The 56,470-nt window shown below is 42.0% G+C and carries 60 protein-coding genes and 1 tRNA gene (2 of these 61 cut by a window edge); 39 read left to right on the top strand and 22 right to left on the bottom strand.

Features of this window, described 5'->3' with window-relative positions; all coding sequences use genetic code 11:
* The 3 genes in view from K1X66_00875 to sufT are tightly spaced (at most 5 nt apart) and all read left to right on the top strand, a layout consistent with a single transcriptional unit that may run on beyond the window.
* Positions 1-433: the 3' portion of a rhodanese-like domain-containing protein gene (locus K1X66_00875; protein ID MBX7156927.1), read on the top strand. 83 nt of this gene lie to the left of the window's left edge; 433 of the gene's 516 nt are visible here — the last part of the coding sequence; the start codon falls outside the window, past its left edge; it ends in the stop codon at positions 431-433.
* Positions 430-924 carry an iron-sulfur cluster assembly scaffold protein gene (locus K1X66_00870; GenBank protein MBX7156926.1) on the top strand — a complete coding sequence of 165 codons (495 nt, stop codon included), beginning with the start codon at positions 430-432 and terminating at the stop codon, positions 922-924. Before K1X66_00875 ends, K1X66_00870 begins: the two co-directional genes overlap by 4 nt.
* A 5-nt stretch (positions 925-929) precedes the next feature.
* Positions 930-1,475, top strand: coding sequence for a putative Fe-S cluster assembly protein SufT (gene sufT, locus K1X66_00865; GenBank protein ID MBX7156925.1), 546 nt, complete (start codon positions 930-932; stop codon positions 1,473-1,475).
* Here the strand turns inward: sufT and K1X66_00860 are convergent.
* Both K1X66_00860 and K1X66_00855 read right to left on the bottom strand, forming a co-directional pair.
* The gene (locus tag K1X66_00860) at positions 1,438-2,274 is read right to left on the bottom strand and encodes a polysaccharide deacetylase family protein (protein MBX7156924.1); all 837 of its coding nucleotides are present in this window, start codon (positions 2,272-2,274) and stop codon (positions 1,438-1,440) included. The two genes, sufT and K1X66_00860, sit on opposite strands and share 38 nt — an antisense overlap.
* Before the next feature lie 172 nt (positions 2,275-2,446).
* Entirely contained in the window at positions 2,447-3,004 is a 558-nt protein-coding gene (locus tag K1X66_00855; GenBank protein ID MBX7156923.1) for an SIS domain-containing protein, read from the bottom strand.
* 41 nt (positions 3,005-3,045) lie between these two features.
* Here K1X66_00855 and K1X66_00850 point away from each other — a divergent pair, with 41 nt between their 5' ends.
* From K1X66_00850 to K1X66_00840, 3 genes are all read left to right on the top strand, one after another.
* On the top strand, positions 3,046-4,206 hold the full coding sequence (locus K1X66_00850; GenBank protein MBX7156922.1) for an LptF/LptG family permease: 1,161 nt from the start codon (positions 3,046-3,048) through the stop codon (positions 4,204-4,206).
* Positions 4,207-4,276: 70 nt separating this feature from the next.
* Positions 4,277-5,005, top strand: coding sequence for a hypothetical protein (locus K1X66_00845; GenBank protein MBX7156921.1), 729 nt, complete (start codon positions 4,277-4,279; stop codon positions 5,003-5,005).
* Between the two features lie 19 nt (positions 5,006-5,024).
* The gene (locus K1X66_00840) at positions 5,025-5,507 is read left to right on the top strand and encodes a hypothetical protein (protein MBX7156920.1); all 483 of its coding nucleotides are present in this window, start codon (positions 5,025-5,027) and stop codon (positions 5,505-5,507) included.
* On the opposite strand, the gene lgt is transcribed toward K1X66_00840, so the two are convergent.
* The gene (gene lgt, locus K1X66_00835; GenBank protein MBX7156919.1) at positions 5,504-6,331 is read right to left on the bottom strand and encodes a prolipoprotein diacylglyceryl transferase; all 828 of its coding nucleotides are present in this window, start codon (positions 6,329-6,331) and stop codon (positions 5,504-5,506) included. The two genes, K1X66_00840 and lgt, sit on opposite strands and share 4 nt — an antisense overlap.
* Positions 6,332-6,430: 99 nt before the next feature.
* On the opposite strand from lgt, the gene rplU reads away from it, so the two are divergent.
* From rplU to K1X66_00815, 4 genes are all read left to right on the top strand, one after another.
* Positions 6,431-6,745 carry a 50S ribosomal protein L21 gene (gene rplU, locus K1X66_00830; protein MBX7156918.1) on the top strand — a complete coding sequence of 105 codons (315 nt, stop codon included), beginning with the start codon at positions 6,431-6,433 and terminating at the stop codon, positions 6,743-6,745.
* A gap of 11 nt (positions 6,746-6,756) precedes the next feature.
* Positions 6,757-7,008 carry a 50S ribosomal protein L27 gene (gene rpmA, locus K1X66_00825; protein MBX7156917.1) on the top strand — a complete coding sequence of 84 codons (252 nt, stop codon included), beginning with the start codon at positions 6,757-6,759 and terminating at the stop codon, positions 7,006-7,008.
* Between the two features lie 188 nt (positions 7,009-7,196).
* Positions 7,197-7,979, top strand: a complete 783-nt coding sequence (thiD, locus tag K1X66_00820; GenBank protein ID MBX7156916.1) for a bifunctional hydroxymethylpyrimidine kinase/phosphomethylpyrimidine kinase — start codon at positions 7,197-7,199, stop codon at positions 7,977-7,979.
* A gap of 29 nt (positions 7,980-8,008) precedes the next feature.
* The gene (locus K1X66_00815) at positions 8,009-10,318 is read left to right on the top strand and encodes a ComEC/Rec2 family competence protein (GenBank protein ID MBX7156915.1); all 2,310 of its coding nucleotides are present in this window, start codon (positions 8,009-8,011) and stop codon (positions 10,316-10,318) included.
* On the opposite strand, the gene K1X66_00810 is transcribed toward K1X66_00815, so the two are convergent.
* The 5 genes from K1X66_00810 to K1X66_00790 all read right to left on the bottom strand — a co-directional run bounded on the left by K1X66_00810 (position 10,306) and on the right by K1X66_00790 (position 14,584).
* A complete protein-coding gene (locus tag K1X66_00810; protein MBX7156914.1) occupies positions 10,306-11,091 on the bottom strand; it encodes a M48 family metallopeptidase in 786 nt (261 codons plus the stop codon). The genes K1X66_00815 and K1X66_00810 overlap by 13 nt on opposite strands.
* A 36-nt stretch (positions 11,092-11,127) precedes the next feature.
* A complete protein-coding gene (locus K1X66_00805; GenBank protein ID MBX7156913.1) occupies positions 11,128-12,366 on the bottom strand; it encodes an MFS transporter in 1,239 nt (412 codons plus the stop codon).
* Complete coding sequence (locus K1X66_00800) at positions 12,353-12,670, bottom strand: DUF971 domain-containing protein (protein ID MBX7156912.1); 318 nt, start codon at positions 12,668-12,670, stop codon at positions 12,353-12,355. Before K1X66_00800 ends, K1X66_00805 begins: the two co-directional genes overlap by 14 nt.
* 87 nt (positions 12,671-12,757) lie before the next feature.
* A complete protein-coding gene (locus K1X66_00795; GenBank protein ID MBX7156911.1) occupies positions 12,758-13,183 on the bottom strand; it encodes a universal stress protein in 426 nt (141 codons plus the stop codon).
* 6 nt (positions 13,184-13,189) lie between these two features.
* Complete coding sequence (locus K1X66_00790) at positions 13,190-14,584, bottom strand: Nramp family divalent metal transporter (GenBank protein MBX7156910.1); 1,395 nt, start codon at positions 14,582-14,584, stop codon at positions 13,190-13,192.
* 105 nt (positions 14,585-14,689) lie between these two features.
* Here K1X66_00790 and K1X66_00785 point away from each other — a divergent pair, with 105 nt between their 5' ends.
* The 3 genes from K1X66_00785 (at position 14,690) to tsf (ending at position 16,654) form a co-directional block, all read left to right on the top strand.
* The gene (locus tag K1X66_00785; protein ID MBX7156909.1) at positions 14,690-15,094 is read left to right on the top strand and encodes a MarR family transcriptional regulator; all 405 of its coding nucleotides are present in this window, start codon (positions 14,690-14,692) and stop codon (positions 15,092-15,094) included.
* Positions 15,095-15,255: 161 nt separating this feature from the next.
* Positions 15,256-16,008: a 30S ribosomal protein S2 gene (gene rpsB / locus K1X66_00780; GenBank protein MBX7156908.1), complete on the top strand. Its 753-nt coding sequence runs from the start codon at positions 15,256-15,258 to the stop codon at positions 16,006-16,008.
* 25 nt (positions 16,009-16,033) lie between these two features.
* A complete protein-coding gene (gene tsf, locus K1X66_00775) occupies positions 16,034-16,654 on the top strand; it encodes a translation elongation factor Ts (protein MBX7156907.1) in 621 nt (206 codons plus the stop codon).
* Between the two features lies 1 nt (position 16,655).
* Here tsf and K1X66_00770 read toward each other — a convergent pair whose 3' ends face one another.
* The 4 genes from K1X66_00770 to K1X66_00755 are packed head-to-tail and all read right to left on the bottom strand — an operon-like array spanning position 16,656 to position 19,518.
* Positions 16,656-17,327 carry a carotenoid biosynthesis protein gene (locus tag K1X66_00770; GenBank protein MBX7156906.1) on the bottom strand — a complete coding sequence of 224 codons (672 nt, stop codon included), beginning with the start codon at positions 17,325-17,327 and terminating at the stop codon, positions 16,656-16,658.
* Positions 17,328-18,053: a 1-(5-phosphoribosyl)-5-[(5-phosphoribosylamino)methylideneamino]imidazole-4-carboxamide isomerase gene (gene hisA, locus K1X66_00765; protein MBX7156905.1), complete on the bottom strand. Its 726-nt coding sequence runs from the start codon at positions 18,051-18,053 to the stop codon at positions 17,328-17,330.
* Positions 18,050-18,667, bottom strand: coding sequence for an imidazole glycerol phosphate synthase subunit HisH (hisH, locus tag K1X66_00760; GenBank protein MBX7156904.1), 618 nt, complete (start codon positions 18,665-18,667; stop codon positions 18,050-18,052). The genes hisA and hisH overlap by 4 nt, the downstream gene beginning before the upstream one ends.
* 17 nt (positions 18,668-18,684) lie before the next feature.
* Entirely contained in the window at positions 18,685-19,518 is an 834-nt protein-coding gene (locus K1X66_00755) for a hypothetical protein (protein ID MBX7156903.1), read from the bottom strand.
* Here K1X66_00755 and K1X66_00750 point away from each other — a divergent pair.
* Entirely contained in the window at positions 19,517-21,112 is a 1,596-nt protein-coding gene (locus K1X66_00750) for a glycosyltransferase family 39 protein (GenBank protein MBX7156902.1), read from the top strand. The two genes, K1X66_00755 and K1X66_00750, sit on opposite strands and share 2 nt — an antisense overlap.
* A 107-nt stretch (positions 21,113-21,219) precedes the next feature.
* Here the strand turns inward: K1X66_00750 and K1X66_00745 are convergent, their stop codons facing one another.
* Both K1X66_00745 and K1X66_00740 read right to left on the bottom strand, forming a co-directional pair.
* Positions 21,220-21,543, bottom strand: coding sequence for a hypothetical protein (locus tag K1X66_00745; protein ID MBX7156901.1), 324 nt, complete (start codon positions 21,541-21,543; stop codon positions 21,220-21,222).
* 91 nt (positions 21,544-21,634) lie between these two features.
* Positions 21,635-22,897 (bottom strand): glutamate-5-semialdehyde dehydrogenase, encoded by a 1,263-nt coding sequence (locus K1X66_00740; GenBank protein MBX7156900.1) that lies wholly within the window; start codon positions 22,895-22,897, stop codon positions 21,635-21,637.
* Positions 22,898-22,990: 93 nt separating this feature from the next.
* Here K1X66_00740 and K1X66_00735 point away from each other — a divergent pair, with 93 nt between their 5' ends.
* Together K1X66_00735 and K1X66_00730 are read left to right on the top strand one after the other, a co-directional pair.
* Complete coding sequence (locus K1X66_00735; protein MBX7156899.1) at positions 22,991-23,959, top strand: hypothetical protein; 969 nt, start codon at positions 22,991-22,993, stop codon at positions 23,957-23,959.
* A gap of 36 nt (positions 23,960-23,995) precedes the next feature.
* Positions 23,996-25,432, top strand: coding sequence for a hypothetical protein (locus K1X66_00730; GenBank protein MBX7156898.1), 1,437 nt, complete (start codon positions 23,996-23,998; stop codon positions 25,430-25,432).
* Here the strand turns inward: K1X66_00730 and secD are convergent.
* From secD to tgt, 3 genes are read right to left on the bottom strand one after another with little or no spacing between them, the layout of a single operon-like run.
* Complete coding sequence (secD, locus tag K1X66_00725) at positions 25,422-27,722, bottom strand: protein translocase subunit SecD (protein MBX7156897.1); 2,301 nt, start codon at positions 27,720-27,722, stop codon at positions 25,422-25,424. The genes K1X66_00730 and secD overlap by 11 nt on opposite strands.
* 8 nt (positions 27,723-27,730) lie before the next feature.
* Positions 27,731-28,075, bottom strand: coding sequence for a preprotein translocase subunit YajC (yajC, locus tag K1X66_00720; protein MBX7156896.1), 345 nt, complete (start codon positions 28,073-28,075; stop codon positions 27,731-27,733).
* A gap of 12 nt (positions 28,076-28,087) precedes the next feature.
* The gene (gene tgt / locus K1X66_00715; protein MBX7156895.1) at positions 28,088-29,218 is read right to left on the bottom strand and encodes a tRNA guanosine(34) transglycosylase Tgt; all 1,131 of its coding nucleotides are present in this window, start codon (positions 29,216-29,218) and stop codon (positions 28,088-28,090) included.
* Between the two features lie 240 nt (positions 29,219-29,458).
* Between tgt and K1X66_00710 the strand changes: the two genes are divergently transcribed.
* The 18 genes from K1X66_00710 (at position 29,459) to K1X66_00625 (ending at position 47,147) form a co-directional block, all read left to right on the top strand.
* Complete coding sequence (locus tag K1X66_00710; protein ID MBX7156894.1) at positions 29,459-30,553, top strand: hypothetical protein; 1,095 nt, start codon at positions 29,459-29,461, stop codon at positions 30,551-30,553.
* A gap of 96 nt (positions 30,554-30,649) precedes the next feature.
* Positions 30,650-33,328 carry a hypothetical protein gene (locus tag K1X66_00705; GenBank protein ID MBX7156893.1) on the top strand — a complete coding sequence of 893 codons (2,679 nt, stop codon included), beginning with the start codon at positions 30,650-30,652 and terminating at the stop codon, positions 33,326-33,328.
* A complete protein-coding gene (locus K1X66_00700; protein MBX7156892.1) occupies positions 33,325-34,011 on the top strand; it encodes a hypothetical protein in 687 nt (228 codons plus the stop codon). The genes K1X66_00705 and K1X66_00700 overlap by 4 nt, the downstream gene beginning before the upstream one ends.
* A complete protein-coding gene (locus tag K1X66_00695) occupies positions 33,938-34,648 on the top strand; it encodes a hypothetical protein (GenBank protein ID MBX7156891.1) in 711 nt (236 codons plus the stop codon). Before K1X66_00700 ends, K1X66_00695 begins: the two co-directional genes overlap by 74 nt.
* A 2-nt stretch (positions 34,649-34,650) precedes the next feature.
* Positions 34,651-35,400, top strand: a complete 750-nt coding sequence (locus K1X66_00690; GenBank protein MBX7156890.1) for a hypothetical protein — start codon at positions 34,651-34,653, stop codon at positions 35,398-35,400.
* 17 nt (positions 35,401-35,417) lie between these two features.
* Positions 35,418-36,095 carry a hypothetical protein gene (locus K1X66_00685; protein ID MBX7156889.1) on the top strand — a complete coding sequence of 226 codons (678 nt, stop codon included), beginning with the start codon at positions 35,418-35,420 and terminating at the stop codon, positions 36,093-36,095.
* A 675-nt stretch (positions 36,096-36,770) separates the two neighbouring features.
* Positions 36,771-37,286, top strand: a complete 516-nt coding sequence (locus K1X66_00680; GenBank protein MBX7156888.1) for a hypothetical protein — start codon at positions 36,771-36,773, stop codon at positions 37,284-37,286.
* 74 nt (positions 37,287-37,360) lie between these two features.
* Positions 37,361-38,032: a MotA/TolQ/ExbB proton channel family protein gene (locus K1X66_00675; GenBank protein MBX7156887.1), complete on the top strand. Its 672-nt coding sequence runs from the start codon at positions 37,361-37,363 to the stop codon at positions 38,030-38,032.
* A complete protein-coding gene (locus K1X66_00670) occupies positions 38,029-38,427 on the top strand; it encodes a biopolymer transporter ExbD (protein MBX7156886.1) in 399 nt (132 codons plus the stop codon). The genes K1X66_00675 and K1X66_00670 overlap by 4 nt, the downstream gene beginning before the upstream one ends.
* Before the next feature lie 2 nt (positions 38,428-38,429).
* Complete coding sequence (locus K1X66_00665; GenBank protein ID MBX7156885.1) at positions 38,430-39,203, top strand: energy transducer TonB; 774 nt, start codon at positions 38,430-38,432, stop codon at positions 39,201-39,203.
* Positions 39,200-39,418: a hypothetical protein gene (locus tag K1X66_00660; protein ID MBX7156884.1), complete on the top strand. Its 219-nt coding sequence runs from the start codon at positions 39,200-39,202 to the stop codon at positions 39,416-39,418. The genes K1X66_00665 and K1X66_00660 overlap by 4 nt, the downstream gene beginning before the upstream one ends.
* A 3-nt stretch (positions 39,419-39,421) precedes the next feature.
* A complete protein-coding gene (locus K1X66_00655) occupies positions 39,422-40,477 on the top strand; it encodes a DUF5069 domain-containing protein (GenBank protein ID MBX7156883.1) in 1,056 nt (351 codons plus the stop codon).
* Positions 40,477-41,769 (top strand): glutamate-1-semialdehyde 2,1-aminomutase, encoded by a 1,293-nt coding sequence (gene hemL, locus K1X66_00650; protein ID MBX7156882.1) that lies wholly within the window; start codon positions 40,477-40,479, stop codon positions 41,767-41,769. Before K1X66_00655 ends, hemL begins: the two co-directional genes overlap by 1 nt.
* Before the next feature lie 4 nt (positions 41,770-41,773).
* Positions 41,774-43,531 carry a hypothetical protein gene (locus K1X66_00645; GenBank protein ID MBX7156881.1) on the top strand — a complete coding sequence of 586 codons (1,758 nt, stop codon included), beginning with the start codon at positions 41,774-41,776 and terminating at the stop codon, positions 43,529-43,531.
* 1 nt (position 43,532) lies between these two features.
* On the top strand, positions 43,533-45,650 hold the full coding sequence (locus tag K1X66_00640; protein MBX7156880.1) for a WD40 repeat domain-containing protein: 2,118 nt from the start codon (positions 43,533-43,535) through the stop codon (positions 45,648-45,650).
* Between the two features lie 5 nt (positions 45,651-45,655).
* A complete protein-coding gene (locus K1X66_00635) occupies positions 45,656-46,333 on the top strand; it encodes a UDP-N-acetylglucosamine diphosphorylase (protein MBX7156879.1) in 678 nt (225 codons plus the stop codon).
* A gap of 46 nt (positions 46,334-46,379) precedes the next feature.
* A tRNA-Ser gene (locus tag K1X66_00630) sits at positions 46,380-46,471 on the top strand.
* A gap of 94 nt (positions 46,472-46,565) precedes the next feature.
* The gene (locus tag K1X66_00625) at positions 46,566-47,147 is read left to right on the top strand and encodes a pseudouridine synthase (GenBank protein MBX7156878.1); all 582 of its coding nucleotides are present in this window, start codon (positions 46,566-46,568) and stop codon (positions 47,145-47,147) included.
* A 30-nt stretch (positions 47,148-47,177) separates the two neighbouring features.
* Here K1X66_00625 and K1X66_00620 read toward each other — a convergent pair whose 3' ends face one another.
* Positions 47,178-47,714 carry a hypothetical protein gene (locus K1X66_00620; GenBank protein MBX7156877.1) on the bottom strand — a complete coding sequence of 179 codons (537 nt, stop codon included), beginning with the start codon at positions 47,712-47,714 and terminating at the stop codon, positions 47,178-47,180.
* A 136-nt stretch (positions 47,715-47,850) separates the two neighbouring features.
* On the opposite strand from K1X66_00620, the gene K1X66_00615 reads away from it, so the two are divergent.
* From K1X66_00615 to K1X66_00595, 5 genes are all read left to right on the top strand, one after another.
* Entirely contained in the window at positions 47,851-48,828 is a 978-nt protein-coding gene (locus K1X66_00615; GenBank protein ID MBX7156876.1) for an ATP-binding cassette domain-containing protein, read from the top strand.
* Positions 48,825-49,577, top strand: a complete 753-nt coding sequence (locus K1X66_00610) for an ABC transporter permease (protein MBX7156875.1) — start codon at positions 48,825-48,827, stop codon at positions 49,575-49,577. The genes K1X66_00615 and K1X66_00610 overlap by 4 nt, the downstream gene beginning before the upstream one ends.
* Before the next feature lie 4 nt (positions 49,578-49,581).
* Entirely contained in the window at positions 49,582-51,453 is a 1,872-nt protein-coding gene (locus tag K1X66_00605) for a Gldg family protein (GenBank protein ID MBX7156874.1), read from the top strand.
* On the top strand, positions 51,453-52,421 hold the full coding sequence (locus tag K1X66_00600) for a DUF4340 domain-containing protein (protein ID MBX7156873.1): 969 nt from the start codon (positions 51,453-51,455) through the stop codon (positions 52,419-52,421). The genes K1X66_00605 and K1X66_00600 overlap by 1 nt, the downstream gene beginning before the upstream one ends.
* Before the next feature lie 231 nt (positions 52,422-52,652).
* Entirely contained in the window at positions 52,653-53,807 is a 1,155-nt protein-coding gene (locus tag K1X66_00595; protein MBX7156872.1) for a hypothetical protein, read from the top strand.
* 202 nt (positions 53,808-54,009) lie between these two features.
* Here K1X66_00595 and K1X66_00590 read toward each other — a convergent pair whose 3' ends face one another.
* The 4 genes from K1X66_00590 to K1X66_00575 all read right to left on the bottom strand — a co-directional run.
* Complete coding sequence (locus tag K1X66_00590; protein MBX7156871.1) at positions 54,010-54,282, bottom strand: hypothetical protein; 273 nt, start codon at positions 54,280-54,282, stop codon at positions 54,010-54,012.
* A 50-nt stretch (positions 54,283-54,332) separates the two neighbouring features.
* Positions 54,333-54,887 carry a DNA-3-methyladenine glycosylase gene (locus tag K1X66_00585; protein ID MBX7156870.1) on the bottom strand — a complete coding sequence of 185 codons (555 nt, stop codon included), beginning with the start codon at positions 54,885-54,887 and terminating at the stop codon, positions 54,333-54,335.
* A 19-nt stretch (positions 54,888-54,906) separates the two neighbouring features.
* Positions 54,907-55,770 carry a YihY/virulence factor BrkB family protein gene (locus K1X66_00580; protein MBX7156869.1) on the bottom strand — a complete coding sequence of 288 codons (864 nt, stop codon included), beginning with the start codon at positions 55,768-55,770 and terminating at the stop codon, positions 54,907-54,909.
* Positions 55,771-56,049: 279 nt separating this feature from the next.
* On the bottom strand, positions 56,050-56,470 hold the 3' portion of the coding sequence (locus K1X66_00575; GenBank protein MBX7156868.1) for a hypothetical protein. 170 nt of this gene lie beyond the right edge of the window; the window shows 421 of its 591 coding nt (coding positions 171-591); the start codon falls outside the window, past its right edge — the gene reads right to left on this strand; it ends in the stop codon at positions 56,050-56,052.

Below are 56,470 nucleotides of genomic sequence, written 5' to 3'. Positions count from 1 at the left end.
ATTTCATCAGAGTGAAACGTTGGCAAGCCTTTGTCAGAGGAATGATAATCTGAATGTAAAAGAGGTGATTGCTTATTTACAAGAAAGTCATGAACAAGATTTGAAGCGATTGATCGCACCCCAGGCGCTGGCCGATTTGCAAGGCAAAGGCGAGGCGGTTAAGCTCATTGATATCCGTTCGCGCGAAGAGCATGAGGCAGTAGCGTTACCTCATTCCACGCTTTTAACAGAAGAGTTGATGCAAGAATTAATGATGTCGTTTCCTCGTCAGAGTTGGTTGATTTTTTATGATCATCAAGGCGCAAATGCTTTGGATGCGGTAGCTTATTTTGAAGGTCACGGTTTTGAAAAAGCTAGAGCATTACAAGGTGGCATTGATGCTTGGTCGTGTGAAGTGGATAAAAACTTGCCTCGTTATCGTTTGGAATCATGAACGAAAAAAATATCAAACAAGCTATGCAAAATCCTCAAAACCGAGGAGAAATGGCTGCGGCGGATGCCGTGGGCACGGCGGGTAGTCCGGGTTGTGGGGATATGTTGAAAGTTTGGTTGAAATTTCGGGAAGATCAAAAAGGAAAAAAAACGATTGATCGCGCGACTTTTCAGTCGTTTGGTTGTGAGACAGCGATTGCTGTGGCCAGTGTTGCTATGGAATTGTTGCGAGGAAAAACGGTCGAGGAAGCCAAGAATCTTTCAGATAAAGAATTATCAGCGCCCTTGGGGCCTTTGCCTCCGATGAAAATTCATTGTGCTTCATTGGTGGAAGAAGCGTTACGGGACGCGCTAAAGAGTTCTGCGGAGTCCGCTTCTGATTCTCATGGAACGAAAGTAGCGTCTTCGGACAATTTAAGGGATCGAATGAAAGCGGGCACAAAATCAAAAGGGAAAGTGGTTTTACTAAAACCTGCTCCCGAATTAAGTTGAAATTTATGATCAAAAATCAAGAAATCGTTTTAAAACGGGATTGTGAAGTGATTCAAATTCCGAGTGGAGAGAAAGTGCTTTTGGAAAAAGGAACACCCGTTTTTGTGACGCAGGCGTTGGGTGGAACTTATACGGTTTCTTATTCTCGAGGTTTGGCACGCATTCCTAGCAAGGATCAAGATGCTTTGGGAGTTGTTACAGAAGAGACAAGTGAAGCAGAAAATCAGTCAACCTCGGGTGAAGTGAATGAGGAGAAGGTATGGGAGCAGTTGAAGACGGTTTACGATCCGGAAATTCCGGTGAACATTGTGGATTTGGGATTAGTTTATAGCATGGAAGTTAAGAAGGAAGAGAAAGGTCATCGGGTGGAAGTGAAAATGACTTTAACGGCGCCGGGTTGTGGAATGGGACCAACGATTGCAGCAGATGCGCGTGAAAAAGTTTTGTTAGTTCCTGGTGTAGTGGAAGCGGATGTGCAATTGGTTTGGGATCCACCTTGGAATCCTGGAATGATTAGTGAAGCGGGTCGGATGAAGTTGGGGATGGTATAGTATTTGTCGCAGGCGGAGTGTTGGTCATTAAGACTTTGACAGTAGGGCTGCGCAAATAATGAGAAAATAGGGATTCATTTTCTTTGGTAATAATAATGCGACCAATGCGATTTAAAGGTGTGCTCTGTTTAGTGATGGTGCCGTAGACGGTGAAGAGCGCTTCATAACCGTATTGTAGGGCGCGTTGTTGAACGTGAGCGTCCCAATCGCCGTAGCTATAAGCCAGCGCATACACAGGAGTTCCTAGTTTTTTTTCTAATAAAAATTTGGAATATGCCAATTCTTGTTTAAGCCACGCTTCGTATTGTTCTTCGGATTTGCCATTGCGATGGGTAAGTTTGGGATGCGATTTGGTGTGGCTTTGAACGGTGCATCCGTTGTGTTGCATTTCTTTGAGTTGTTCCCAGGTGACAGATTGAGGGCCGAAATTAACAAAATCGGTATAGCAAAAGAAGACCCAAGGATATTTAAATTGTTTTAGAATTGGGTAAGCGTGTAGATAAACCGAACGATAACCATCGTCGATAGTAATAAGAACAGATTTTTCAGGTAGCGGAATTTTTCCTTTTAAAAAATTGATTAATTCATCGAGCGAAATGGGTGTCCAAGCGTTGTCTTTCAAGAATTGCATTTGCTGAAAAAAATTTGTCGTATTAATGGAATAAGGAGTGCGAACGGGGCTGTCGAACTGATGATAGCCGAGCACAACCACTGTGGCGTTCGTGCTAAGAGCAGGAGTCGTCGTAATGGTAATTGATGGTATATTATTATTGGTGAGTTCGATTATTTCTCGAACCATAAGTGAATATGTATTGGTGTTGGGCGCGGGTTGAAGTAAGTCGAGTGCGTTATTCGGAAAAAAGGGTGGGGGAAAAAGTAAGGATGTAGAATAAAGGGAGGCTGAGCTACTTAAGCACACACCTATAAAAATGAGATTTTGAAGAAAACGACTTTTCACAATAAGAAGAAAATTAAGAAAACGCTTGTTCGACTGCCTCTAAGATCATGTGAATGAAAAGCCCATGAATTTCTTGAATTCGCGCGGTGTTGGAGCTTGGAACAAGTAATGGGTGTTCACAAAGATCGCGTGCTTTGCCTCCATTTTGACCGGATAATAAGATGGATTTTACATTTTGTTTTTTTGCGATTTCTATAGCTTTAAGAATGTTTGGAGAGTTGCCACTCGTGGAAAAAGCAAAGAGCAAGTCACCCGGTTTTGCGAGCGCCTCTAAAGGGCGGCTAAAGATATCGGTATAACCAAAATCGTTCGCGATACAGGTCAAAGCAGTTGTGTCAGCGACAAGACTGATCGCTGGCAAGGGTTTTCGATTGCTTCGATAACGACCAGTAAATTCTTCAGCAAAATGCAAGGCATCCGCAGCGCTGCCACCATTGCCGCAACTGAAAAGTGTTTTTCCTTGTTTTAAGGTTTCAATAGTGAGTGCACAAACAGCCTCCAATGAGGGTAATAAAGTGTGTGTTCGTTTTAAAACTTCTTGCGCTTCTTGCCATTGTTCGGTTACGGTTATCATAAGAAAGCTCTTTTTTAGTTTAATTTGTTTTATCTGTCATGAGAATTTTATTTCGTTATTTATCGGCCCAAATATTGGCGCCTTTTTTTACCTGTCTTTTAGGTTTTATTTTTTTATGGGTAGTTTTTGATATTTTCGATAATGGCTCAGATTTTATTGAAGCAAAAGCGCCTTTTTCTTTGGTGGTGAAGTTTTACTGGGTTCAGTTGCCGAGTATGTTGGCAGTAGGCTTGCCTTTGGCTGTGTTATTGGCTTCGTTGTTTTGTCTGATTAATTTATCACGCCGCAACGAATTTGTCGCGATGCAATCCAGCGGGCTAAGTTTATGGCAAATCGGTTTGCCTTTTATTGTATTGGGTTTGTTGACGTCTCTATTTTTAGGTTTCTTGCATTGGAAGGCGGCTCCAGAAGCGCTGAAAAAAAGGGAGGCAATTTTAGAGGATTTGGAAGTGAGCCGGGATTTGGCAAAAAAATCGCGAAAGAAAAGTGAAGAGGTTGGCGTTTTTCAAAGTTCGGTAGTCTATCGCAATCCTAAATCGAACCGGATTTGGTTTATTGAAAAAGCAGAAGTCAATAAAGCGCGATTGCAACAAGTGGAAATTTTACAGGTGACGCCTGAAGGAAAAGATGTTTGGAAGTATTATATTGATACAATGAATTGGGATGGAGAGCAGTGGAGAATGCATCAGGTTTTGCGTATTGTTTATGATGGAAAAGGGAATGTGAGCCAGAGCGAGTTATTGAGTAACTTTCAAGACCCTCGCTTAGAAGAAACTTTTTTGGAGGTGACAAGTTTAATGAAAAATCCCGAAGCGTTAAGTGTTCCGGAACTTGAGGTGTATGTAGCGCAGAATATTCATTCGACAGTCAAACGGCTCGCTCCTTATCAAACTTTACTTTATTATCGTCGAGCGATAGGGGTAACCTGTTTGGCAATTATTTTGATGGCTCTGACATTTGCTTTGACCAGTTCCAAGCGCAATCTTCTTGCTGGTTTTAGCAAAACCGTAGTTATCTATTTTGCTTTTTTGATTGTTATCCATTTTTTTATTGCTCTTGGTAAGGGAGGAAGGATTCCTCCTGGGATCGCAGGCTATTTGCCGGCTGTTTTATTTTTATTAAGCAGTATAGCGCTGTTTTACTGGAAAACGACGCGAGTGGAGTTGCCGAGCTTGATTCAATTTTTGAAAAAATCGTGATGTCATAAAGAATCGCGAATTGGTGAAGTTCCTATTTGCCATTATTCCATTTTATCGCTAAAAAATAAGTGTGAGCAAAACGCCTGATTCCTCAGATCCAGAATTGTTTTCCATGCCTCAATCTTCTGAAAGTGGAAAGGGGGAGAAGACAAAAAGTTCATCCAATGGAGGTAATGGCTCTAATATGGATTCATTACGCGATTTTATGCGAGCGACCTCAGGACGTCCTTCAGAGAAAGCGAGTTCATCGACTTCTTCTTCAGAGGATTCCAATACCTCGGCTTCTTACCAACCTTCTATTTATAAAAAACCAAGTTCCAGTGAAAGTTCTGAAACCCATAAAACTATGCCTACCGAAAATCCTGTAATTGATTATCGAAAAAATGTTCAACGCCAAGTTCGCGAACAGAAAAAAGTAAGTTCTGCATTGGGATTGATTACTTATGGTGTTTTAGGTGTTGTCTTATTGTTTGGCGCTTTAGCGGGTTATGGCGCTTATGTTATTTTTGGCGAATTACGCACGCAAAAAGCGACTGCGGAGCAAATTCGGCGCGATCTAAATGGTCAGATTGAAACGTTGCAAGCGAATCTTTCTCAAACACAAAGTGCTTTAGAGCAGCAAAGTCAACAAGCGAATGAAACCATTATGAATTTGCAGAAACAGTTAGAAACGCAAAAGACTGGGTGGCAAGCCGATTTGGCTAATGAAAAGAAAATTCGCAATGGCGCGCTCCAAAAGCGGGATGATGAGATTTACGAATTACGGCAACGAGTACGACGTTTGGAAAATCGTTATTAGTTTGTGATGTTGTTAGGCCATGGCCAATCTTGAATTACTTCGCATTTTGTCCGAATGGCGATTGCGTTTTAAACGGATCAAAGAAATTTTAGCGCCACCGCTTTGGAGTAAAACCGATTGGCAAGTGTTTTCCTGCACGTTAGCAGTGATGGTGCAGAAACATGGCGCGCATTGGGAGCAAGAGGGGAAGCGATATTGGGACATGCGTTGGTCGATTCGCGAGGGAGGGGAATTGGTTTGTCAGATTGAACAGATGCCCCAGAAATCGGTTTGTGTCGTGGTTGCTCAAACGGGAGGTTTTGCTGGAGATGAGGGTTATACTTGGTTATGGGCCGAGTTTGATACGCAAGGTCAATTTATTCACGATCCTTATTTTGTGGATGGCACTTGGAAAGAAGCATTACTAGCGCTTTTGCTGCCTTATTCTGGGCGTGCAGGGTTTTATTTGGGTAATCGCGCGGCTTCGCCTGCATTGTTACAGGAAAAAACCGAATCGAGTTAATGTTTTTTTCTAGGTTTGAAAATGGGCAGAGGCGGATTTTTCCATAGTTTCCACGAGACTGCAAGGCCACTCATTAGCATGAGTAGTGAAAGCAGTTGACCTTGAGTTAAAAATCCAAACCAAAAACCAATTTGTGCATCAGGCTCGCGAAATTGCTCTCCAACGATTCGTAATAAAGGGTAAGTGATGAGCAAAGTTGCAAAAATAAAGCCGGGAGTTTTAGTTTTTCTTTTTACGGCCCACAAAATGAATCCTAAAATTATGCCTTCTAAAACCGCTTCATAAAGTTGAGAGGGATGACGCGGTTGCAAAGGAGTGGGGCTATCGGGAAAGATGACTGCCCAAGGCACATTCGCTGCTCTACCCCAGAGTTCGCCATTCATAAAATTAGCGAGGCGCCCTAAAAAAATGCCGGGCGGCGCGGCGAGCGCTAAGGCATCCCATAATCGCCAGATAGAAGTTTGATGGCGCTTAGCAAAGATTGCGCTAGCTATTAAAAGACCGACTATGCCGCCGTGGCTCGACATGCCGCCTTTCCAAACTTGTAAAATGCTCCAAGGTTTTGTGACCGTTGTTGGCCAATCGTAAAGTAAACAGTAACCTAGTCTACCTCCAATTAAAGTGCCCAAGATGATCACTTGCGTCATGAGAGCTTCAATTTCTTGAGCGGATAAGGGCAGCCAACCTTGTTTGCGCCAATGTTGGCAAAGAAAATAGCCGATCAAAAATCCAGCAATATAAGCCAATCCATACCAGCGAATTCCGAAGTTCGGAGAAAATTTTATCAGAAACGGACTGAGGTTATGATAATAATAAGCTAACATTCTACTTGCCTTCTAGCCCAGTTGAAGGCATTTTATCAAGCTTTCGTCAAAAAATAATAGAAGAAAAATAGAAGAAAATTATAGAAAAGGCAGAGTTTTATGGGATTTGCAGTAATTCGCACTGGCGGCAAACAATATAAAGTTGCTCAAGGTGACATGATTGAAATTGAAAAACTGAATCAGGATTTGGGCAGTAAAACTGAATTTCCTGAGGTGCTACTTTATGCGGATGATTCGGGAGTTCAAGTTGGGAAACCTTTGCTCAAAAGCGTAAAAGTGGCTGGGGAAATTGTAGGCCAAATGAAAGCGCCCAAAGTGGTTGCTTATAAATTTAAGCGTCGCAAAGGTTATCATCGCACAGTGGGTCATCGGCAGCAGTTGACCCGAGTAAAAATTACTTCAATTCAAGCGTAAGGGAGATAGTTATGGCACATAAAAAAGGTCAGGGAAGTGTTAAGAACGGAAGAGACAGTCATAGCAAGCGACTGGGAGTGAAAAAATTTGGCGGTCAGCGAGTCAAAGCAGGCAACATTCTTATGCGCCAACGCGGTACACGATTCCATGCTGGAAAAAATGTCGGCATGGGTCGCGATTATACTTTGTTCGCCTTGCAAGAAGGTGTCGTGGCTTTTGATCGCGCGAATCGTCGTATTTCTGTTGTCGCCCAACAGGCTTAAAGAGCCGCGCTTTTTAAGGTTTTGATGTAAGCGGGTAGCATTATTGGCTTTATTAATCCTAACAAAAATTTCTAAAGGATTAGTTTTCTTATCTAATTTAATCTAAAAAGACGTTGTCTCAACTAAAGTTTATTTCCGAGGAACAAGGCGTTGCATTTTTAAAAAACCCATCGCATGATGCTTAAAGTATGCAAGCATTGCCGATTGCCATGACCATTGCAGGCTCGGATAATTCGGGGGGAGCGGGTATTGAAGCGGATTTAAAAACGTTTACAACTTTGGGAGTTTATGGCACATGTGCAGTAACATGTGTCGTGGCGGAGAATCCGGCGCGCGTGAAATCGATTCAAGCAGTTCGTTCTTCCATTTTACGAGATCAAATCGACCTTATTTTTGAAGTTTTTCCTGTGCAAGCGATAAAAACAGGCATGCTTTATTCCGAGGCACTTATTAAAACTGTGGTCGATTGTTGTAAACGTCAAAAAAAAATCCAACTTGTGATTGATCCAGTTATGGTCGCAACGAGTGGCGCGTGTTTGTTAAAGCAAACTGCAATTCGAACTTTAGAGGAAAAATTAATTCCTTTAGCAACATTAGTGACTCCTAATTTGGATGAAGCCTCGCTTTTTTTAAATGAACCAATCAAGGATTGGGAGGCGATGCAAGAAGCCGCCTTTCTTTTGCAAAGACGATGGAAACGTGCGGTTTTGTTAAAAGGAGGTCATTTAAAATTGAAAGAGGCCGTTGATATTTTAGCAACAGTAAAAGGGATAAAAATTTTCCGTGTGCCTTATGAAAAAAAAGTTCACACGCATGGAACAGGATGCACCTTTTCCGCAGCGATTACGGCTTCGTTGGCTAAAGGTTTTCCTTTAGAAGCAGCGGTGCGTGCGGGTAAGCAATTTGTGACACGAGCGATTATGCGTCGAAAAAAACTAGGTCGTTTTGAGGTGTTAAATCATTTGCCTTAATTTTTTTACGAAGATGAAACAATAAAAAAATGAATAACCAGCCTCGACAGCCGTTGGTGTTGGTCTCTTTTATTTTTGCGAGCGGTATTACTTTGGGGCTCGTGACTGCTTCGCATTATTGGTGGATAAGTTTGATAACAGTTGCTGTTTTTCTGTTGGGATGGCTATTGAGTTTGGGGAGTTTTACTAAAAATGATTTATTTCAATTTATCTTTTTTTACCTTTTTATTTTTTCTAGTGGTTCGGCATTGACTCATTTGCATCGTCATACGTTTGATGCTCAAGCTATTCATCGCATTACCACGATGGACACTCAGGAAGTTGTTTTAAAGGGGCACGTTGTTACGATGCCGCTGGAATCGCGAGAAAGTTCTTTTGTCCAATGCGTTCTGGCAGTGGAAGAGATTTATTTTGTGGCGCCTGATCGCAAGGAGACGCGACAAACTTCGGGTTTGGTATGGGCGCGATTGCTTCAAGGAAAAACCAATCAAGTTTTATATGTTGGGGACAAGGTGGAAACTTCGGGTTATTTGCAAGCGCCTTTTCGCGCGCAAAATCCGGGTCAGTTTGATCAGGCCAAATCGTTGCAATATAAAAATATTTATCGCACATTTGTGAGTTATCCTGGAGCGATTCATCACCTCGATTCTTCCGCGACTGCTTGGTTGCAACAAGGAGGACAAAAATTTCGTTATTACATGCACAATGCTTTGAGGGTTGGTTTGGAGAATGATCCTTTGATCGCTTCCATTTTAGCAGGAATGTTGTATGGCGATCGAACGGGATTTGATGAAAAGTTAAATGAAAAATTTCGTCGCACTGGCACTTTGCATCTTTTTGCAGTGAGTGGTCAAAATGTAGGAATTTTAGCAGGGATTGGTTTGATTGGGTTACAGTTTGCAGGTCTTTTACGTTGGCGTTGGGGATGGGCATTGATTCCTTGTCTTTTTATTTATGCGATTGCTACAGGGTCTCAACCTTCTGCAATTCGGGCAGTGATTATGGCCTCTTTTTTATTAATCGCCTGGGCATTGGATCGACCGATTTCTTTGTTGCAATTGATGTGTAGCGCAGCATTTGTTATTTTATTGTGGAATCCGCTGCAGCTTGCGGATGTTGGATTTCAACTTTCTTTTGCTGTGGTGTTAGCGCTGATTTTGATTACACCACGAATTTTTAACCGACTTAAAAAATGGGGCGAGCCGGACCCTTTTCTTCCGCGTCAATTATGGCCTTGGTGGTATGAATGGCGAGAATCGTTAAGACTTTTTTTATGGGGAACGGTTACGGTTTCGCTTGCTGCTTTTCTCGGAACCATGCCGCTCACGGCTTATTATTTTCATTTGTGGACGCCTGTTAGTTTTTTCGTGAATATGGTCGTAGTGCTATTTGCTGTGGCCATTGTTTTTATTGCGACATTATCGGTGGCCGTGTTTTGGTTATCGCCCGCATTGGCTGTGTTATGCAATAATGCAAATTGGCTGGTGGCAAAGCTACTTTTGTTGACGGTGACTTGGGCAGCGCAAGTTCCGGGAGGAGCTTATTACGTGTCTTCTTTGGGCATGATTTGGAATAAGGCGCCCGTTCGTTTTACGGTGTTGAGCGTGGATGATGGTCAGGCATGTGTATTACAAACCTCGACTCGGACAGAATTGTGGGATGTGGGTGGAAAAAAATCGTTTGCATATGTGGTCAGTCCTTTTTTAAAAAAATGTGGTATTAATGCTTTGGATCGTGTTTGGCTATCGCAAGGAGTTGAAAATCATATTGGTGGCGTTTTGCCATTATGGCCGCATTGGAAAGTAAAAACTTTTTTAAAAGCTGATCTTGAAAATCGTTCTTCGACATTAAAAAAAATCGACCGCTTGATTCCTGACTCAAAATTTCAAAAAATTTGTGCTCCTTTTTTGGTTCGAGAAAAAGATTACAAGTGGCAAATTCTTTATCCTTTTGCCGATAATGAATCGAGTGCAGCTCAGGACAAGGCATTGGTGGCTAAGTTGGTCTTTCCGACGTGCTCCCTTTTATTAGCTGGTGATATTGGAGACTCGGTAGAAAGAGAGTTATTGAAACGAGGGTGCGATTTACGAGCAGATATCTTGATTCAAGGTCGACATTCAAAAGAGGAAAATTTGTCTGAAACTTTTCTGGATCAGGTTAAACCCAAACATCTTTTGTTTCACGGCGGAGGTTATTGGAATTTTCATTTGTCTTCTGAACAACGAAAGCGTTTGGAAGATCGAAAAATTAAAATTTGGAATTTAGAAAAAACGGGAGCTGTTACGATTACTCCCACAAAAACTTCATTTTTGATGGAGAGTTTTCTTTATTCTAATTGACCCGATTTTTTTGCTTTGCGAATTTCAGGGATTAATTCTTCGATAGTTTTAATGCGTCTTTCATCCGCCGGGTGAGTGGAAAGAAATTCTGGTGGCGATTTTCCTTTTGTGGCTTCAGCCATGCGCTGCCAAAAAAATAGCGCTTCTTTCATGGGATAACCCGCTTTAGCCATAGTGATAAGACCAATGCGGTCTGCTTCCATTTCATGGTTGCGACTAAATGGCAAAACTGCGCCATAAGTAGCGCCTAATCCGTAACCGGTCATAACACCTTTGCGAGTCAACCCAGATTGATTTTTAGTAAGAACATCCAAACCTTTGCCAACGATACCTACGCCGACTTCTTGTGTCATTCGTTTGGCCCCATGGCGCAAAGTTACATGCGCGATTTCATGGCTTAAAACTGTTGCCAGACCCGCTTCCGTTTGTGTGATGGGAAAGATGCCCGTATTGACACCAATTTTTCCGCCTGGCAATGCAAATGCGTTAGGTTCTTCATCTTCGAAAACAACAACCTCCCAATCTTTAAAAGGGGTTTTGATATGAGGGAGTAAGCGATTCACAACTTGTTTGGCTAATGCTATTTTATTTTTATCCTTGCTGATTTTTGATTTGCTTTTGACTTCATCAAAAGCTTCCTTGCCCATTTTCGCTTCGGTTTCTACAGGCACGATTACAAAACCAGTTTTGGGTGTGGATAGATCAACGGCTTTAAGAAGTGTGGTAGTGAAGATGAAAATAAAAAGAAAAGAGTAGGAATGAAGTATTTTCATAAAATAAGTTTAAAGCGAAAGTGATGAATTCGCAATCTAACTTTTTGTTGTAACAGATTGAGGTGCGATAGATTTTATGCAAGCAAGCAAAATGAGCCCGATAGCGAAGCATCCTAAAGTAATTAACAGGGCAGCGCGAGCACCGAATCGTTGCGCAATCTCACCAAAAAGTGGTAAAGCAACCACTGCAGAAAGTTTTCCGAATAATCCCCAAAATCCAAAAAATTCACCCGCTTTTTCTGGAGGCGTTAAGATGCTAACCATGGCTCGAGCGCAACTTTGCGTAGCGCCTAATGCTAAACCGGCTAAGGCAGCAAGAACGTAAAAAGTTATAATGCTGCGAGTAAAATAGCAGCCCAAAACCACACCGATCCATAAAACTAAAGAAAGAGACAGAGCGAGTCGGGAGCCTATTTTGTCTTGAGCAAAACCAAATCCAATCGCACCTCCTGCTGCGCTAATTTGTAAAAGAAGGAAAAGCGTGGTGAGACTTGCTGGAGTCATATGCAACTCGATTGAAGCAAATAGGCTAGAAAAATAAATGACCGTGATCACGCCCGCATTGAAAAAGAAAAAGCTGACAAAAAATAAAGCTAAAGTGCGAAAATGTTTAAGATGATAAAACGTGTTGAGAATGGGACCGAAAGCTAGTTGCAAAGGATTAGTAAAAGGCAGTGGTGTGGGCAATTTTCTTTCCTTTAAAAAAAGAAAAGTAGGTGTGCCGCTCAGTAAAAAAAATCCTGCCGTTGCTAAGATCGCACCTTGAGCGGGTAGGAAATAAGCTAATAATAAACTCAACAGCCCACCGAAATATCCTAGAGACCAGCCATAAGCTGAAATGCGTCCCGCAGTTTCTGGGGTGGAAATTTCCGGCAAAAAACCTGCGCAAAAATTTTCGCCTAACGAAAAACAAATATTGGCAAAAATGAAAAGTGAAATAGCGAGATAAGCACTGCCAGTTGAAAGCAATCCGATGGCTCCGGTAGCTATTACGCAACCTAAATAAGTGGCAAATAAAAATTTCTTTTTGGCACCCAACGAATCGGCGAGTGCTCCTAGAAAAGGCGAAATAATGACAACAATTAAGTTAGAGAGTCCACCTGCGATTCCCCAAAGCCGACTGCCATCAGTTCTTTCTGCGCTAAGAACAGAAGTAAAGTAAATTGGGAAAATCGTGGTCACCATAATCGTGGTGAAAGAAGAGTTGGCAAAATCAAAAAAAGCCCAGCCGACAATTTCTCGCTTAGCGACAGGTTGTGATTTAGTTTGAGTCATGTAGTTGCGGATCTAAAGCGCGAAGATATTTCCAGGAATAAAGTCCTGTTTGGTGGCCATCGCCCCAAAAGGGTTGCAGGGCATAGCCTCCCACGACTTGGTAACCTTTGCAAATAAAACTTTGATCCGTATAAGTCACGCGAGGTTTAACGATTTTTCCTGTAACATCCGGTTCTCCTGAACACGTGGCGCAAGGACAAGCTCGCCGTAATGTTTCCAGATTAAAATAAGATTCTTTACTGTCAGACCATGCAATGGCGAATTCGCTACCAATGAGTTGAAGTTGATTGGGAAATGGAATCATAAATCAGAGCGGCTTCATGACGCTACTGAAATGGTGTTAAACAGAATTTATATAAAAGACAAGACGGAGAGTTATGATAGATATCAATTAATTTTGTGCTTTTAATAAAAGAACTGGAATGTCGACGAGATGACGCACTTTATCAGCCGTGCTGCCGTAGAGAAGATCACTAATAAATCGGTGACCATGCGTTGACATGGCAATCAGATCTACTTGTTTTTCGCGTGAAAGTTTGATGATCTCATCAGAAGGTTCGCCCATTGCGAGAACTTGTTCGACCTCAAATCCCGCCTCGGATAGTTCGCGTGCACGACCTTTTAAATAGGCGCGGTCCATTTTCATTTCTTCGCTTTCTGCAAGATTGAGTTGCTGAAAATTTCTTGCCACCCATCCATTGGCAACGTGTATCAATAACAGTTTTGCGCCGGTCATTTTTGCTAAGGGTTGGATATGATCCAAGATCGTTTGATCCGCGGGGCTGTTTTCTAAGGGAATAAGAATTTTGTGATACATTTTATTTTAAAATAAAGATTTTAATCCATCGTATAGCAAAGTTTTTACCGATTCTGGAGTGAAAATATCAAAAAGTAATTTGAGATTTAGCGTGATAATAACAAGCGTGGTGGTCCAACCTAAAATTTTAATCCAAAGGGGATTCACAAAAATTCCCATTTTACTTTTTTCACCAGTAAATCGCATTAGAGGCCAAACCGCGAAACCCAATTGCATGCTTAATACCACTTGGCTGGCAATCAGAAGTTCTGTGGTTTTGGATTCGCCAAAATAACTGATCACAAGCACCGCGGGCACAATCGCAATGGCGCGAGTGAGTAGTCTGCGAATTGGGGGAGGAAGTCGAAAATTAAGAAATCCTTCCATGACAATTTGTCCAGCTAAAGTCCCAGTAAGAGTCGAATTTTGGCCAGAAGCGAGTAGCGCAACAGCAAATAAAGTACTTGCAATACCCACACCTAGAATCGGACTGAGCAACTGATAAGCATCCTGAATTTCAGCAACTTCATTGTGACCGGACCAGTGAAAGGCTGCTGCCGAGACAATTAAAATCGAAGCATTAATAAAAAGAGCAAACATCAATGCAGCGGTGGAATCAATGGTAGCAAATTTAATGGCCTCTCGTTTTCCTGCTTCGGTTCTTTCGAAATTGCGCGTTTGCACGATGGAAGAGTGGAGATATAGATTGTGCGGCATGACAGTTGCTCCAAGAATACCAATGCTAACATAAAGCATTTCTTGGTCTTTGAGAATCTCGGCGCTAGGAACAAAACCCATTACGACCCCTGTCAAACTGGGTTTGGCAAAAAATAGTTCTGCTGCAAAACAAGAGCCGACAGTGGCGATTAAAACGACAACTAAAGCTTCTACATAACGAAATCCTTTATTTTGAAGATACAAAACGGCCAAAACGTCCAGGCAAGTGATGACACACCCCCAAACCAAAGGAATGCCGAAAAGAAGTTGTAATCCAATGGCTGAACCCACGACTTCCGCTAAATCGCAAGCGGCAATGGCTAATTCGCAAAGAATCCAAAGGAACCAAACCGTGGGTTTATGATAATGATCGCGACAGGCTTGTGCGAGATCCCGACCGGTTACCACTCCGAGTTTAATGCAAAGATGTTGCAATAAAATAGCCATTAAATTCGATAGCATAATAACGCAGAGCAAACTGTAACCAAACTTGGCGCCGCCCGCGAGGTCCGTAGCCCAATTACCCGGATCCATATAGCCTACCGCCACTAAAAATCCTGGTCCGGCATAAGAAGCCATTTTTTTGAAAAAAGAGCGATGTTGAGAAACGGGAATGGTGCGATGCACTTCCGGAAGGGAAACGCTGCTGGCAGCGCGTCGCCAACCCTCGGAAGGAGGTTGAGAAGTTTTAGGATCAGTAGCCATTTTGTTAAATTACTTGGCCAAAGTATGAATGTCAATAAAAAGTTTGCATATACAAACTTTTTATGTTGAGTTTGACTTGCGCGAAGGAAAAGGCAGGATGCTCGCATGCCAAAATTTTCTCATAATACGCTTTCCGAGAATGCCGAGGATTATTTGGAGCGAATTCAGGAACTTATCGAGCGACAAGGTTTTGCGCGTGTTTCGGACTTGGCAGAGGAGTTGGGCTTGGGCAAGGCAAGTGTCTCGAGCATGATCCAACGCCTAGCTCGTCAGGGATGGGTTAATAATCAGCGTTACCGTGGCTTTACTTTGACAAAAGAGGGAGTAGCGCGAGCGGAGGCCATTCGGGAAAGGCATGCTGTGTTAACAGATTTTTTTAAAATTCTTGGTATCACAAGCAAAATAGCACAGAAAGATATCGAAGGGATTGAACATCATTTGAGTCATGAGACCGTGATTAAATTAAAAAAGTTTATTGCGCGCTTGCAAAAAAAGAGTCGACCCAAATAGTTCAACCATTTTCTCAAATAAATATTTCTCACTTGCCATTCTTTATTCATCTCTCTAGCTTGCGCAGAATAAATAAACGTTCTGGAAACAGGACATCGTAATTAAAATTTATTCCATAGAAATGGAAGTCCGGCAGTTGCTGGATCATAAACAGAAAAAATATGGCAGTAGCAGAAATTAAAGAATTATTTGAAGCAGGGGTGCATTTTGGGCATCGCACGCAACGGTGGAATCCTAGGATGAAACCGTATATTTTTGAAGAGCGTCACGGGATTTATTTGATCAATTTAGAGGAAACGCATCGTCAGTTGCAAGAGGCGTGTGAATTTTTAGAAAAAGTAGCGCGTCGGGGAGAACAAGTTTTATTTGTGGGCTGCAAAAAACCGGCTCAAGAAACGATTAAAGAGTTTGCTGGACAAATTAGTTGTCCTTATGTGGCCGATCGCTGGTTGGGCGGCACCTTAACCAATTTGCAAACGATTCGCAAAAGTGTGAAACGTTTGGAATTTATTGAAAATCTTAATAAATCGGGAGAAATTGAAAAATATCCCAAACAAGAAGCATCTGTATTGCGACGCGAGTTGAGCAAGTTGCTTCGGAATTTATTGGGAATTCGTAACATGGAAAAGCCTCCGGGCGCTGTGGTTATTATTGACACGGTGCGCGAACAAAATGCGATTGCAGAAGCGAAGCGATTGGGAATTCCGATTGTTGCCATTGTTGATACGAACGCGGATCCTACTAGCGTAGATTATCCTATTGCCGGCAACGATGATGCGATTCGTTCGATTAGGATTTTGATTCAAGCATTGACGGATGCGATTGCCAAAGGTCAAAATGAGTCGGGTAGAAAGAGTAATAATAAAGGAAAAGAAAATCAGGCAGAGGCTTCTATCGAAGCCATTTCTGCTTAAATTTTTAGATTGGACGATTAAAAATATGTCAGCAACTATTTCTGCAGAAATTGTCAAACGACTTCGCGATCAGACCAATGCTGGAATGATGGATTGTAAAAAGGCGCTTGAAGAATCTCAAGGCGATTTCGATGGCGCGGTAGATATTTTGCGTAAAAAAGGAGCGATTACCGCTCAAAAAAAATCTTCACGCGAAGCTAAGGATGGAGTGATTGCCTCTTATATTCACTTGGGTGGCAAAGTAGGCGTGTTAGTGGAAATTAATTGTGAAACAGATTTCGTGGCGAAAAACGATACCTTTAAAGAATTTGTTAAAGATATCACATTGCAAATCGCCGCAGCGAATCCTCTCGTGGTAACGCGTGATCAGGTGCCAACTGCAATTGTGGAAAAAGAAAGAGAAATTACTTTGGCTCAATTAGCGAATGATCCCAAAAATGCGAAAAAGCCGAAAGATATTTTAGAGAAAATTGTGCAAGGAAAATTGGACAAATATTACACTACGGCTTGTTTAATGGAGCAAGCTTTTGTTAAAAATCCAGAAGTGACGATTCAAGATCTTCTCACGAAGAAAATCCAAGAGTTAGGTGAAAATATTGTCATTCGCCGATTTGTTCGATTTCAAGTGGGTGAGGCCTTGACATAGATCATTTTTTCAGTATAGAAATAACTATTCCCACCCAAAAAGTAAGCCCCATGAGGCTGGCAACTATTGCCAGCCTCCCCTTTTCTTCAACACGAGGTTGAGTTTTCCAAGGACATAGCCAACACAATAAAAAAGCAGTTGCGAACCACGAAAAATAATTATTCCAAGGCACGCGTCCGCTTTCCCAAATCCAATATTGTTTCACTTCCCAGGCAAAGGGTTCCAGAAGCATATCGAATAAAGCGGCCCAGATGCCACAAAGTAACGCTGCTATGCCACGCGAAATTTTTGGAAAACACAAACGTGCGATAGCGTAACCCAACCCAATTACCACCCACCACGCCAAAGGAATAGTAAAAGGAAGAACATTGCCCACTTTCCAACCTAAATGATCAGTGTAAGAGTAAGCACCAAAAGGCCATCCCGTCAAAGCTCCACAAGTTTCTACTAAAGCTGAGCCTAGGATAATAATTAAAAAGCTTATGAGAGTGACTCGAAATCCTTCACTCTTTAAAATAATAAAAAAAACATTAATTGCTGCGAGAACGATAAAAAATGCATCAGCCCAAGCCAAAGCGGCAGGCAAACGAATATGTCCCAAACTCAATGTTACAATTCCTACCGAAGCCCAAATGAGAAAAAACCACCAAACGATTGTCTCAAGGCGACGCATTTAATTTGTTTGCGCGGCTTTTAAAAGTTCAGGCAGTGTGACTTTATTATCGTAAAGCGCTTTACCCACAATCACACCGTCAACACCTGGGATTTTTGATAAATTTTCGATATCTTCACAACGACTTACGCCACCTGAAGCGATTAATTGATCTGGAGCAATCTTCGCCATAGCTCGCATAGCCAATAAATTCGGCCCTTGCAACATCCCGTCCGTAGCAATATCGGTGTAAATTACTTTCCCAACACCTGCGTTTAAAATGATTCGCGCAAAATCTTCCGCACTTTGTGAACTGATTTCTGTCCATCCTTTCACGGCGACTTGACCGTTTTTCGCGTCAATGCCAACAGCAATTTTTTCGCTACCAAATTCCGCGACTAACTCCTGCACAAACTCCAGTGAATCAACCGCTTTCGAGCCGAGTGCAACTCGGATCACACCAACTTCAAAAGCAGCTTGGATGTCTTCCTTTTTTCGTAATCCACCTCCTAACTCGCAAGGAATCGAAATCGCTTGGGTGATTGCTTGGATTGTTTTTAAATTTTTCGGTTCACCAGAAAAAGCGCCATCCAAATCCACCAAATGCAACCACTGCGCACCCTGACTTTCCCACTGCTGAGCGATTGCTACGGGATCCTCGCTATAAACCTTCACAGCATCTGCGCGACCTTGTTGCAAGCGCACCACTTTGCCATTCATCAAATCAATTGCGGGAAGAATTGTCATACTTTCACAAAATTTTCTAAAAGTTTTAAGCCGACCTCTTGACTTTTTTCTGGGTGAAATTGCACGGCATAACAATTTTCACGCCATACAATACTCGAAAACGTTTCACCATATTCTGTTTCGCCGGCAACAATATCCGGTTGAGCCGGTTTTACGATGTAAGAATGATCAAAATAAAAATAACTCTTATCAGGGATGTCGCAAAACAAAGGACAATTCGATCGTGTGAAATGGACGTTATTCCAACCAATTTGTGGAATTTTTAATCCTTTTTCTTGAAACCGCTCCACCGTGCCTTGAAAAAAACCGAACCCTTGATATTTTCCATTTTCATAAGCCGTTTCAAACAACGCTTGTTGACCTAAACAGATGCCTAAAAAAGGTGAGCCTTTCTTGAGCCATGCGATTAAAGCTTCCCATAATTCATTTTTTTGCAAGTGCGCCACGCAATCGCGAAAAGCGCCCTGACCCGGCATGACCAACTTATCGGCTTGCGACAACATTTTAGCGTCCATCGCACGAAACACCTCTGCGCCCACATGCTCCAGTGCTTTTTCCACACTTCGCACATTGCCCATGCCATAATCCACTAAACCAATTTGACACTTTTTCATGAGAATAAGAAATTAAATCAATTTCGGTGTCGTAACCAATGAAAAAGATATTGCTGAGCAATACCACCATAAGGCCCGAAATAATCGCGAGTAAAAGCCTCGAGATAAGCCGGGGTGAGCTTTCTTTTTCTAGGAAAATAAAGCTCTTTCAAACCTCGCAAAATCCAAACATCGATCGGAAACGCTTTCCATCGTTGATAACAAAAAAGTAAAACGCAATTCGCAATTTTGGGTCCGACGCCAGCTAATTTTAATAATTCTTTTTGAGCCGTAGCGTCATCCATATCGCGAATGCTTTCTAAATTTACTAAACCTTCTTTGAGCTGTTGCACCGCACGCGCTAAATGTTTAGCGCGAAATCCCAGTTTGGCTTCACGCAGTTTGGTTTCGCTGTAAGACGCAAGTTGTAGAACGGTTGGGAATTGGTGACCAAATTTCATAGATGTTCCAAATCTCGATCTCAGTTCACGATTGATTTGTTGAATTTGCACAATTTGTTTCATAGCAGAACAGATAAAACTCGCGAGGCCCTCCCAAATCGGTTGTCGCAAAATACTTAACCCGTAGGAAAATTCGGTGGCTTGAATCATCCACGGGTCTTGAGGAAATGTTCGAATAATGGAATCCAAATTATCTTCCAAACCAAAATAATGCTTGATTTGAGCCTCTGATAGTTGACCCTCTTTTGCCTCCACGCAAAGAATGCGATTATTTTCTAGCCAAGCTTTTACTGGAACTTGATCGATCCAACCATGCCAATTAGTATCCTGATCAGTATGCCAACAAAAAACCTGGCCACAATTTAACGTGTTTTCCAATGATAATTTGCTAGAAGGAATTTTCAAAATCATGACATCTAACAATGAAGTGAACTCTTTTGATTCGAGTTGGCAATTAAAATATACGCGAGCCGCCTTTTTGCTCATTGGCGGGTTGGCCGTGTTTCGTTTATGGCTTTGCACCTATTTTCCTATTTTACCGGATGAAACTTATTATTGGTTATGGTCGAAATTTTTGGATTGGAGTTATTATAGTAAGGGACCACTAGTTGCTTGGACGATTCGCTTGGGAACGGCTTTGGCCGGTGACACTGTTTTTGGTGTGCGTTGGCTTGCGGTTATTTTGCATGCGGCCACTTCACTTTTGGTTTTTTATTTGGCAAAGAGACTTTTTTCCGCGCGCGCGGCATTTTGGACTTTAGTGGTTTCTTGTGCCTTGCCTCTTTTTGCGGTGGGCAGTGTTTTGATGACGATTGATCCGTTGAGCGTTTTTTTCTGGACGGCTGCAGCGGTGGTGGGTTGGCAAGCTTATGAAAAAAATAGTTGGGCAGCTTGGTTGCTGACCGGTTCGTTGGTGGGACTTGGGTTTTTGGCAAAATTCACTAATGCGATTCAGGGCATTTGTTTTGGAATTTTTTTATTGTTAACGCGCCAGGGACGACACGAGCTTAAAACGTTAAAACCGTGGGCCGCCGCGATTTTATCTCTTTTGTTTACCACGCCATTTTGGATTTGGAATTCGCAGCATCAATGGATTACGTTTGATCATTTGCAATCGCGCGGTTCATTGGATCACCCTTTTCGCATTTCTATTCGCGAATTTTTTCAATTTTTACAGATGCAAGCAATTGTGTTTTCACCTTTGATATGGGCGGGTGTGATGGTGGCGACTCTTTGGGCTTTAAAACGGGTAAAAAATCAAGGTTGGCAAAAACTGAATCAATCCGATTTTGTATCGGTTCGATGGGTTTATTTGCTTTGCCATTTTCTTCCGTTATTTGGGTTTTTTGCCGTGTTTGCGTTGAATGATAGTGGGCAACCCAATTGGACAGTGCCGGGTTATGTGACAGCATTGATTTTCTCTACGGCGCTTTGGTTAGAAAAAGAAAAATTTAGCCCAGTAGAAAAAGGTTTTGTAATTGCTGCGTTGGGTTTGGGTTTTACGATGACGATGGTTTTGCATGTGACAGAATTTTTGCCGCTTCCACCCAAACTTGATCCTTTAACTCGTGTGCGAGGGTGGAAGCAGCTCACACAAAAAGTGGAAGAAGCGCAGCAAGAGCATTATGCTACTTTCGTCATCGCGAATCGCTATCAATTAGCTTCGGTTATCACTTGGTATCGAAAAGGGGATCGATTGGCGCAGCGCGCTTACATGGCGCATAACCCAGAAAAAATTCAGAATCAATTTGATTTTTGGCCGGGATATCAGGATCGTGTGGGGCAAGATGCCATTTTTGTAACAACGGTGAAGCATCAAGATAAACCGCCGAGTAATCATCCTGAGGAAGATTACGAAAATGCGATTAAAAAACAGACACCCAAAACGTTGCGTCACGAGTTTCGAAAAGTGACGCCCTTAGGAGATTCCTTTTGGATTGAAGAGAAGGGCAAAAAAATCGAGCGATTCCGATTATTTCTTTGTGAAGATTTTTTAGGACGTTAGATTAGTCTTTTTTATGAAAAAGGTTATAGACTGGCTCATGCTGTGATGTGAAAATAGCTTCAGGAAGTTAATCGGAGGATTTGGGTGCTTTGCTAAGACTTCTGACCTTATGGGGTTACTTTAGGAGCTTGAGAATTTTGTGGAGGTGTCGTTTTAGAAAAAATATTGTCATCAATTTTTTCCATAGCATCTAGGATTATTTCCATTTTTGATTTGGGTAATTCAACTTGACCGGCCTGTTTTAGTATTTTGTTTTTTTGATGTTCATCAATTACTTTGTGCATCTTTAAGCCTTGTGAAATTTCATCCAACATTTTTGACAAATTTTCATACGGTATAAGAGGTTTTTCCCCGTTTTCGGATGGTTCTCTTTCCGTTACACATTGCCATATGTTAGCTGGGGGGTTCGAGTTTGAATTTTCTTTATTCATATCATCTCTAAACGAGCAATATACGAGAATTTTTTAAAAAGCAAATTTGTGATTTTAAGTTTTTAGTTATCCACAATGCTATGGCATTGCTTTAATTTCTTATCTGTCCTTGGCCGATTATTTGATATTTGTAGGTGGTTAATTCCTCAAGACCCATTGGACCGCGAGCATGCAATTTGTCAGTGCTAATCCCAATTTCTGCACCAAAACCAAATTCGCCCCCGTCGGTAAAGCGGGTGCTGGCATTCCAATAAACCGTGGCGGAATCCACTTCATTTAAAAAGCGTTCGGCTGTTACTTTATTTTTGGTGACGATGGTGTCGGAGTGATGTGAGCCGTAACGTTCTAAGTGATCCATGGCAGCATTGACATCAGGGACGATGCGCACGCTTAAAATCAGGTCGAGATATTCGGTTGTCCAATCTTTTTCAGTGGCTTCTTTCATGGAGGGCACCATTTTTTTGCTGGCAGCATCGCCGCGCAATTCCACATTTTTTTCTGTGAGCGCTTTTGCGATTTGTGGCAGAAATTTTTCGGCGATCGTTTCATCTACCAAGAGTGTTTCCATGGCATTACAAACGCCAGGGCGCTGGCATTTGGCGTTGACGATAATTTCTTTTGCCATTTTCAAATCGGCATCGCGATCCACAAAAACATGGCAAACGCCGTGGTAATGTTTGATAACGGGCATGCGCGCATGGTTGACAACGGTTTCAATGAGAGAATGGCCGCCGCGAGGAATGATAACATCCAAATATTGATCCATTTCACATAATAATTTTACAGCGTCACGGTCGGTAGAGGCGATCAATTGAATGCTGGTTTGAGGAAGACCCGCTTTTTCTAAGGCGCGACTCATGACTGCGACAATAGCTTGGTTCGAATGAAATGCTTCGCTACCACCGCGTAAAATAGTGGCGTTGCCGGTTTTTAAACAAAGCACTGCAGCATCGCAAGTGACGTTGGGACGCGATTCGTAAATGATGCCTATGACTCCGATCGGCACCCGCCGTTTCACAATATGCAGTCCATTAGGTCTATCCCATTCGCGAATGATTTCGCCAACGGGATCTTGGAGTGCGGCGACTTCTCGGGCGCCTCGTGCCATGTCAGTGATGCGTTTTTCGCTTAATGTCAAACGATCAATCATGGCCGAAGAAAGGCCTTTTTCTTTAGCATTTTCGATATCTTTTTTATTTTCTACTAATAAAGTGGCTTTTTCTATTTCCAGCTCGTTTGCGATGGTTTCCAAGGCTTTATTTTTCAAAGCAGAAGAAGTCTTAGCCAAGACGCGTGCAGCCTCTCGGGCATTTTGACCTAGCTGAAATATTTGTTTTTTTAATTGTTCCGCCATACATTTTTTCTTAAAGCAATTTTTTAAAAAAAACACGTCTTTCTCATTTTTTTATTTTGCATTCAGAATAAATAATGTTTTATTAGTAAAGTCATGGCGGAATATTTTATAGAAAAAAGTCCTTCGGATAAAATAACTTCATGTTTAGCGCCTTATGAAAGAAAAACGGGATTGCAATTTCTTGGTGCAGATAAAAAACCTGTAACGACTCCTCAATTAACCGAAGGAAAAAATCAAGAAGGTTATTTTTATATTCAATATCAAAATAAAGATCTAGCTGGTCAGGGAAAGATTCAAGTTGATATGCGTATAGGTCCGCAAGGGTTTCCTAAAATTTTAGCCATTGATCTTTTTGAAAATCCACCAGGCTCAGGATGTTACGTTTCGTTACCTCTTGCTTTAGTGCCAAGCTACGATTTAGTGGATCAAATGGATGGAGATAAAGTTATCCCAATAGTGGCAAAGTTGGGAGATAGAATTCAGGTAACTTATGATGGAAAACAAAGAATAGTGGATTGTTATACATCGGGTCGTCCAACTCATATCGTCCCCTTGTCTGAAACCCTTTCCGTCAAGATTCCTGTGGAAAAAGTTTTCAATTATCAAACAGTCGTTTTTGTGGGCTCTGAAAAGCCATTCGATGAGGATAAACGCGAGATTTATCAAGATAAAATAGAAACAGATTTAGCTTTGAAGGGCATCCAAGCGAAAGAAACGGATTTAAAGATAATACCGTTGCCTCCCGGGATTAATTTAGAGGACGGGTTGAATCCTAGGGAAATGAGGCGGCTGGTTCGTCATGTGAATAAAACATATCCCGATGCGCCGAAAGCTAAAATGTTGTTTGTGGGAGATGATGTTTTAATGAAATCAAGAATGTTGAATTCGAAAAATTTCTTTGTTAGCGAAGGGGGTTTGACTCCCGATCAAATTGAAACTATTCAGCGATCGCCTTATCTGGAAAAAGAGAACGAAACGGTTGGGCCACGAGAAATTATTCCCAGAGCTCCTCGGCCTCAACCTCCTGCTCCTGTGGGTCCAGATATGCCGATAAGAATTTAATGTTTAAAAAAATTACGTTTTTTAAATTGAAATACTATGGCCTTAGATAAAAATAAAAAACAGGCGAATCCTCAGCGTTTAGAAAAAATTCTAGCTTCTCAAGCAAAGCCTGCGCTGCGCTTCATTAACAAAAATGGTAAATCGGTTGATCAATTGAAGGTTGCTAACCTTGTAGATAGTATTGAACCTCGAAGACCCATTGGCACGATTGATTTGAAAACGCAAACCATTCGTGTGGATGCCGATCGCGATGGGAAAGCAACTCCAGCAGAGGTCAGAGATTATTCTGGGGATATGGTGATTCGCCAGGGAGCCGTTATTTTGGGTGAGGAAATAGGGTTTCAAGTGCTTTCCGCACCGGAACTTTATCCTGAAAATTCCGATGATCATTTCTTTGTGGAATATGAAAATCCGGCCTTGGCTGGAAAAGGAAGTATTGAGATGGATCTTAAGACGCAAACTTCCGACCCTACGCAAAGCTCTTACCAAGATTCATCAAAAATAAAGCTCTACGAAGTTCCTGGTAAGCCTGGAACCTTTCGCACTAAGGAACTTATTTTGGTTTCCAGTCAGGTTTTTGATCAACATCGTGTTAATGGTCAACCCGATAATTCCCCTGAAGATCAAACTTTTCTTGCTGAGTTGGGCAGCAAGGTGACGGTGAGTTATCGAGACGAAACTTTGGGGCAGACCTTAAATGTTGAAGCATCAGTTCCGCCTGAAAAAGTTTTGGAAATTCAACCCATCATTTACAAAGACAAAAATGGCAATCCCATAGCTACCGAGCAAGACATTGCCAGACATTTGCAGTCTATAAGAGAGCATTTTGCGCAAGCTTCGATCTTAGTTGTTGCGAAAAAACCTCTGATTCTCGATCTTTCGTTGGATATTGATATAACAAAGGGTTTGTCTCAAAAAGAAATGGTGATGCTAGCGATGGAATCCAGTGGAGATTATTCGCCGGATGAAGGTATTCGCATGATCTTGGTGGGTGGTGAGCATGCTTATATTGAAGGCGATCAGAATGTTTATGGTATTGAGGCTTATGCTTTTGGCGTTGGACTGACTGGAGGGCAGGGCAGTTATCGTAATATTAATAATAGTTTATTTATTGGTATAGGTAATGAAAATCGAAATGTGCCTGCCAATATTGCGGCTCATGAAAGCGTTCATATCCTCATCGGAAAACAGAAAGTATTTGGACATGATGATGGAGGTCATTTCAATACTTCTAGCTTGAGCTATAGCGACTTTTCACATGGGACTTTAGGAGAAATTTATGATAGTCTTCCGCCTTTGGATAAACTCAATTTGATGTTTGTAGCGCCTCTGGCTCGAGACACTACAATTGATGGACAACATCAATTGACCCCGGAACAAATAGAAGTCATGCTTAAAAGTCCGATTTTAAAAGATCCTGGGACTTATTATCAGCAAACTCAGACTTCTCCCGCACCTTCAGTTAAGCCTTAGCCGGAGCTACTTGCGATTTGAGCCATTCGGTTCGGTTGCCTGTCCACCACAATACGATCGGACTGGCAATGTAAAGTGAGGAATAAGTGCCGGCTGCAATGCCTATCAATAAGGCAAAAGCAAAATCGTGAATGACTGGGCCGCCGAAAATAAATAACGCGATGACACTGAGCAAAGTGGTGCCTGAGGTTAAGAGAGTGCGGCTCAAAGTCGCATTGAGCGCACGATCAATCAAAGTCATGAGCGATCCTTTTTCCGAAAGACGCAAACTTTCGCGGATGCGATCAAACACCACAATCGTATCATTAATGGAATAACCCGCAATCGCTAGAACAGCGCCTACAACGGTTAATGAAAGTTTATGATCGGTTAGAGCAAAAACTCCCACTGTAATCAACACGTCGTGGAGCAAGGCGACAATAGCACCAATCGCAAAGGAAAATTCAAAACGAATCGTGACATAAATGAGAATGCCCAACAGCGCGAGCAGCAAAGCAAAGGCCGATTTATTTTTGAGCTCTGTTCCTACCACGGGGCCCACTTTATCCAATGAAATACGTGAGAAACCGGCTTGAGGAAATTGCTCGAGCAATACCTTTTCAGCTTGGTCTCCCTGGCCAAACTGAGTTTTTACCAAAAGCGCTTCATGTTGGCCATCAGGCGACTTTTGGCTTTGCAAAACCGCATCTTGAATGCCTGCTTTTTCTAAACTGGCGCGTAATTGGCCAACGTTTTGCTTTTGCGAGTAACTCAGCGTTAGTGCCTCGCCACCCGTAAAATCGACACTGTAAACATCATTGCCTTTCATAACGAAAGCGCCCATGCCTGCGATTAAGACGATTCCGGAAAGCGCAAAAGCGAGAAACCGATATTTCATAAAGTTAAAATTCGGACGTTTGACAAACTGCATAATTGTCAGTTTTTGGTAACCGGTTTTGACATCTTTCCATTCCAGTAGATTGCGAGTGATAATCAACGCGGCAAAGAGCGTGCCTAAAATGCCAAGGGTTAAAGTAACAGCAAATCCCTGCACTGCGCCACTTCCTTGCCAAAAGAGAATGGCTGATGTGATAATGGTGGTTACGTTAGCATCCAAAATCGAACTGAATGCTTTATCAAAGCCAGAAGTAATCGCAGCAGAAATCGGTTTCCCCGCCGCCATTTCCTCGCGAATACGTTCGTAAATTAACACATTGGCATCCACCGCCATGCCCAAGGTCAAAATAATGCCTGCAATACCCGGAAGCGTGAGCGTGAAATGAAATTGCGCTAGCAAACCGAAAAGAATCAATAAATTAATCAATAACGCACAAACGGCTATCACGCCTAGGAAACGATAATAAATTAACATGAACAAAATAACAGCTGCGGCACCATAGCAAGCTGCTAAAATTCCGCTGCGAATCGAGTCGCGTCCCAAACTGGGATCCACGCCGCGTTCCTCGATAATTTGAACGGGTGTTTCCAAAGGATTTTCTAACACGCTTGCCAATTCTTCAGCTTCTTGTGGAGTAAAATTGCCAGAAATTTCTGCACTTCCACCGTAGATGGGTTGGCGAATAGCTGGCGCGCTTTTCACTTCTCCATCCAAAACAATCGCCAAACGTTCACCAACATGGGCTTCTGTTAATTTGCCGAAAATCTCTTTGCCTTCCGATTTGAATTCAATCGAAACTGCAGATTCGCCTGTTGGCTGAATGTAGCGAAATGCGCGAGCCACCAAATTGCCGCTCAACTCTACACGCCGTTTCACAAGCAGCTTACTGGTGACTTCTTTGCCTGCTTGCATGTCTTTGAGCTCTTTTAATTCATAGTTTGCAGGCACCGGCGCGCCTTTTTCTATTTTTTCGATTTCGTTATTGTTATTAGGGTGGACAAGTCGAAACTCTAAACGCGCAACTTTTTCCAGTTGTGAGCGAGCCGTATTTTTATCCGCAGCAGAAAGCCCGGGAATTTGCACCATGATTCTTTTTTCGCCAGCAGGCTGAATCAAAGGTTCCGCCACACCAAATTTATCAATGCGTTTACGAATGACGGCTACGGCTTGTTGCAACGCATCGGGTGTGGGATTTCCGTCCAATTCAATCAAAAAAGAGGTGCCCCCTTTTAAATCCAACCCTAAGCGAACCGTTTCTTTGGGAGGATAGACGGATACAGCGCATAGGGCAAATAAAGTGAGCCAAAGCGCCAGCCCCACGCCAAGTCGCATGCGGCGTTCCGTTGCGGCTAAATACCAGATAAAAAGGATGAGAAAAAGTAATCCTCCAAAAAAAAGCAGCGATGTTTGCATAACTTAAATTAAGCTTGGGTTGAACTGGCGTTATCGGCTTTTCTTACGGTTTGAATTGCCGATTTTAAAACCTCGATTTTTACATTTTCTGCCACTTTGATAACAAGAGTTTTATCCTTGCGATTAGCCACCACGCCCACTATGCCCCCTGCCGTAATCACTTCATCCCCCGTATCGATGGATTCCAACATTTTTTGATGGTCCTTAGCTTTTTTCTGTTGAGGACGAATCAGAAGAAAATAAAAAACCACGATCATCAACAAAATCGGAACGAAACTTGTCCAGCCTGGCGCGGTAGGTTGCGTGCCGGGAGTGGTTGAGGGAGGGGGTGCCATTAATAAATAGTGCATCATAATATGTTGTCCTTAATTTTTAGATTGAAAAGTTGATACAAAATTTTTCCGAAAAGCGTCAAATCGCTCTTCACGAATCGCCTTTCGAATTTGTCTCATAAGTTCTCCATAGAAATGTAAATTATGCAGGCTGACCAAACGCAACCCCAGAATTTCTTTCGCTTTCAATAAATGGCGAATGTAAGCCCGAGAAAAATTTTGACAAGCATAACAGTGACAATCTTTTTCAATCGGATTCGTGTCCTCAGTAAACTCGGCATTGACCAAATTCAAAAGACCCGTAGCAACAAAAGCCGTTCCATTACGCGCCAACCGCGTCGGCAACACACAATCAAACATATCCACACCGCGCGCCACCATCTCAACCATTTGATGTGGCATGCCTAATCCCATCGCATAACGCGCATGGGTTGTGGGCAGATGAGGTGTTGTCGCTTCCACCGCCGCAAACATTTCCGGTTGCGGCTCGCCCACGCTCACTCCACCAATCGCGTAACCATCAAAACCTAACTCAATCAAACGTTCTGCGCATTCTTGACGCAAATCCGTATAAGTGCCGCCCTGCACAATAGCAAAATGCAAGCGATCGGCAGTGGGCGAAGAAGGTAAATTTCCTGAAACTAAATATTCTTTAGCTTGCTCTGCCCATTGCAAAGTGCGTCGCACGGCTTCTGCTACAACACTTTTTTCCGCAGGACAGGGCGGACATTCGTCAAACAACATCGCGATATCGCTACCCAGAATGGCTTGAATATCCAGTGCTTCTTTCGGCCCTAAAAAAAGTGGCGTGCCATCGACATGACTTTGAAAATGCACGCCGTGCTCAGTAATTTTTCTTAATTTGGCTAAACTAAAAACTTGAAACCCGCCGCTATCAGTCAAAATCGCCCCATTCCAACTATTAAAACGATGCAAGCCACCAACCGTGTGGAAAACTTTTAATCCAGGACGAATAAAAAGATGATAAGTATTGCCTAAAATAATCGGAAATTGCATTTCCACCAATTCGCGAGGTGAAACCGCTTTCACGGAACCCTGCGTGCCTACGGGCATAAAAACAGGCGTTTCAATCACCCCATGCGCCGTGGTCAACTGACCCAGCCGCGCACCGCCATCGGTTTTAAGAAGTGAAAAAGCTGACATGAGAAAAATCGTCACGATAGGTCGAAAGAATGAAAAATAAAGATTAAAGCGATCAGTTTTTAGTAAATAGCAAAGCAAAAATAATCACTAAGCAATGTAGAGCAAGGGTTCAAGCTTTTTACCTAACTGCTTATCCTGCTGTATCCTACGTCTCAAAGAGCAACTATAAGAAAATCTAATACATTGTATAAGAGTTACTTATAGTTAATTTTCACAGTTTTTTTCTTGCTAATTTTCTGTGTGGGAGTCATTTTTGGTGTCATGAAAAAACAAATCATTCTTTTTTGTAGTTTTATTTTTGCCATCGCCGTTGTTCGTGCCGCAGATTTGACAGTAACGGGTAATTTGGATGTGCAGGGCAATGTTTTGAATTTGGGTTCGTGGCAGGGGCAGACTAATGAGGCGGGGGTGAGTTTGAATTACACGGATTATCCGGATGATGAGTATGGGGAGTTTCGCTTTAGTTTGAATCGACCGACGGCCGGTTGGACTTGGGAAAGGTGGAATGGCAATAATAGTTGGTTGCCGATGATGCGGTTGGATGTGGATCATTCGTTGGTGCTTTATGATTCTTATGGTCAGTGGAAGGTGTGGTTGGTGCCGGGTGGGAACAATTCTGTGTTTCAGAATTCTTTGACGGTTAATGGTAATAATAGTGTGATGCCTAATCAGTCGCTTTCGGGTGATGGCAGTATTCTGACTAGGAAGTTGGGTGATGGGCGTTATGTGGCAAAAGGAACAGATAAGACGGCTTTGGGTTATGCCACGGCGACGGGTTTTTCTGCGTTTGCGGCGGGCAACCAATCTTTGGCAAGTGGAGGAGCCGCTGTAGCGTTGGGAGAAAAGACGATTGCAAGTGGGGATTTATCTTTTGCGGTGGGAGGTTTTGCTACGGCTAGTGGTTATGGTTCTGTAGCGATGGGTGAAACGGTTACAGCAAGTGGTGAATCGGCTTTTTCTTTGGGTTTAGGCACGATTGCTCAAGGCATGAGTCAAGTGGTGGTAGGTCGTTATAATGTGGCTCAAGGTTCTGCCGAAGATTGGGTGGCTACCGATGATTTGTTTGTGGTGGGCAATGGTGTCACGGGCAACCAACGTTCCAATGCGTTCACGGTGAAGAAGAATGGAGATGCAGTGGTGAAAGGCAATGCCACGGTGAAAGGCTATAGCTATTTTAATGATATTAATACCGATAACATTAGCGCAGAAGGCGATGTGATGGTTTCAGGTGTGACTGAGATGATGAGTAGCGCTTATGTTGGTGGAGATTTGCAGGTGAATGGCAAACTTTATTTGCAACCACAAGGCGATATTCCGATGGGACAGTTTAAGTAAGAGGTGACTAGTAACAGGCAACGGCTATTAACCGCAGAGAACGCAGAGTTTCGCAGAGGAAAATAAAAAAAGAAAAAGTTTAAGATTTTTAAGAAAATGAAGTTTAAAGTTTTAAAGATTTTCTCCGCGCTCTCTGCGACCTCCGCGGTGCAATGGTGTTTGGTTTTTTTGTTTGTCAGTTTGGTTAGTGCCGCTGCGGTTCCCAAATGGTGGATTACGCGCGGGGTGATTAATACCAATTTGGCTGCTGACAATTATGGACCGGTCAATGTGGGACAGCTCAAGCATGTGGCTTTTCAGGCGGCTTTGGAGTTGGAGGAGAAGCTCCCTAATGGCGCGGGGGATTGTTTGGATTTGGTGGAGAGTTTTTCTAAGACCAATGGTAATTATGCTCCGGTCAATCAAGGTCAGTTAAAATATGTTGCTCAGTTTTTTTATGATCGGTTGATCCAGGAAGGGTATACCAATAGTTATCCTTGGACGACTAATAAGGATGATGATGCGAATTTTGCTTTGGTGAATCAGGGTCAGTTGAAGTTTGTTTTCAGTTTTGACCTGGATAAGTGGAAGCCTAAGCCTCCGAATTGGGTGGATGAGGATAATGATGGGTTGGATGATGGTGTGGAGGTGGTGTTGTGGGGTGATTTGGAGCAGCAAGGGGCGGATGATGATGCCGATGGGGATGGGGTGTCTAATGGTCAGGAGGCTCAGGATGGGACGGATCCTTTGGATCCCAATCCGCCGCCTAATCCCGATGATGTCCCGAGTTATGCGGTGGTTGATTTTGGGTTGGAAGGAATGGGATTGAAGGTTAATGAGGTGGGTGATTTGGTGGGAAGGCAAGGGGCTATTTATTTTACTCTTCATAAAGGGCAAGTCGATTATTGGCCAGGTAATAGGGTTTATGATTTGAATGAGGGAGGCGATATTTTGCTGTGTCCTAAACAAGGCGATGTGAATTCAAGCATTGTTAATTTGGAGAGTGGTGAAGCCATTGAGTTGGGTGAATGGAATTCGCCGAAGGTGCCAGAGGCCATTTTGCAAGATCCGCATATGCTGAGTTATTCTTATCAGGGGTTGAAAAGCAAGCGGGCTTATGCGATGAATGATTCGCGTCAGACGCTAGGTTTTGCGATAGCTCAGTGGCAGTATACTTATTGGTATTATGATGAATATCAAAATTATAAAGAAGCAACCGCGAATTATAGTGAGGCAATTCCTATGTTTTGGACCCCGCAGGCGGGTATGAAAATTGCTTTTGCTCCGGAGTATCAGTTTTGGATGGATAGTCAGGAAGGTTTTAGTATCAATGCCCAAGGGGCTTTTGTGGCCGGTTGGTATGCGCATGTGGAAGGGAATCAAACTGTGGATAACTGCCAGTATTGGGCTAGTGCAGGAGCTTCGGCCCAGTTTCTTGGCGCGTTAGATGCGGGTTTTTCGATTAATAACCAGAATCAGATTGCGGGTCAAAAGAAGGATTGGGCACTGTTAGTCGGCGCGGGTGGTGGGGGTGGTTTTGTGTTGGGTGGCGGTTATGCCACCAGTGTTAATGATAAAGAGGAAACGCTCATTAATGATTCTCAAGGCAATGCCTTTATGTTTCGCAAAAATCCTGAATCGCAAGTTTATGAAAAGTTTCCCGTGACTCAAACTCTTCCCGACGATAATGGCTGGCAGATTACCTGGGCCAACGACATTAACAATGACGGCGCTATTGCGGGTCAAGCTATCATGGATGGCGCACCAAAAGCCGTCGTGATGCTGCCGGTGGAATTAAAACAACTCAATCGTCCCACTTCCCAAGACACAACAGATATGGGAGAAAGCGAAGAAAAAATCATTAAAGCCCACGGGCCGGATAACGTGGCTTACATCACTGGCAAACCGCAAATGCCAAAATTAGAAGCGCGCATTGGCAAAGGTTCTTTTACGGGTATGATGGTAGAATGGCGCATGGAAATTAAAACAGAACGCCCCGAACGCAATACCAAAGATGATATGAATATTCCTGAAGACGGAACCATCGAAATTCCTATGAGCGAGCCTTGGAAGATTTATGATTCTTTTACGGGTAAGGCGGAATTCGTCGGTGGCAAGTGTACGCTTTATTATCACATCAAAGATGCTCAAGATAACTATCTCGGCCCAGAGCAAAAATTTGAGTTCAAAATCCGTGGCAAGAATCCGAGGGATGCCGAAGCGAAGAGCCATATTGTATCAACTCAGGGAGAATATAAGTATGCGTGGGCGATGGTGCAGCATGAGAGTCGTGGGACGACTAGCGATCATGTTTATAATCAGTTTAACGCTAATGATCCACCTAAAGAACAGCCAAACTATGGGCCACCGGATGGTTGGGGTATTGCGCAACTTGATAAGCCATTAGAAGTCACGGCAAATACAAAAGAGGTTTATAGTTGGAAAGAAAATATCGATAAATTTTATAAGGAGTTGAAGCAAAAGAAAACATTAATGGAGCATTTTTTTATAGCAGTTGCTGCCAAATGGCCCAACGATCAAGACGCGAAAAAACCTCCTAATGATTGGGTGCATCCCGGAACAACAACACATATGTCAGCTCTCGAAGCTGGAACTGTGACGCTTTATAATGGAGGTGAGGGATGTCCTACCTTTATCGTTGATGGAGTTAACTGCAGCATTCCTTGGGACTTTAATCCTAATCGCAGCCCGAAATGGCTTTATCATCCTAACTCGAAAAATTATCTCTACAAAGTTCTTCAAGAATATGAAGAAAAAACCGCAATAACCGAATGAAAACTAAATTTTCTATCTTTATCCTGAGCTTGTTAATAATTCAGAAGTCGTTTGCAACCACTGATCCAGTAAGAGATTTTCTTCACTCACCTCATCCTTCTTTTTTATCAACCCACCCCAGTAATTTTTTTAAAAGCGACAGATTGCTGCGTATCGATATTGATCTTAACAATGATGGGAAAAAAGAAATGCTCCTCTCTTTGTCACGAGATATAGATGGACATCAGGGAAATATATGGAAAATCCATCAGAAAATTAATGGTGAGTTTGAATATGTAGGGGAGATGACATTTCATGAAAATCAATTTTATATAGGGCATATAGATGAGTTGGGACAATATGGACTTGTCTGTTTTGGCCCGGGGGGAGGGGGGACAGGTAATTTTAATGCATATTTATTTGACGGGGAAAAAATAACTGAAACAATATTTGCGCGAATCGAACGCAATGAAAAAACATATAAATTTGAAGATAATGTGCTTTTAAAAAAGCGCGAGCTTTTCAAGAAATATCTCGACGATAAAATGGTTCGCGGGAAAGATATAATTCAAGAAATTCCAATTCAAGAACTCGCAAAAAGATATGGCTTAAGGGTTGATCCACTCACTTATGAACAAGCATTGGACGAAGAAATGGCGAGGGAATCAAAAACCAATGCACAACCAATTCCGAGCTCTAAATAGTAGTAAATTTGAATTCAAAATCAGAGGCAAGAATCCCAAGGATGATGAAGCGAAAAGTTATATAGAAAATCACCAAGAACAATTTTGGTATGCCTGGGCCATAGCAAAACACGAAAGTCGTCAAGGAAACCAAATTTATAATCAATTTAATTCAGGCGGTGATGGCCCCGGTAATCTTGAGCTTCCAAACTGGGGTGACCCAAATGGCTGGGGAGTATTTCAACGAGACGACACCGATGAAGGTATTTATGTGGATACTAAACAAGTTTATAGTTGGCAAGAAAACAATACAGTTGCGATTAAAGAACTGACGGACAAGAAAAAAGGTGTCGATCAATATCTTAACCAAATCCAACAACAATATACCAATCAATTTGTTGAACCACCTCTTTTTGATGTAAGTGCCCAAATGGGTGTTACTGGTTTTCCCGTCGCTGCAAATTATAATGATGGTCACACAGTAACTGGTAGAGATGGTTTGACGATTACTTTATATAATGGTGGTTATTATGTGTGGCTAAAATTTATTCCTAACGAACCCGATCCCCAAAAAAGATGGCAATTTAAACCCAAGAATGCACCCAAAGCTAATGAACCTTATGTTACAAAAATCATGGAAGAATATAGAAAAAATTAAATATGAATCTTTTTAAAAACACAATCGCTGTAGTAATTATCACATTAATATTTAGATTTGTTACACAAGCAGTTGAGATTACAGACCCAATAGCTGATTATTTAGTCCGTTCACAAGAAATTCTTTTGGGCCGCTTTGAGCGTCGCTACTATCTTAGCGATAAAGTTTATCGTTTTGATATTGATTTAAACAATGATAGTAAAAAAGAAGTTCTTGTGTCTTCGTCATTAGATCGAGATGGGAAGCAAGGTAATTTGTTTCATGTTTACAAACAGGTCAAGAATGGAGTTAACCATGTAGGACAAATACTTCTTTACCCTAATGGTTTTTATCTCGGAAGGATCGATGAAATTAATGCTTATGGAATTATAAAATGGGGAACTGCAGGTGGTGGAACAGGAGGATATACAGCATATATCTTCGATGGAGAAAAAATTATAGAAAAAGACCTTGGCTATATCCGGCGCAATGAAAAAACATATGAGCTGGAGGGCAAGGGAATCGAGATAGCAGCCAAATATTTTACATCCGTATCTGATACGATTGTAGATAAAGTAGAGCGTCTAAGAGCGGAACGAGGCTATAAACCAAACCGTTCCGCCTTTGTTTCTTCCGCAAAAGAAATAGGATCCGATGAATTATCGCGAAAGTATGGCGTAAGAGTTGACCCACGAACCTATGAACAAGCTCTAGATGATGAAATGGCAAAAGAATCCAAAACTAATACTGCACCAATTCCTGGTTCTAAGTAAAAATAAATAAGTTTTAGATGACTGAAAAACATTTGAAAAAAATAATTATTTTGGGCATTTTCTTTTTTAAAATAGCTTTTGTCAAAGCTGTAGAAATGCCGCATCAAGATCAGATTTTTTCCGTTGCCACTTATACAATATCAACCAACAATTATATATCCTGTAATTATATTTTTTCTGCACTTCCTTTCTATAAAAGGCTTCCAGCTAAAGAAAATCCTCCCTGGGCAAAATATGCTCATGATCAACGAGGGGTGATTGTGTTAAAAGATAAAAGCGTTCTATTTTTTACGACTCAAGATGCACATTATTTAGAAATCTTCGATTTTGAAAATCATACCTCAGCTTATTATTTGCCCAAGTTACCGTCCAAACGAAAGAAATGTCCCCAATTTGATATGGACATTAATGACCTTCCTTTTCCAACTCCAGAAAATGTATTTTGTGTCGCTACTTTTCCATGGAATAAATCAAGTAATTATACTTCTCAGTCACTCATTGAAGCGCTTCCAAGCTTCCACCCATCAAGTGCTTATCCCAAAAGTTGGCAAAACGCTTCGAGAGAAAATAAACCTCTCAATGGAGTATTGGTTCTTAAAAGTCGAGCTGTCCTAAAATGGTTTGCTTGGGATTCATCTGCCATAGTATTCGAGAATTATCGTGTAAACACATATTTTGTTAGAGATAAAAAATGAAAATAAATCTTTTGGAAAGGCTTTATATATGTTTACGGGGTCGACTCTTGATTATTGATGAAATAAGACAAGTTGGAATCAACTAAAACTTGCCGGCGAATGACCTGCCCGAAATGCTGCGCAATCGCTGCAGGCGGGCGCGAATAGGTTCGAAAATTACTGACTGCTGAGGGATGCGAAAATGGTACAGGTAAAATATTTGCATGATTAGGGGAGATTAACAGGTAGTTTTAAAATTTATACCTTTGGTATAATGAGTGAACAATTTTGTTTATTACTTAATTTAAGTTATTTATTTATAATAACTTGATATTTTATAAATTTTCAGAAAAAGTGGGTTTTAAAGCTGTCTTTTATTCTCAAAGATTTCACTGATTTTCACATATTTACGTTAATATATAGGCGAGGTTAAGATGGGGTAAGTTGGCTGAGAACGGATTTTGCCCGCGAATCACTTGCTCGAAATGCTGCGCAATTGCTGCAGGCGGTCGCGAATAGAGATCCCGTCCACGCAACTGCTGGGAAGGGGATAACAGGGGGTAGTGTCAAGTTTTGAGGATCACAGAAATAGGGAATGGATTTGCGTGGCAATCTGTCAACTGATGGATCAGCGTATGAAAAACGGTTGTTTTGATGGGGCATTGACATTCGGGGTGTTGAGATTTACAAGGAAGCATGCGAATTTGGCTTGGAATTTTGTTGGCGACTTGGGTTGCAAGTTCTGTTTTGGCTCAGGAAGAGCGAGAGTTGAGTTTTTCGGATTTGAGAAAGATGCCGGAAGTGGCTCCCTCGGGCGGGTTTTCTTTTGGTAAAATCGCTGAATATGTGAATGATCCTGAGGTTACGCCGGTGAGTGATGATAAAAGTTTACGTTTTGAAAGGCGTTATCACAATTTTGGGGCGGTGACTCAGGCTCAGCGGCGCGCGAAACGGGGCCATTATTTTTATGTGAATTGGCATACGAAAGAGAGAGTAAGCAATGTGAAGGTGCGATTGGAATATCGCCAAAAAAATACGAAGGATAAACTTTATTTTTTAGAGGTTCCTTTTTCCGATGCGAAAGGTTGGCAAAAAGCGGTTTTTGAAATTGTGGGTGAGGCTTATTTTACGCAAGGGGTGGTGACTTCGTGGCGGGCATTGATTATGCAGGGGGATCAAATCATGGCGGAACGGAGGTCGTTTATTTGGTGATAAGTAACGGGTAATGGGTGACTGGTAACTTGTCACGAGTCACTTATCACAAGTCACCGGCCACTGTATAAATTATGTTTGAGTTGATTCAGCGCGGCGGTTTTTTGATGTGGCCTATTTTAATAGCCAGTGCAGTTGCGTTGACTATTTTTTTTGAGCGTTGGCTTTTTTTTCGGCGTCAAGATTTGAAAGCGGAAGAGTTTTTGGCGGGCATTATTAATCTGGTGCAAAGGCGTCAATATCAAGAGGCTTTGGATCGTTGTGAGGAGGCTTATGGGCCTGTGGCTCAAGTGGTGCATGCTGCGATTAAGCATCACAACTTGCCCAAATCGGAGTTGCGGGAGATTGTTCAAGAGGTGGCTCAGTTGCAGATGCCGCGATTGGAGCAGCATCTTTCGACTTTGGCAACTTTAGGTTATTTAACGCCTCTAATTGGTTTGTTGGGAACGATTACAGGGATGATTTCGGTTTTTATGACCATGCAAGCCAAGTCCGGAACGGCTACGGCTGGGGATTTATCGGGAGGCATTTGGGAAGCTTTGCTTACTGCAGCGGCGGGATTGTGTGTGGCCATTCCTACGTATGCAGCGTATAATTTTTTGGTGACGCGGCTTAATCATTTCATGCGCGATATGGAGCGAGCGGGGATCGAAATAGTTCAAGCGCTTTCGGAAAAAGGAGTTCGTTCCGAACAGGAAATTCAAAAACAAAATAGGGAAGTTTCTTTGGCTTCTTCCTCCCTGTGAAATTATCCACTTCCATTTCCATTGTAAAAGGGCCGTTGGATGTGGTGCCTTTGGTGAATGTTGTGTTTTTGTTGTTACTTTTTTTTATGTTAAGTTCAGTTTATCTCACCCAACCGGGCGTGCCGGTAGTGTTGTCCGAAGCGATTTTGGGATCGGCGACTTCTGCGAATCGGCGTGTGATTACTTTAGCGGCTAATGGTGAAGTTTATTTTGATGATCAAAAACTAGCATGGGAGCAAGTAGGCGAGGCATTGCGTCGTTATAATCAAGAAAATCCTAACGCAGCGCTCATTTTAAAGGCCGACGTTTCTGTAGCTCACGGTTCAGTAATGTATGTGATGCGCGAGGCGCTCATGAATCACATCGAAGTCGTTTTAGCGACGCAAAAAGAGTAATCATGGCGAAAACACACGAGCATTCTTTTTTCCATTTTGGCCATTGGAAATTGCCACAGCATGGTCGTTTGAGTTTATTATTTTTATTTTTTTTAGCATTACACGGAATCGCTTTGTTAGAGTTAAAAGTCCAACTGCCTGCAACGCAATTTCCTTCAGTTCCTAAGATTCCAACGGTAAGCGCTTTTTTTGAAGGGTCCGATTTGTTTTTGGGACAGGATATTGCTTTTCAATTGCGATTTCAGGATCCGAGTGTGATTGCTAAGCCTACTTTGTCGAATTTGCCTTCGGATATGCGGTTAGCTTTGTTGCCATTATCTCTGGAAAGTGAATTGAAAACTTTGTCGCCTCGCCAGTTATTGGAGCCGGGCGATCAAGCAAGTTTGCCGGAACAAGCTGAAACGGCTTTGCAAATTCCTTTGGCTGCTTCATCGCAAATGGAAAAAAGCAAAGAGCCCATTCGCACTGTAGAGTTGGGAGCGATTGTGATTGGTGAAGAATTGAAATCGCGATTTTCGGGTTTGATGCCTGCTTTGAGCGCGCAGGCTACGGATCGTCCTCTTTTGCCTACGGTAGTGCGCGTTGGCGTTTCTGCTCAGGGAGTGGTCGAGAGCGCTTTAGTTGAAAATTCGTCGGGCAATATTGGAGTGGATGAAGAAGCTGTGAAATTAGTGGGACAACTGCGATTTGCTTTGGATCCAGAAAAAAAGATAGTTTGGTCGACTTTGACTTTTTACTGGCCGCAAACTCCGCTTTCTTCGGAGGATAATCCATGAGTTTACCGCAAGTTTTTCATTTTTATTTGCTAGGGTTTTTGGCAGTGGTAATTCTTTTATGGATTAGGGAAAGCATTCGGCATTTTTTAAGAAGAAAAGAAAATCAACAAAAAGGAAAATGTCCTGTTTGCGCTGAGCCTTGGCGAGGTGATGAAAACGTTTTTCAAAATCGTTGTGAACATTGTGGCGCCCGACTTATTTTTCATCATCATTAATTTATGAACGAGCTTACGGTTTTAAAAGCGATTGAAAAACGTCGATCGGTCCAACATTTTAAGTCTGATTTACTGCCCGACACACTTTTGAATGCTTTAGTGGATGCCGCAGCAGAAGCGCCGAGCTATTGGAACTTGCAACCTTGGCGCGTGGTTTTAGTAATGGGCGATGCGCAAAGGAAGAAGTTGAGTGCTGTAACTCGACATCAAACTCAAATTCAAGAAGCGCCTGTGATATTTGTTTTTACGGCTTCGCTTCAAGGATGGAAATCGGTATTGACCCAAATTTTAGAAACTGCGCAAGCGACAGGGGCATGGTCTCAAGAGATGGCCGATGGGGCAAAATCAGAGGCTTTGGCTTTTCAAGAAAAAATGGGAATTCGCCAGAGAGAGTTTGCTATTAAAGATGCCATGATTGCGGCAGCGCATGTGGCTTTGGCTGCGGAGAGTTTTGGATTGGGGAGCTGTTTTTTGAATGATTGGGAGGAGGAAGAGGTTAAGAAAGTGATTGGCGCTGAAGATCGGAATGATATCGTAATTGCAACGTTATTGTCAGTGGGATATGCTTCTGAAACTAGGAAGCATCCGGGGCGTTTGCCGCGCAAAGAACTTTTTTTTGTGGATGATTTAAAAACATCCTACCAATTTTCTCCCAAGCATCTTCGTAGTCCACGTGAGAAGGCGTTTGGGTTAGTGCATTTGCCGCGATTGATTGATAAAGTGCGGTTAGCCACCAAAAATCAGTTGCCCGGTTACAATTTTATTTCGGTGGGATTTGATCGTCTTTTGCTTGATCTTTTGAAAGTAGATTCAACCCTGTTTATTGAAGTGGTTAAAGAAGCTGCTAGCGACGATGAAATTTATGAATGGTTGAAGAAAAAGGCGAAGCCTCTTTCCGAGGATGAAAAAGAAACCTTTAATCGGAGATTGCTGGCTGTGGGGCCATCGGATTCAGCGCGTTTATCGCGGTTTCGTTATTTATTGGATTCGACGGATCCCAGTCGTCATGATGTAAAAAGTTTTATAGAGTTAATCGATTTAATGGAGGGTAGAATTTAATGAAACGTGAACTTTCAGAAAAATTATTTGCCGAAGCGTTGAATTATATTCCCGGTGGGGTGAATTCGCCTGTGCGCGCTTTTCGCGCTGTGGGTGGAAAACCGTTTTTTGTGCAGCATGCGGAAGGGGCTTATGTGTTCGATGTGGATGGTAATGATTATGTGGATTATGTTTGTAGTTGGGGACCCAATATTTTGGGGCATGCGGCCAAGTCGGTAGTGCATGCAGTCAAGCAAGCTGCGGAAAAGGGTTTGAGTTTTGGCATTCCGAATCCTTATGAAGTGAGCTTAGCTAAAAAAATTATCGAATGGGTGCCCTCGATTCAAAAAGTGCGATTTTGCAATAGTGGCACCGAAGCGACGATGTCTTGCATTCGTTTGGCGCGGGGGTTTACCAAACGGGAAAGAATTATTAAATTCGAAGGCTGTTACCATGGTCATGTGGATTCGCTTTTGGTGGCTGCCGGTAGTGGCGCTTTGACATTAGGAAGGCCCGATAGTGCAGGAGTGCCACAAGCTTTGGCGGAATTGACGACGGTGTTGCCTTTTAATGATTTGAAGTTGGTAGAAAAAGTTTTTATCGAACAAGGCAAGGAAATTGCGGCGATTATTTTGGAGCCGATTCCAGCGAATGCGGGTTTGTATTTGCCTCGATCTGGTTTTTTAGAAGGATTGCGAAAATTATGTTCGCAATGGGATGCGCTTTTAATTTTTGATGAGGTCATGACGGGATTTCGTTTGGCTCGCGGTGGGGCGCAAGAAATTTATGGTGTGACACCTGATTTGAGCGCGTTTGGTAAGGTGATTGGTGGTGGTTTACCCGTAGGCGCGTTCGGTGGGCGCTCGGATATTATGGATTATTTGGCGCCAGATGGGCCGGTTTATCAGGCGGGAACTTTGTCGGGAAATCCTTTGGCTATGGCGGCAGGTTTGGCGCAATTAAAAGAATTAGAAGCAAGTCATGGGTTCCGACGTCTTAATGAGTTGGGATCCGAATTTGCTGAAAGTATGAATGAACTTTTAAAACAGTTAGGAGAAAAAGGGAAAAGATGTCAGTTTAAACAAATAGGGTCTATGTTTTGTCTCTATTTTTGCGAGCAAGAGATTCATAATTTAACCGATGCGAAGCGTAGTGATACCAAGGCGTTTGCTCGGTTTTTTCATGCAATGTTGGAGCAGGGAATTTATTTGGCGCCGTCTCAGTTTGAAGCAGGCTTTCTTTCTATGGCGCATGGAGCCAAAGAAATGGAAAAGACGCTGCGCGCGGCGCGTCAAGCTTTGGAAAAGATTTAAAGTAATGAAGATTGGTAGTTTAATTATGTTTTTTTTGAGTGCGATTTGTGTTTCGCGCGCTGAAGAGATTTTTCCGGTTTCCCAAATTAAAGCCGGAATGAAGGGGACAACTTATACGGTTTTACAAGGTACGAATATTGTGCCGTTGGAAACAGAAGTTTTGGGAGTTTCGGAGGATTATTTGGGACCGGGCAAGGATTTGATTATCGCTAAATTAGTAGATGAGAAAACGAAATTAACGGGTGCGGTTCATGGCATGAGCGGAAGCCCTTTATATATTGAGGGAAAATTGGCCGGAGCACTTTCGCGAAGAATTGCTGTGTTTGAAAAGGATGGACATTGTGGATTTACTCCCATTGCAGATATGCTGGTAGTGAATCAAAAATCTAAGGATGTTAAAACAGTTTGGCATCCTGAACGTTTTTTCCCTGGTTATTCATGGCTACAAAATGATGAAAAAAGTGGTTGGCTTTCTCTACCTTTGAGCATGAGTGGTGTTTCGGGTTATGCTAAGAAAATAATGGAAAAAATTTGGGAGGGTTCCGGTTTTTTTATGGCGGCAGGTGGTGGTGGTGGCAGAGGACAATCGCAGCGGGGGACTGAACTGTTGCCGGGGGCGCCGGTTTCAGTGGCTTTTTTGACGGGCGATTTGCATATGGCGGGAACTGGAACGGTCACTTGGCGGCAGGGAGATCAGCTTTTAGCTTTTGGTCATCCTATGTTTGGTTGGGGTGATGTTGAGTTGCCATTATGCGAAGCGGAAATTATTAGCACAATTCCGAGTTATTATATGCCTTTTAAGTTGGCGAATGTTCGTCGAACGGTGGGAACCTTGACTCAGGATCGTCTTTCGGCAGTTGGCGGGGTTGTAGGGCCTGTGCCGACTTTGCCTCGTTATCGCGTTACGGTGCAATGGGAAGATCAGCAGCCGAAAATCTATGAAGGTAATTTTGTTTCGCATGAACTTTTTACGCCGGCAATTTTGGCCAGCTTGGTGGGCAGTGTTTTATTGGAGAATGATGAGGCGAGTGCAAAATGGTCAGTTGCTTTGAAAGGGCAATTAGGTCTTAAAGGTCATGAACCTTTGAATTTTGACGCTTTTTCAAGCGGTGATGAAAGCGATGCAATGGGTTTGATTTTTGGTGTGGCGCAACGTGTAGGGGATTTGTATGGGCAACGTTTGGAGAAAGTGGAGCCTGAATTTTTTGATGTGAATTTGCAAGTGAAACCTAGCGAATCGGTGTTTACTGTGGAGTCTGTCCAAATCGAACCGCAACGACCGGAGCCGGGACAGGAAATCAAGGTGCGTGTGATGTTGCGACCTAAGTATGGCGAAGTTTTACAGAAGAATTTCTCTTTTGTTTTACCGGATAAGTTTAATCATGATGATGATGTGACGTTGCAAGTTGCTAATGGTCAGCTTTTTTATCTAGAAGATCAACAAGATGCTAGTTCCTTAAGACGTTTTCCCTTTTGGCCTGGGAATGATGGCTCGGATAAGGCTGATTCATTGAGGGATTTGTTGCGGCAATGGAATCAACAACGCAGCGCCAATGAATTGGTTGTTCGGTTGTTGTCGCCTGAGATGGGTATGCGTTTTCGCGAGAAACGGTTGGAGAATTTGCCGCCTTCGGTGATGAGTGTATTAGCTAATGCCGATAGCGATTCTTCCCCGATTTTTTCAAGTCGAGTTATGGAAGAAAGCACAAGATTAGATGGAGAGATTACAGGAAAAACAGGAATCACTTTTACAGTAAAATGATATGAAATGGATACCAAGCAGTAGATGGTTGATCATCGTTTTGGCGATGGTAGGAATAGAGTTAAAGGCGCAGCCTTCGGTGCGTGTGACGCATGAAAGGTTTGAGACATGGTTAAAGGGTGAGCCGCAAGGGGTAACTTTGGGGGAAGAAGGAGTTTTGAGTTCAGGCTGGAAATTGGAGTCGGCTTTGAAAACGAATTTTTCTGTAAAGGTTATTTGGTCGGCAGTGCGTGATTCGCAAGGGAACACGTTTTTAGCGGCAGGTGATGAAGGTAAAATTTTTAAAGTTTCACCAGTAGGTGAATTAATGGAGTGGGCGAAGCTCAAAGAATCGCAAGTGACGGCTTTGGTTTGGGATGCGAAAGGAGTATTATATGCCGCTACGGCTCCAGATGGGAAAGTGTATCGTGTTAATGGAAAGGAATTGGTGGAGGAATATTTTGATCCTAAAGAGAAATATATTTGGGCTTTGTTGTGGAAAGGGAATGATTTGTATGTGGCGACGGGCACGGAAGGAAAATTGTATCGGGTTACGGCATTGGGTCAGGGCGAAGTTTTTTATGATAGCAATGAACCCAATTTGCGTTGTTTGGCTCAGGATAAGAATGGTGATCTTCTTGTTGGCACGGAGGGAAAGGGTTTGGTTTTGCAAGTGAAAGAAAAAGGTAAAGCGCTAGCGCTTTTTGATGCGCCGCGAAAAGAGATTCGACAGATTGCTGTGGATGAAAATGGGCGAATCGCATTTGCAGCTTTGGGATTGGAAGCAGCTAGTAAACCGCAACGCACTAAAATTAATCCCCCGCAAACTGAGGATAAATCTGCTAATGAAAAATTAGACAATTCAAAAAATGCAAATCAAAAGAGTGATGCGATGAATTCTTTTTTAAAGGGAGGTACGCCTTCGTTGAGTCAAGAAAGAGGTGAGGTCTATCAGTTGGAACAACCTGGATTTGCTACGGTTTTGTGGTCGGCGGATGCTTCGCCGCAGGCGTTGTTGCGTTATCGAGGAGAGTGGTTGATTGGAACGGGCGATGACGGGTTTTTGTATGGTGTGAGTGATCGAGGTGAAAAACGTGTCGTGGCGCGCGCGGAATCGAATCAAATTACGGTCTTGGTGAGTAATCAAAATAATTTGTTTGCTGCCACGAGTAATGATGGAGGATGGTGGGCTTTGAAAGCAGCTGGAGGTGATGGAATTTATCAATCAGAAGTGATCGATAGCCAGGGATTCAGTCGGTGGGGCGCTTTGCGGGTAAAAGGCGAAGTGGCGCACGTGCGAACTCGGAGCGGTAACACTGTAGAGCCGGACAAGACATGGTATGATTGGGTGGAATTGAAGGATCAAAAAGTGGTCAGTCCCGCAGCGCGTTATTTACAGTATGAGTTGTCATTAAAAACGGGTAGTGTGCGACGGGTTGATGTATTTTATACACCTAAAAATTTAGCGCCACGAATCAATGCGATTGTCGCGTTGCCTTCGGGTATTGGTTATGCGCCGATGACTGATCCGCCTCAGCCGCCACAACAAAAGACGTTGCAACAATTGCTTAATTGGGATTTGTTTGAGATGCCTTCGTTTGATCGCACGCGCATGGCTCCAGAATTGCGAGGAGGTTTGCAAACGATTGTTTGGTCGGCGAGTGATCCTAATCCCGATCAGTTGACATATCAATTGAGTTATCGCCGAGAAAATGAAAAAGATTTCAAGGTTTTAGAGAAAGAGTTGGAAGTGGCTGCTTATACTTTGGACACAATCGGTTGGGAAGATGGTATTTATTATTTTAAAGTTTCGGTGACGGATAAGAAAAGTAATGAGACGGATCCATTAAGTGATGAAAAGATTAGTGAAGGTATTTTGATTGATAACACGGCGCCGCAAATTGAGAAAATGGCTAGCGATAATGGTGTGATCACTTTTCGCGCGCGTGATCAAGGGTCTTTAATTTGGGATGTCATGATTTCGCGTGATGGAGTTGAGTTTGCAGAAATTCAGCCAAAAGATGGTGTGCTCGACTCCTCGGAAGAAATATTTGAAGCTAAGGTGAGTGGGGGAGAAAAGCTTTTTATTCGTGTTCAAGATGAAGCTGGGAATTTGGCGAGCGCTAATTATAATCCGTAAAACTTATGTTTTCGGTAAAAGAATTTTTGGATTTAACGCATTGTGAGCATCAGCCTTTGTTTGAGTCGGCGCAGTTTGTGTGGGATGCGTTGAAGCAGATTCCGAATTATCTTCAATTTCGGTTGAAACCCGCGTTTCATGGATCTTTGGTGGGTCAGCCTTTTATTGGGGAAAAGGTTTTTATCGGAAAAGGAACGGTTGTTGAGCACGGAGCTTTTATTAAAGGTCCGGCTTGGATCGGTGAAAATTGTCATATTCGCAATGGGTGTTATATTCGTGAAAATGTCATTTTAGGTAATGGCGTGATTGCGGGCAACTCTTGTGAATTTAAGAATTGTATTTTGTTGAATGAAAGTGAAGTGCCACACTTTAGTTATGTAGGAGATTCGATTTTAGGTCATCGCGCGCATTTGGCAGCGGGCGTGATTTTAAGTAATTTGAAATTGACACGAGATCATATTGTAATTCGTCATGGGGGTGAAATGATTGATACAGGGCTTAATAAGTTTGGCGCAGTTATCGGCGATGAGACGGAGGTGGGTTGCAATTCGGTAATTAGTCCTGGTTCATTATTGGGAAAACGTTGTTTGCTTTATCCCGGCACGCATTGGCGCGGAGTTTTGGAGGAGGGTTCGATTGTAAAACAGGCCAAGACGCAACAAATTGTGAAGCGCAATTTTTAGTGGCTGGCTTTTTTGACGATTTAACTTATTTTAATTTTTCCTTCTTGGAAGGGTGGCTGAGTTGGTCTAAGGCACTCGACTCGAAATCGAGCGTCCCGCTAAGCGGGACCGTGGGTTCAAATCCCACCCCTTCCGCCAAAATCGAGATTAAAATTTAAAATAAGATCAACGAAAAGCATCGAAAATGAGTAAAAGTTTAAGAAGTTTTTGAATGGTGAAGTAGAAAATATTAATGAGTTCCAAGTTTAAATCTGCTCGATTCCAGTATTTTATTTTTCATAAGCCTTACGGAGTTCTGAGTCAGTTTACCGGCGAGAGAGATCAAAGAACTTTGGCGGATTTTCATTTGCCTAAAAATGTTTATGCGGCGGGTCGTTTAGATAAAGATAGTGAAGGGCTGCTTTTGTTGACGAATGACGGCGATCTGATGCATCGTTTGTTAGAGCCTCGTTTTGGTCATCCGCGAACTTACTGGGTTCAGGTTGAGGGTGTGATGACTCGCGAAGTTTTGAAAAAGTTGTCTGATGGCGTAATGATCCAAGGTTATTGCACGAAGCCTTGTTTTGCGAAGTTATTGCCAATGACTTTTTCGTTACCGGATCGAGTGCCTCCAATTCGTTATCGTAAAAATATCCCTACTGCCTGGGTTGAGTTAACTTTGACCGAAGGCAAAAATCGGCAAGTGCGGAGAATGACAGCCCAAGTCGGTTATCCCACTTTGCGACTTATTCGTGTTGCGATTGGTAAATTAAGCTTAGGTAATTTGCCGGTAGGACAATGGCGAGAAATTGCTCTCAATGAATTAATTTCTTAGTGTGCAATAAAAAAGATAGTTTTAATGGTCTTATTGCACTCGCGAAAGGTTTATTGTGGTGCTTTCCTTAGGTTTGCCATTTTCGAAACCCGTCCATTTTTGGACTATGGAATTTTTATCAGTAAAAGTGAGGGCAAGAGCGTGCATATGAATTTCATTTTTGGATTGCAAACCACTGGGGTCAGCTAAGGAAAACTCGAGAGTGTTATCTTTAGCTTTTTCTAGTTGCAAATGAGGTTGATTGCCGAGCATGCAATAATGAGTCATGAAGACTTTTTCCCCAACAGAGTAATAAACTGAAACCATTTCATGGGGCGTGCCTTTGAAAAGATGTTCAACTAAAGTGGAGCCGCCCGAGGTGAGTTGATATTCTACCATTATCTCTTGATCTTTTCCTTGCATTTTTGTCGAGCCTTTCCACGTGCCAACGAGCTCTTTCAATCGATTAAACTCTGGCGCTATTTTTGGAGAGGGCATCGGACATTGGGAGCATTCTTCTGCTTGCAGGGTGGATTGAGTCAAAGTAAGGCTGAAAATGGCAATAAAGAGAAAAGTGAGGATTTTCATTTTGATGATTTTTATCGCTGTATCATTTAAAATCAAGCTAACAAAAGATCTATTTCATTTGAATATTACAACAAGGCTTGACGTCGAAGAAGAGGTTTGACTAAAAGTAATAGGAAAAGTTTTTGATTGGAAAAACATGATCGAGGTTAAAAATTTATCAAAGACGTTTGGCACAAAAAAGGCAGTGGATGAGGTGTCATTTCGGGTGGAAAAAGGTGAGGTGTTGGGATTTTTAGGGCCGAATGGAGCCGGCAAGTCGACGACGATGCGAATGATTACTGGTTTTACTCCGCCAACAGCAGGAACGGCTCGGATTGGCGGGCATGACATTATAGAAGATCCGATTTCGGCTCAGCGGCTATTTGGTTATTTGCCTGAAAATGCGCCTTCTTATGAAGAGTTAACGGTGCTCCAATTTTTAAATTTTTCGGCTGAAATTCGAAGTTTGCGAGGAATGGAAAAACAGAAAGCGGTGGATCGAGTTTTAGAAATGTGTTTTTTGACTACGGTAAAACATCAGTTGATTGACACGCTTTCGAAAGGTTATCGTCATCGCACTTGTTTTGCTCAATCCATTATTCATGATCCTGAGGTGTTGATCTTAGATGAGCCAACGGATGGGTTAGATCCGAATCAAAAACATGAAGTGCGCACGTTGATTCGCAATATGGGGCAAAGTAAAGCCATTATTTTTTCCACGCATATTTTGGAGGAGGTTGAAGCGGTTTGCACGCGGGCTATTATTATTGATCGGGGCAAAATTGTGGCCAATGGAACGCCACATGAGTTGAAACAACGTTCTCCTTTATCGGGTTCTATTTTATTAAAAGTTTCTGGTGTTTTGCGCGAGACATTAAAAGCGTGTTTGGCGGACGTTGCTCAAGTCAAAAAAATAAATGAACCTGTGGGTGAAGGCAGAGTATTTGAGGTTCGGTTATTTGCTAAAGAAGAGTGTAATCGTGAATCTTTTAATAAAGCGTTGGTGGAAGCGGTTTTATCGGTGAATGGAACGATAATGGAGCTTCATGAGGAAGAAGGAAAATTGGATGAAGTTTTTCGTCATCTCACGCTGCCTGACACAGAAGCACGAAAAATTCATGAAACTTTGATATGAAATCCTGGCCAGCTATTTTTACTATCGCGAAACGAGAGTTGATTGGATATTTTGCCTCGCCGATTGCTTTTATTTTTATTGTGATTTTTTTAATGTTAGCCGGTTTTTTTGCATTTATGATTGGCGGCTTTTTTGAGGCGGGTGAAGCGAGTTTGGCAAACTCCTTTTTTTTGTGGCATCCATGGCTTTGGCTGTTTTTAGTGCCGGCCATTGGCATGCGGCTATGGGCGGAAGAAAGGCGATCGGGAACAATTGAGTTGTTGATGACCATGCCAATTGCTCCGTGGTGTGCTATTGTGGGAAAATTTTTAGCAGCTTGGTTGATTCTTACGATTTCATTGGCATTAACGTTTCCGATTGTTATCACGGTTTGTTATTTGGGCGATCCTGATAAAGGAGCGATTGCAATGGGATATGTGGGCAGCTTTTTATTAGCGGGAGCTTATTTGTCAGTGAGCGAAATGACTTCGGCGATGACACGAAATCAAATTGTGAGTTTTATTCTTTCGGTGGTGATTGGGCTATTCTTAATTCTTGCAGGTTATCCTCCAGTGACCAATTTCCTTGTTAAGATTGCTCCCGATGCAAATTGGTTGGTGGACGGAGTGGCATCTTTTAGCGTGATGACGCATTTTGAGAATTTTCGAAACGGCGTTTTATATCTTGCTGATGTTGTTTTCTTTTTTTCATTAATGGTTTTTTGTCTTTTTAGCACCAGTATTTTATTGCGTGGTTATCGTGCAGGGTAGAGTTATGGCGTTACAATCTAAGATCTTGAAACATTGGCTTTTTTCAACTTTGGGGGTTGTTTCCATTTTTGTTTTATTAATTGGGTTGAATCTTATTTTTAATGTTGTTCCTAGTCGCTTTGATTTTACGGAAAGCAAGCTTTATACCTTATCGCAAGGCACTGAAAAAATTTTGCAAAAAATTCAAGGACCGATTGTTATTCGTTTTTATGCCACGCGGAAAGATACTGCCATGCCAGTATTTCTTAAGAATTATGCGGACACGATAGAAAATCTTTTGTTGGAATTTCAAAAAAAATCCAAAGGTAAAATTCAAGTAGAAACTTATGATCCTGAACCAGATTCCGATGCGGAAGATTCAGCGCGCATTGATGGCGTGCGACCTCAGCCGCTCCAAACGGGTTCTGATATTTATTTGGGGATTTCTTTTAGCGCGTTAGATCATAAAATTTCAATTCCTTTTCTTTCTCCAGAACGCGCCTCTTTATTAGAGTATGATATTGCGCGCTCTCTTGTTCAGGTAACTTCCACTCAAAAACCTGTTATTGGTATTGTGACATCGCTTCCGGTGTTTGGGGATCAGCCGGATAAAGATAATCTTTTTGTTAATCAACGTTTGCAACCGCCTTGGACCTTGATATCGGAATTGCAGCGCGATTTTGATGTGAAACCAGTAGGCTTGGATGCGGAAGAGATACCCAAAGAAATTAATGTTTTGTTGGTTATTCATCCTTTGGATTTTTCGAAAAAATTGCAATTTGCGATTGATCAATTTGTGATGCTTGGGGGAAGGTTGGCTGTCTTTCTCGATCCTTATTCGATTGCTGACATGAGTCGGGCACCTGCGGGTAATATGCCTATGCCACGAGGTTCGACTTTGGATGATTTATTAAAAGGGTGGGGCTATTCATTTGATAAAACTAAAGTGGTGGCGGATTTGACTTATAAAACGCCGATTAATCAGGGGCGTGGTGTGATTGAGTCGCCGGTTGTTTTGTCGCTCGATAAAACGGCGGTTAATTCTGAGGATCCCGCAACGAGCCAAATTGATAATTTATTATTTGCTTTTAGCGGTTTTTTCACGGGTAAACCGGTTGCCGGATTACGGCAGGAAGTTTTGGTGCATTCCAGTTCCAATGTGATGTCAACGGAAGCCATCAGTGCATATTTTCAGCCGGAAAAAGTTTTGGAAAATTTTCATTCTGATCAAACGGTGCGTTCTTTAGTCGTTCGGTTAAGCGGAAAATTCAAGACAGCTTTTCCAAGTGGACAGCCTCAAGAGGGCACTAATTCAGTTAGCGCTACGAAGCCTTTTCTTAAAGAAAGTAGTTCTGATACGTTTGTGCTTTTAGTGGGTGATAGCGATTTTTTGACTGATCAATTTTCAGTGCGCGTTCAGGGTTTTTTAGGGCAACGCATTGCTATTCCTCTGAATGGAAATCTTAATTTTGCGCAAAATCTCATTGAACAATTAGCAGGTGACAGCGATTTGATTGAGGTGCGTAGCCGTGCGACGTTGCAACGACCTTTTACTCGATTAAAACGATTAGAGGCTGAGGCTAACGAGCGCTATCGCTCGAAGATTCAAGCTTTGGAAAAAGATCTGGAAGAGACGCAAAATCGATTGAACGAGTTACAAAGTAAGAAAGGCGCTACGGATCAATTTATTGTTTCCGCTGAACAACAATCGGAAATTGATCGTTTTGCGACGCGTCGCGCTGAGGTTAAAAAAGAGTTAAAGGAATTACGAAAAGATCTGCGACATGACATCACTTCATTAGAAAATCTTTTGAAATGGATTAATATTGGAGTGATGCCTTTAGTGGTCATTATTGTAGGGTTAGTATTGTTTTTAAAACGAAAAAGAAAAAGTTGATGAAATTTACGCGTCTTCTCGTTTTGCTGTTAGTGGCTTTGGTGATTGTTACGTTCGCCATTTTTTTAAGGCAAAAAAGGCAGTCTTCATTAGCTTGGGGGCAACTGCAAACGGGACAAAAAATTTTTTCTGATCTTGATCTTAACAGTTTGACCAAGGTTCAAGTTCAGAGACTTGGGCAGACTTTAACTTTATTGAAAATCAATGGGGTTTGGCAGGTTGAAGAAAAATATGGTTATCCTGCAACTTTTTCTTTGCTGCGTGATTTTTTGACCAAAGTTGCTGAGGCTAAAGTCGTTCAAAATGTGCCTGCGAATGCCGATCAATGGAGTCAATTAGATTTGGTTTCTCCTGAAAATCAGGGTGCTGCGATTGAAATTAAATTGTTTAAAGACTCGAATCAATTAGCGACTTTATTTTATGTGGGCAAAAATCCGGCGAATGCATCCGGGCGTTATGTGAGATTGCCGCAAAAGAATGAATCGATTTTTTTGGTGAATGAACCGTTTTCGGCGCTCAATTATAAACTGGAAGATTGGTTGGATAAGCAATTTATTCGTCCTGACAAGATTGCTTCTGTCACAATCAAACCTACGGCTAAAGAGGAATGGAAATTGTTTCGAAGCAGTGAAACTAATGCGTTTGAAATGGCCGGTGTGAAAAAAGAAAAACTTGATAGTGAAAAAGTCGATAGTTTAATTCAAACTTTAAGCTCGTTGCGATTTGACGATATTTTAGAAACTAATCTTGTAAAAGAAGGTTTTAGTGATCCATCTTATGTTGAAATTGCGACATTGAATGAGAAAAGTTATCGCTTAACGGTTGGAAGTGTAACAAATGAACATTATTTCGTTAAGTTGAATGTGGGAGATAAACAGCAAGACCAAAAACATTTTGAAAAGTATATTTATTTGATTCCGAAATCTTCTTTGAACCCTTTATTGGGAGATCCGCTTTTTAAAAAATAATCAAAAAGTCTATGCAGTTGGAGACAGCGCACAACGCTTTTAAGCGTGGGTATCGATGAAGAAACCATAAATGTAGAACATCAAGGGTGCCGGGATTCAGGTCGGCTTTGTCTAAAGCTGTAATTTACCCAAAGACCACAGGTTTACCCGTGCATATCCATTAGATAGGTTCGACACTGTTTAGTCCAAAAAAGACTTTTATCGTAAAAAAAATCTGATAAAATCACATGTATGGCTGAACCAGCAATCCCGGAAAAAGTCACCTCTTCTAATCAAAGAGCGAGAGAATTAAAAATGGCAAGAGAATTAGAAAAGGAAAGAGAAGCCTCTTTAAAAACAATTGATGCGATCATGGAAGTCGGAAAGCTTGAGCTTGGTTATAAAAAAAGGTCAGAAGCACAAGAAATTAAAGTAAAAGATTGTTCTGATTCGATTGAGTTACAAACTCATCCTGTTGCGTTAGGTTATTCACATACGTCAATCCGCATTACACCTAAAGGTGAAGAATATAAAAACGATCCTCGCTTTCAACAAGTCGATGAAGCAGGTAGAAATTACACTACACTAGGTGCTGGTCCGGTCAAAAATAGATTAACTGCTGATGTAGATCGATCCAATGATATTGGTCCTCATCCAAACCGTATACCCATTGGTCTTAAAAACTGCGAAAATGAATCGATGTTAATTGAACATATTTTAGACAAATTTAGGAAATTTAAAAGCAATACAGACTATGACCTATTTCCAAAAAATTTTCGCAATCAAGTTTGGTATTGGCCAGATGATGGTCATAACTCTAATTCTTTCATATCCGGTTTAATTGATGCTTCTCATTTGGATAAACCATCGATTGATGTTGCAGTACATCCAGGCTGGGAGAAGCCTGTTCCAATAGAATATTTTAGGTCAATTCAAGATTCGCGTTATAAGTTAAATTTTGAAGGATATGATGAATTTATTGAAAAAATTGTTTTTGATGATCTTTATTTAAATGACAATGGAAAGATTAGGAACACAAGTAATATTGATAAATATGTCATGGAAAATCTGGAAATGGATGAATGCAAAGAACTCAGTGATGGTGCTGAAACATGCCCACAGCAACCAAGTTCAAAACCATTTTCTAAATACTATGATGATTATAAAAAAAGAATGGCAGATAAAAAATATTGGGACGAAGCAGTTGAAAGGCATCATGAATGTATTAAGTCTGGTGCTGGCGAAATATGTTCACAATTTTTAGAACCACGTGATGTATATGAAAGTAAACGTTCAGAGGCAATTAAAGAGGTTTTTAATAAGATTGATGACTTTAAAAAATCAGACGCATTTAAATTTATAGAAAACCAAGTCGACGGTGTTACTAAAATTTTACCAAAAATTTAAAAAATAAGTTTTTTACCTTGTTTTTTAAGCTGGTTTCAATTGAGCATCCTCCGATGACCTGATCCCATAGTGCGTTAGAAGGCTTCTTGCCTTGCGAGCATCTCCAGCGAATCGTGGAAGTAACAAAATATAAAATAATTTAAACTTCGTGTTTTTTTCACGAAGTTTAAATCAATTATTTGAATGGCTTGCTAAGCCATTTTTAATCTTTTTTCTTTTTCTTTTCTTCCTTTTTGGATTCGTGTTCTCGATCGTATTGGATGCCTGCTTTGATTTCATCCATGGCATTATCGATGAGATGAATGGCTCTTACACGATGACCGCCCTTATCGGGTGTGGCAGCTTTTAAATGGGCTTTGGCTTGGTTCAGGGCATCCATAGCTTCGCGCATGTGGTTTTCATTCGCGCGTAAAGGTTGATAGGTAAGGGTGAGAACAGTAATAAGAGGTAAAACAATTTTTAGGATTTTTTTCATAGGAATTTAAATTTGACTGAAAGTCCTAAAAGGTCAAGAGAGTGTGCAAGTTAGGAGCGTGAAATGAAAGGGTTGTTTTTGATATAGAAACGCAGTAATCGTTTGGCCCAATGTTTGGCATAATCGACGCCAATGCGGGGTCGTTTAGTAATGGTAAAAGAATGGCATTTAGTAGATTGGGCGATATAAAAATGGTCGCTAAGTAAGTCGCAAGCGTTTTGGCGTTGGTCGATTTGCATGGCGCGACAGAGAAGACCTGGTCCTTGTGTTCGCGCATGGATATTTTGGATGGGTTCGATGGCGCGTAAAAGCACGGCTGAAGCGTGGCCTTCACGTTCGGTTACCACGTTCATGCAATGATAAATTCCGTAAATGAGATAAATATAAGCGTGACCCGGAGGTCCAAACATGACTCGTGTGCGCGGTGTTAATCCTCGTGCAGAGTGAGCGGCTAAATCGTGAGGACCTAGATAGGCTTCGGTTTCAACAATTTTCCCAATGCGTGGGACGTTGTCGACCGTGTGGATGAGATATTTTCCGAGCAACTCTTGGGCAACAATGATGGTGTCACGATCGTAGAAAGAGCGTGGTAATTTCTGATAGATTTTAAGTGAGGACACAAATTTAGATAAATGATTTGGGAATAACTTTTTTGCCGGTGCATTGATAAAAAACTTTGGTGAATTCTGCTCCGAGAAAAAGAATTTGTGCTGAAAAATAGATCCAGATAAGAAAAATGATAAGTGAGCCTGCAGCGCCGTAGGCTGAAACAGCCGTGCTGTGACTGAGATATAAACCGATGAGAAATTTGCCGATGGTGAAGAGGAAGGCAGAAATCGCTGCGCCTAGCCAAACATCGGACCATCGGATTACCACGTCAGGCAAAATCTTGAAAATCATGGCAAATAGTAAAGTAATTAGGGCGAAAGAGACGCCTAGATTCACTATTTGCCAAATTAAATCTGTTTTGGGCCACCATTCTTGAAAGTAGTAATGCATGACAGAAAGAATGGTGCTGATAATCAATGAGGCAAGTAGCAGAATGCCGATGATTATAACCATGATAAAAGATAAAAAGCGGATTCGAATAAATTTAATAAAAGTATGTTGTGGAGGGCGCTCGATGTGCCAAATACTATTTAAAGAATTTTGTAATTGAGAAAAGACAGCGCTGGCCCCAAAAAACATGATGATAAAACCGAGAGTGGCCGCTAAGCCGCCGCTATGCATTTGGGTGTGGGTCAAAACGCGATTGATGATATGTGCGCCGTCGCTTCCGATGAGTTGTTCGACTTGATGGTAGAGTTCTTCACGCGCGTGTTCTTTACCAAAAAAAGTTCCAGCAAGCGCTATGGCTATAATAACAAGTGGCGCAAGTGAAAAGATAGTATAAAAGGCTAGTGCGGCTGATTTGGTGGCTGCTCTATCTTTTATCCATTCTTTAATGGTTTCTTTTAGTAAGGAGAAAAGCCGCACTGATAAGGGCATAAATTTATCTTAATGGGTAAAAATTTCATTGCAACCTTAGTTGCTAAATTAATATTTTTTTATAATTTATTATTATGAGACCCTTCATAAACAAACAAGGAGAACAAGGAAAAATTGGTTGGATTTTATTATGGCTCTTAGGCGTGCCTATTCCCATTTTAATTATTTTATTTTTAATTCGAGGTTGCACTTAGATTGTGGAAATGAGAAAGACGATCATTTCTTTTGAAAGATCGTCCTTCTTTTGAAGGAAGAATTTATTTCCTTTAATGAGTTGATCTAAACAGCCTGTGACGTTTCTTTTGTCCAAGCTTGTTGCGTATTACGCAAAGCGGTCATTCCTACGTTGGGCTCCACCATATCCCCTTCATCCGCAAGTTCCGTGACAACGATAGCGGGAGTAATTTCGCTGATTTCAACTACTAATGGAGTAATATTTTTCAAATGTTCCAAAGCGAGATCGGCAATGATGGAGTCGTGTAAGGCAAGACCAACGGTATGAAGCATCGTATAGCTTATTGCTGAAATACTAAGAGTAGTATAATCGTCGCGCAACATTTTCGAAACTTCGTGAGATCGCATTTTGTTAATTAATCCCATGGCAGAACCTGCTATGGAAGTGACAGTGCCTTTGATGGCAGAGCGAGTGCCTACATTGAAACGTGTAACTTGAATGTCTAGGCTCGCAACATGTTTTTGG

Source organism: Verrucomicrobiia bacterium, from assembly GCA_019694135.1.
Taxonomy (GTDB): domain Bacteria; phylum Verrucomicrobiota; class Verrucomicrobiia; order JADLBR01; family JAIBCM01; genus JAIBCM01.
Note: the sequence above shows the minus strand (reverse complement) of the source record. Positions and strands in the feature narration are given on the sequence as shown.

Excerpts from the sequence above, each read along its gene's own strand:
- K1X66_00620 (MBX7156877.1), bottom strand. The coding sequence starts at position 47,714 with ATGAAAATCCTCACTTTTCTCTTTATTGCCATTTTCAGCCTTACTTTG.
- K1X66_00745 (MBX7156901.1), bottom strand. The coding sequence starts at position 21,543 with ATGAATAAAGAAAATTCAAACTCGAACCCCCCAGCTAACATATGGCAA.
- K1X66_00770 (MBX7156906.1), bottom strand. The coding sequence starts at position 17,327 with ATGCGTCGCCTTGAGACAATCGTTTGGTGGTTTTTTCTCATTTGGGCT.
- K1X66_00800 (MBX7156912.1), bottom strand. The coding sequence starts at position 12,670 with ATGATTCCATTTCCCAATCAACTTCAACTCATTGGTAGCGAATTCGCC.
- K1X66_00660 (MBX7156884.1), top strand. The coding sequence starts at position 39,200 with ATGAGTTTACCGCAAGTTTTTCATTTTTATTTGCTAGGGTTTTTGGCA.
- K1X66_00815 (MBX7156915.1), top strand. The coding sequence starts at position 8,009 with ATGAATAACCAGCCTCGACAGCCGTTGGTGTTGGTCTCTTTTATTTTT.
- K1X66_00580 (MBX7156869.1), bottom strand. The coding sequence starts at position 55,770 with ATGCCCTTATCAGTGCGGCTTTTCTCCTTACTAAAAGAAACCATTAAA.
- lgt (MBX7156919.1), bottom strand. The coding sequence starts at position 6,331 with ATGTTAGCTTATTATTATCATAACCTCAGTCCGTTTCTGATAAAATTT.
- K1X66_00860 (MBX7156924.1), bottom strand. The coding sequence starts at position 2,274 with ATGGTTCGAGAAATAATCGAACTCACCAATAATAATATACCATCAATT.
- K1X66_00735 (MBX7156899.1), top strand. The coding sequence starts at position 22,991 with ATGGCGGAATATTTTATAGAAAAAAGTCCTTCGGATAAAATAACTTCA.
- K1X66_00590 (MBX7156871.1), bottom strand. The coding sequence starts at position 54,282 with ATGAAAAAAATCCTAAAAATTGTTTTACCTCTTATTACTGTTCTCACC.
- K1X66_00700 (MBX7156892.1), top strand. The coding sequence starts at position 33,325 with ATGAAAACTAAATTTTCTATCTTTATCCTGAGCTTGTTAATAATTCAG.
- K1X66_00870 (MBX7156926.1), top strand. The coding sequence starts at position 430 with ATGAACGAAAAAAATATCAAACAAGCTATGCAAAATCCTCAAAACCGA.
- tgt (MBX7156895.1), bottom strand. The coding sequence starts at position 29,218 with ATGTCAGCTTTTTCACTTCTTAAAACCGATGGCGGTGCGCGGCTGGGT.
- K1X66_00795 (MBX7156911.1), bottom strand. The coding sequence starts at position 13,183 with ATGTATCACAAAATTCTTATTCCCTTAGAAAACAGCCCCGCGGATCAA.
- K1X66_00805 (MBX7156913.1), bottom strand. The coding sequence starts at position 12,366 with ATGACTCAAACTAAATCACAACCTGTCGCTAAGCGAGAAATTGTCGGC.
- rpmA (MBX7156917.1), top strand. The coding sequence starts at position 6,757 with ATGGCACATAAAAAAGGTCAGGGAAGTGTTAAGAACGGAAGAGACAGT.
- K1X66_00640 (MBX7156880.1), top strand. The coding sequence starts at position 43,533 with ATGAAATGGATACCAAGCAGTAGATGGTTGATCATCGTTTTGGCGATG.
- K1X66_00675 (MBX7156887.1), top strand. The coding sequence starts at position 37,361 with ATGTTTGAGTTGATTCAGCGCGGCGGTTTTTTGATGTGGCCTATTTTA.
- K1X66_00655 (MBX7156883.1), top strand. The coding sequence starts at position 39,422 with ATGAACGAGCTTACGGTTTTAAAAGCGATTGAAAAACGTCGATCGGTC.
- hisH (MBX7156904.1), bottom strand. The coding sequence starts at position 18,667 with ATGAAAAAGTGTCAAATTGGTTTAGTGGATTATGGCATGGGCAATGTG.
- tsf (MBX7156907.1), top strand. The coding sequence starts at position 16,034 with ATGTCAGCAACTATTTCTGCAGAAATTGTCAAACGACTTCGCGATCAG.
- secD (MBX7156897.1), bottom strand. The coding sequence starts at position 27,722 with ATGCAAACATCGCTGCTTTTTTTTGGAGGATTACTTTTTCTCATCCTT.
- K1X66_00695 (MBX7156891.1), top strand. The coding sequence starts at position 33,938 with ATGAACAAGCATTGGACGAAGAAATGGCGAGGGAATCAAAAACCAATG.
- K1X66_00690 (MBX7156890.1), top strand. The coding sequence starts at position 34,651 with ATGAATCTTTTTAAAAACACAATCGCTGTAGTAATTATCACATTAATA.
- K1X66_00740 (MBX7156900.1), bottom strand. The coding sequence starts at position 22,897 with ATGGCGGAACAATTAAAAAAACAAATATTTCAGCTAGGTCAAAATGCC.
- K1X66_00625 (MBX7156878.1), top strand. The coding sequence starts at position 46,566 with ATGAGTTCCAAGTTTAAATCTGCTCGATTCCAGTATTTTATTTTTCAT.
- K1X66_00645 (MBX7156881.1), top strand. The coding sequence starts at position 41,774 with ATGAAGATTGGTAGTTTAATTATGTTTTTTTTGAGTGCGATTTGTGTT.
- K1X66_00615 (MBX7156876.1), top strand. The coding sequence starts at position 47,851 with ATGATCGAGGTTAAAAATTTATCAAAGACGTTTGGCACAAAAAAGGCA.
- K1X66_00810 (MBX7156914.1), bottom strand. The coding sequence starts at position 11,091 with ATGAAAATACTTCATTCCTACTCTTTTCTTTTTATTTTCATCTTCACT.
- K1X66_00610 (MBX7156875.1), top strand. The coding sequence starts at position 48,825 with ATGAAATCCTGGCCAGCTATTTTTACTATCGCGAAACGAGAGTTGATT.
- K1X66_00680 (MBX7156888.1), top strand. The coding sequence starts at position 36,771 with ATGCGAATTTGGCTTGGAATTTTGTTGGCGACTTGGGTTGCAAGTTCT.
- K1X66_00790 (MBX7156910.1), bottom strand. The coding sequence starts at position 14,584 with ATGGCTACTGATCCTAAAACTTCTCAACCTCCTTCCGAGGGTTGGCGA.
- K1X66_00635 (MBX7156879.1), top strand. The coding sequence starts at position 45,656 with ATGTTTTCGGTAAAAGAATTTTTGGATTTAACGCATTGTGAGCATCAG.
- rpsB (MBX7156908.1), top strand. The coding sequence starts at position 15,256 with ATGGCAGTAGCAGAAATTAAAGAATTATTTGAAGCAGGGGTGCATTTT.
- K1X66_00840 (MBX7156920.1), top strand. The coding sequence starts at position 5,025 with ATGGCCAATCTTGAATTACTTCGCATTTTGTCCGAATGGCGATTGCGT.
- K1X66_00685 (MBX7156889.1), top strand. The coding sequence starts at position 35,418 with ATGACTGAAAAACATTTGAAAAAAATAATTATTTTGGGCATTTTCTTT.
- K1X66_00595 (MBX7156872.1), top strand. The coding sequence starts at position 52,653 with ATGGCTGAACCAGCAATCCCGGAAAAAGTCACCTCTTCTAATCAAAGA.
- yajC (MBX7156896.1), bottom strand. The coding sequence starts at position 28,075 with ATGATGCACTATTTATTAATGGCACCCCCTCCCTCAACCACTCCCGGC.
- K1X66_00600 (MBX7156873.1), top strand. The coding sequence starts at position 51,453 with ATGAAATTTACGCGTCTTCTCGTTTTGCTGTTAGTGGCTTTGGTGATT.
- hisA (MBX7156905.1), bottom strand. The coding sequence starts at position 18,053 with ATGACAATTCTTCCCGCAATTGATTTGATGAATGGCAAAGTGGTGCGC.
- sufT (MBX7156925.1), top strand. The coding sequence starts at position 930 with ATGATCAAAAATCAAGAAATCGTTTTAAAACGGGATTGTGAAGTGATT.
- K1X66_00755 (MBX7156903.1), bottom strand. The coding sequence starts at position 19,518 with ATGATTTTGAAAATTCCTTCTAGCAAATTATCATTGGAAAACACGTTA.
- K1X66_00665 (MBX7156885.1), top strand. The coding sequence starts at position 38,430 with ATGGCGAAAACACACGAGCATTCTTTTTTCCATTTTGGCCATTGGAAA.
- K1X66_00750 (MBX7156902.1), top strand. The coding sequence starts at position 19,517 with ATGACATCTAACAATGAAGTGAACTCTTTTGATTCGAGTTGGCAATTA.
- K1X66_00730 (MBX7156898.1), top strand. The coding sequence starts at position 23,996 with ATGGCCTTAGATAAAAATAAAAAACAGGCGAATCCTCAGCGTTTAGAA.
- K1X66_00705 (MBX7156893.1), top strand. The coding sequence starts at position 30,650 with ATGAAGTTTAAAGTTTTAAAGATTTTCTCCGCGCTCTCTGCGACCTCC.
- hemL (MBX7156882.1), top strand. The coding sequence starts at position 40,477 with ATGAAACGTGAACTTTCAGAAAAATTATTTGCCGAAGCGTTGAATTAT.
- rplU (MBX7156918.1), top strand. The coding sequence starts at position 6,431 with ATGGGATTTGCAGTAATTCGCACTGGCGGCAAACAATATAAAGTTGCT.
- K1X66_00605 (MBX7156874.1), top strand. The coding sequence starts at position 49,582 with ATGGCGTTACAATCTAAGATCTTGAAACATTGGCTTTTTTCAACTTTG.
- K1X66_00850 (MBX7156922.1), top strand. The coding sequence starts at position 3,046 with ATGAGAATTTTATTTCGTTATTTATCGGCCCAAATATTGGCGCCTTTT.
- thiD (MBX7156916.1), top strand. The coding sequence starts at position 7,197 with ATGCAAGCATTGCCGATTGCCATGACCATTGCAGGCTCGGATAATTCG.
- K1X66_00785 (MBX7156909.1), top strand. The coding sequence starts at position 14,690 with ATGCCAAAATTTTCTCATAATACGCTTTCCGAGAATGCCGAGGATTAT.